The sequence below is a fragment of the Mycobacterium sp. URHB0021 genome (assembly GCF_054057895.1).
In genome coordinates this window covers 1,760,389-1,817,364 of the sequence record NZ_JBSRZT010000002.1, presented here as the reverse complement: position 1 = coordinate 1,817,364, position 56,976 = coordinate 1,760,389, and the positions used below count along the sequence as shown (strand labels likewise).

General features: G+C 67.2%; 55 protein-coding genes, 1 pseudogene and 1 riboswitch (2 of these 57 cut by a window edge). Of the genes and pseudogenes, 22 read left to right on the top strand and 34 right to left on the bottom strand.

All coding sequences use genetic code 11. The features are described from left to right. From ACVWWN_RS11255 to ACVWWN_RS11245, 3 genes are all read right to left on the bottom strand, one after another. Positions 1-473, bottom strand: the 5' portion of a protein-coding gene (locus ACVWWN_RS11255; RefSeq protein WP_457143964.1) for a hypothetical protein. The gene continues 379 nt to the left of window position 1, outside the view; 473 of the gene's 852 nt are visible here — the first part of the coding sequence; its start codon is at positions 471-473; the stop codon falls past the left edge of the window. A 96-nt stretch (positions 474-569) separates the two neighbouring features. After that, positions 570-2,219: an AMP-binding protein gene (locus ACVWWN_RS11250; protein WP_457143963.1), complete on the bottom strand. Its 1,650-nt coding sequence runs from the start codon at positions 2,217-2,219 to the stop codon at positions 570-572. Continuing rightward, the gene (locus ACVWWN_RS11245) at positions 2,219-3,913 is read right to left on the bottom strand and encodes an AMP-binding protein (RefSeq protein WP_457143962.1); all 1,695 of its coding nucleotides are present in this window, start codon (positions 3,911-3,913) and stop codon (positions 2,219-2,221) included. The genes ACVWWN_RS11250 and ACVWWN_RS11245 overlap by 1 nt, the downstream gene beginning before the upstream one ends. A 94-nt stretch (positions 3,914-4,007) precedes the next feature. Between ACVWWN_RS11245 and ACVWWN_RS11240 the strand changes: the two genes are divergently transcribed. After that, complete coding sequence (locus ACVWWN_RS11240; protein ID WP_457143961.1) at positions 4,008-5,114, top strand: epoxide hydrolase family protein; 1,107 nt, start codon at positions 4,008-4,010, stop codon at positions 5,112-5,114. Positions 5,115-5,150: 36 nt separating this feature from the next. Here ACVWWN_RS11240 and ACVWWN_RS11235 read toward each other — a convergent pair whose 3' ends face one another. Genes ACVWWN_RS11235 through ACVWWN_RS11210 form a run of 6 tightly spaced genes read right to left on the bottom strand, consistent with a single transcriptional unit; the run spans position 5,151 to position 13,101 of the window. Further along, complete coding sequence (locus ACVWWN_RS11235) at positions 5,151-7,019, bottom strand: ABC transporter ATP-binding protein (RefSeq protein ID WP_457143960.1); 1,869 nt, start codon at positions 7,017-7,019, stop codon at positions 5,151-5,153. Next, the gene (locus ACVWWN_RS11230) at positions 7,016-8,989 is read right to left on the bottom strand and encodes an ABC transporter ATP-binding protein (protein WP_457143959.1); all 1,974 of its coding nucleotides are present in this window, start codon (positions 8,987-8,989) and stop codon (positions 7,016-7,018) included. Before ACVWWN_RS11230 ends, ACVWWN_RS11235 begins: the two co-directional genes overlap by 4 nt. 51 nt (positions 8,990-9,040) lie before the next feature. Then, the gene (locus tag ACVWWN_RS11225; protein WP_457143958.1) at positions 9,041-10,933 is read right to left on the bottom strand and encodes an ABC transporter ATP-binding protein; all 1,893 of its coding nucleotides are present in this window, start codon (positions 10,931-10,933) and stop codon (positions 9,041-9,043) included. A gap of 53 nt (positions 10,934-10,986) precedes the next feature. After that, positions 10,987-11,532, bottom strand: a complete 546-nt coding sequence (locus tag ACVWWN_RS11220) for a chromate transporter (protein WP_457149088.1) — start codon at positions 11,530-11,532, stop codon at positions 10,987-10,989. Next, positions 11,532-12,119, bottom strand: coding sequence for a chromate transporter (locus ACVWWN_RS11215; protein ID WP_457143957.1), 588 nt, complete (start codon positions 12,117-12,119; stop codon positions 11,532-11,534). The genes ACVWWN_RS11220 and ACVWWN_RS11215 overlap by 1 nt, the downstream gene beginning before the upstream one ends. Beyond that, on the bottom strand, positions 12,112-13,101 hold the full coding sequence (locus ACVWWN_RS11210) for a phospholipase D-like domain-containing protein (RefSeq protein ID WP_457143956.1): 990 nt from the start codon (positions 13,099-13,101) through the stop codon (positions 12,112-12,114). Before ACVWWN_RS11210 ends, ACVWWN_RS11215 begins: the two co-directional genes overlap by 8 nt. A 152-nt stretch (positions 13,102-13,253) precedes the next feature. On the opposite strand from ACVWWN_RS11210, the gene prrA reads away from it, so the two are divergent. Together prrA and ACVWWN_RS11200 are read left to right on the top strand one after the other, a co-directional pair. After that, positions 13,254-13,964 carry a two-component system response regulator PrrA gene (gene prrA, locus ACVWWN_RS11205; RefSeq protein ID WP_457149087.1) on the top strand — a complete coding sequence of 237 codons (711 nt, stop codon included), beginning with the start codon at positions 13,254-13,256 and terminating at the stop codon, positions 13,962-13,964. Positions 13,965-13,998: 34 nt separating this feature from the next. Continuing rightward, the gene (locus ACVWWN_RS11200) at positions 13,999-15,339 is read left to right on the top strand and encodes a sensor histidine kinase (protein WP_457143955.1); all 1,341 of its coding nucleotides are present in this window, start codon (positions 13,999-14,001) and stop codon (positions 15,337-15,339) included. A gap of 2 nt (positions 15,340-15,341) precedes the next feature. On the opposite strand, the gene ACVWWN_RS11195 is transcribed toward ACVWWN_RS11200, so the two are convergent. Further along, positions 15,342-15,716 carry an FKBP-type peptidyl-prolyl cis-trans isomerase gene (locus ACVWWN_RS11195; RefSeq protein WP_457143954.1) on the bottom strand — a complete coding sequence of 125 codons (375 nt, stop codon included), beginning with the start codon at positions 15,714-15,716 and terminating at the stop codon, positions 15,342-15,344. A gap of 30 nt (positions 15,717-15,746) precedes the next feature. Between ACVWWN_RS11195 and ACVWWN_RS11190 the strand changes: the two genes are divergently transcribed. Both ACVWWN_RS11190 and ACVWWN_RS11185 read left to right on the top strand, forming a co-directional pair. Beyond that, complete coding sequence (locus ACVWWN_RS11190; RefSeq protein WP_457143953.1) at positions 15,747-15,995, top strand: DUF2630 family protein; 249 nt, start codon at positions 15,747-15,749, stop codon at positions 15,993-15,995. Between the two features lie 17 nt (positions 15,996-16,012). Further along, positions 16,013-17,566, top strand: coding sequence for a phytoene desaturase family protein (locus ACVWWN_RS11185; protein ID WP_457143952.1), 1,554 nt, complete (start codon positions 16,013-16,015; stop codon positions 17,564-17,566). Here the strand turns inward: ACVWWN_RS11185 and ACVWWN_RS11180 are convergent. The 9 genes from ACVWWN_RS11180 to ACVWWN_RS11140 all read right to left on the bottom strand — a co-directional run bounded on the left by ACVWWN_RS11180 (position 17,563) and on the right by ACVWWN_RS11140 (position 27,731). Then, entirely contained in the window at positions 17,563-20,691 is a 3,129-nt protein-coding gene (locus tag ACVWWN_RS11180) for an ATP-binding protein (RefSeq protein ID WP_457143951.1), read from the bottom strand. The two genes, ACVWWN_RS11185 and ACVWWN_RS11180, sit on opposite strands and share 4 nt — an antisense overlap. A gap of 88 nt (positions 20,692-20,779) precedes the next feature. Next, entirely contained in the window at positions 20,780-21,199 is a 420-nt protein-coding gene (locus ACVWWN_RS11175; protein ID WP_457143950.1) for a MarR family winged helix-turn-helix transcriptional regulator, read from the bottom strand. Next, positions 21,189-22,649 (bottom strand): MFS transporter, encoded by a 1,461-nt coding sequence (locus ACVWWN_RS11170; protein ID WP_457143949.1) that lies wholly within the window; start codon positions 22,647-22,649, stop codon positions 21,189-21,191. The genes ACVWWN_RS11175 and ACVWWN_RS11170 overlap by 11 nt, the downstream gene beginning before the upstream one ends. Positions 22,650-22,788: 139 nt before the next feature. Continuing rightward, a complete protein-coding gene (locus tag ACVWWN_RS11165; protein WP_457143948.1) occupies positions 22,789-24,096 on the bottom strand; it encodes a citrate synthase in 1,308 nt (435 codons plus the stop codon). A gap of 93 nt (positions 24,097-24,189) precedes the next feature. After that, entirely contained in the window at positions 24,190-24,840 is a 651-nt protein-coding gene (locus ACVWWN_RS11160) for a TetR family transcriptional regulator (protein WP_457143947.1), read from the bottom strand. A gap of 68 nt (positions 24,841-24,908) precedes the next feature. Next, the gene (locus ACVWWN_RS11155; protein ID WP_457143946.1) at positions 24,909-26,186 is read right to left on the bottom strand and encodes an MFS transporter; all 1,278 of its coding nucleotides are present in this window, start codon (positions 26,184-26,186) and stop codon (positions 24,909-24,911) included. A 4-nt stretch (positions 26,187-26,190) separates the two neighbouring features. Then, a complete protein-coding gene (pdxH, locus tag ACVWWN_RS11150) occupies positions 26,191-26,820 on the bottom strand; it encodes a pyridoxamine 5'-phosphate oxidase (RefSeq protein ID WP_457149086.1) in 630 nt (209 codons plus the stop codon). 62 nt (positions 26,821-26,882) lie between these two features. Continuing rightward, entirely contained in the window at positions 26,883-27,521 is a 639-nt protein-coding gene (locus ACVWWN_RS11145) for an HD domain-containing protein (RefSeq protein ID WP_457143945.1), read from the bottom strand. Between the two features lie 48 nt (positions 27,522-27,569). Continuing rightward, a complete protein-coding gene (locus tag ACVWWN_RS11140; RefSeq protein WP_457143944.1) occupies positions 27,570-27,731 on the bottom strand; it encodes a hypothetical protein in 162 nt (53 codons plus the stop codon). Between the two features lie 299 nt (positions 27,732-28,030). Between ACVWWN_RS11140 and ACVWWN_RS11135 the strand changes: the two genes are divergently transcribed. From ACVWWN_RS11135 to ACVWWN_RS11120, 4 genes are all read left to right on the top strand, one after another. Further along, a complete protein-coding gene (locus ACVWWN_RS11135; RefSeq protein WP_457149085.1) occupies positions 28,031-29,497 on the top strand; it encodes a catalase in 1,467 nt (488 codons plus the stop codon). Between the two features lie 77 nt (positions 29,498-29,574). Beyond that, positions 29,575-30,693: a citrate synthase 2 gene (locus tag ACVWWN_RS11130; RefSeq protein ID WP_457143943.1), complete on the top strand. Its 1,119-nt coding sequence runs from the start codon at positions 29,575-29,577 to the stop codon at positions 30,691-30,693. A 7-nt stretch (positions 30,694-30,700) separates the two neighbouring features. Then, positions 30,701-31,318, top strand: a complete 618-nt coding sequence (locus ACVWWN_RS11125; RefSeq protein WP_457143942.1) for a maleylpyruvate isomerase family mycothiol-dependent enzyme — start codon at positions 30,701-30,703, stop codon at positions 31,316-31,318. A 269-nt stretch (positions 31,319-31,587) separates the two neighbouring features. Further along, the gene (locus ACVWWN_RS11120) at positions 31,588-32,040 is read left to right on the top strand and encodes a VOC family protein (RefSeq protein WP_457143941.1); all 453 of its coding nucleotides are present in this window, start codon (positions 31,588-31,590) and stop codon (positions 32,038-32,040) included. Between the two features lie 10 nt (positions 32,041-32,050). Here ACVWWN_RS11120 and ACVWWN_RS11115 read toward each other — a convergent pair whose 3' ends face one another. From ACVWWN_RS11115 to ACVWWN_RS11100, 4 genes are all read right to left on the bottom strand, one after another. Next, positions 32,051-34,852 (bottom strand): family 1 glycosylhydrolase, encoded by a 2,802-nt coding sequence (locus ACVWWN_RS11115; protein ID WP_457143940.1) that lies wholly within the window; start codon positions 34,850-34,852, stop codon positions 32,051-32,053. A 59-nt stretch (positions 34,853-34,911) separates the two neighbouring features. After that, complete coding sequence (locus ACVWWN_RS11110) at positions 34,912-36,594, bottom strand: FAD-dependent oxidoreductase (RefSeq protein WP_457143939.1); 1,683 nt, start codon at positions 36,592-36,594, stop codon at positions 34,912-34,914. Between the two features lie 7 nt (positions 36,595-36,601). Continuing rightward, positions 36,602-37,618: an AurF N-oxygenase family protein gene (locus ACVWWN_RS11105; protein WP_457143938.1), complete on the bottom strand. Its 1,017-nt coding sequence runs from the start codon at positions 37,616-37,618 to the stop codon at positions 36,602-36,604. Between the two features lie 199 nt (positions 37,619-37,817). Next, a complete protein-coding gene (locus ACVWWN_RS11100; protein WP_457149084.1) occupies positions 37,818-38,243 on the bottom strand; it encodes a CAP domain-containing protein in 426 nt (141 codons plus the stop codon). 213 nt (positions 38,244-38,456) lie between these two features. On the opposite strand from ACVWWN_RS11100, the gene serC reads away from it, so the two are divergent. Both serC and sepH read left to right on the top strand, forming a co-directional pair. Next, the gene (gene serC, locus ACVWWN_RS11095) at positions 38,457-39,569 is read left to right on the top strand and encodes a phosphoserine transaminase (protein ID WP_457143937.1); all 1,113 of its coding nucleotides are present in this window, start codon (positions 38,457-38,459) and stop codon (positions 39,567-39,569) included. Between the two features lie 89 nt (positions 39,570-39,658). After that, positions 39,659-40,468, top strand: a complete 810-nt coding sequence (gene sepH, locus ACVWWN_RS11090) for a septation protein SepH (protein WP_457143936.1) — start codon at positions 39,659-39,661, stop codon at positions 40,466-40,468. A 66-nt stretch (positions 40,469-40,534) separates the two neighbouring features. On the opposite strand, the gene ACVWWN_RS11085 is transcribed toward sepH, so the two are convergent. The 4 genes from ACVWWN_RS11085 to ACVWWN_RS11070 form a co-directional block, all read right to left on the bottom strand. Beyond that, positions 40,535-40,807, bottom strand: coding sequence for a DUF2537 domain-containing protein (locus tag ACVWWN_RS11085; RefSeq protein ID WP_457143935.1), 273 nt, complete (start codon positions 40,805-40,807; stop codon positions 40,535-40,537). After that, complete coding sequence (locus ACVWWN_RS11080) at positions 40,804-40,950, bottom strand: hypothetical protein (RefSeq protein WP_457143934.1); 147 nt, start codon at positions 40,948-40,950, stop codon at positions 40,804-40,806. Before ACVWWN_RS11080 ends, ACVWWN_RS11085 begins: the two co-directional genes overlap by 4 nt. Before the next feature lie 308 nt (positions 40,951-41,258). Beyond that, positions 41,259-42,083 carry a TrmH family RNA methyltransferase gene (locus ACVWWN_RS11075; protein WP_457143933.1) on the bottom strand — a complete coding sequence of 275 codons (825 nt, stop codon included), beginning with the start codon at positions 42,081-42,083 and terminating at the stop codon, positions 41,259-41,261. After that, entirely contained in the window at positions 42,080-42,511 is a 432-nt protein-coding gene (locus ACVWWN_RS11070; RefSeq protein ID WP_457143932.1) for an Rv0880 family HTH-type transcriptional regulator, read from the bottom strand. Before ACVWWN_RS11070 ends, ACVWWN_RS11075 begins: the two co-directional genes overlap by 4 nt. Before the next feature lie 59 nt (positions 42,512-42,570). Between ACVWWN_RS11070 and ACVWWN_RS11065 the strand changes: the two genes are divergently transcribed. Continuing rightward, the gene (locus tag ACVWWN_RS11065; protein WP_457143931.1) at positions 42,571-42,828 is read left to right on the top strand and encodes a DUF2530 domain-containing protein; all 258 of its coding nucleotides are present in this window, start codon (positions 42,571-42,573) and stop codon (positions 42,826-42,828) included. A gap of 25 nt (positions 42,829-42,853) precedes the next feature. Beyond that, on the top strand, positions 42,854-43,306 hold the full coding sequence (locus ACVWWN_RS11060) for an SRPBCC family protein (RefSeq protein ID WP_457149083.1): 453 nt from the start codon (positions 42,854-42,856) through the stop codon (positions 43,304-43,306). Here the strand turns inward: ACVWWN_RS11060 and ACVWWN_RS11055 are convergent. Next, positions 43,303-44,112, bottom strand: a complete 810-nt coding sequence (locus ACVWWN_RS11055) for a DUF3027 domain-containing protein (protein ID WP_457143930.1) — start codon at positions 44,110-44,112, stop codon at positions 43,303-43,305. The genes ACVWWN_RS11060 and ACVWWN_RS11055 overlap by 4 nt on opposite strands. A gap of 189 nt (positions 44,113-44,301) precedes the next feature. Between ACVWWN_RS11055 and ACVWWN_RS11050 the strand changes: the two genes are divergently transcribed. Together ACVWWN_RS11050 and ACVWWN_RS11045 are read left to right on the top strand one after the other, a co-directional pair. Continuing rightward, complete coding sequence (locus ACVWWN_RS11050; protein ID WP_457149082.1) at positions 44,302-45,876, top strand: MFS transporter; 1,575 nt, start codon at positions 44,302-44,304, stop codon at positions 45,874-45,876. Continuing rightward, positions 45,873-46,355, top strand: a complete 483-nt coding sequence (locus ACVWWN_RS11045) for a DUF2771 domain-containing protein (protein WP_457143929.1) — start codon at positions 45,873-45,875, stop codon at positions 46,353-46,355. Before ACVWWN_RS11050 ends, ACVWWN_RS11045 begins: the two co-directional genes overlap by 4 nt. Positions 46,356-46,595: 240 nt before the next feature. Here the strand turns inward: ACVWWN_RS11045 and ACVWWN_RS11040 are convergent, their stop codons facing one another. Then, on the bottom strand, positions 46,596-47,615 hold the full coding sequence (locus ACVWWN_RS11040) for a glutathione S-transferase family protein (RefSeq protein WP_457143928.1): 1,020 nt from the start codon (positions 47,613-47,615) through the stop codon (positions 46,596-46,598). 16 nt (positions 47,616-47,631) lie between these two features. On the opposite strand from ACVWWN_RS11040, the gene ACVWWN_RS11035 reads away from it, so the two are divergent. Further along, positions 47,632-48,033 (top strand): nuclear transport factor 2 family protein, encoded by a 402-nt coding sequence (locus tag ACVWWN_RS11035; protein WP_457143927.1) that lies wholly within the window; start codon positions 47,632-47,634, stop codon positions 48,031-48,033. On the opposite strand, the gene ACVWWN_RS11030 is transcribed toward ACVWWN_RS11035, so the two are convergent. Next, positions 48,030-48,440, bottom strand: a complete 411-nt coding sequence (locus tag ACVWWN_RS11030; RefSeq protein WP_457149081.1) for a cold-shock protein — start codon at positions 48,438-48,440, stop codon at positions 48,030-48,032. The genes ACVWWN_RS11035 and ACVWWN_RS11030 overlap by 4 nt on opposite strands. A 157-nt stretch (positions 48,441-48,597) precedes the next feature. On the opposite strand from ACVWWN_RS11030, the gene ACVWWN_RS11025 reads away from it, so the two are divergent. From ACVWWN_RS11025 to ACVWWN_RS11010, 4 genes are all read left to right on the top strand, one after another. Beyond that, positions 48,598-49,011 carry a YccF domain-containing protein gene (locus ACVWWN_RS11025; protein ID WP_457143926.1) on the top strand — a complete coding sequence of 138 codons (414 nt, stop codon included), beginning with the start codon at positions 48,598-48,600 and terminating at the stop codon, positions 49,009-49,011. Continuing rightward, positions 49,008-50,060: a GTP 3',8-cyclase MoaA gene (gene moaA / locus ACVWWN_RS11020; RefSeq protein ID WP_457143925.1), complete on the top strand. Its 1,053-nt coding sequence runs from the start codon at positions 49,008-49,010 to the stop codon at positions 50,058-50,060. Before ACVWWN_RS11025 ends, moaA begins: the two co-directional genes overlap by 4 nt. A gap of 13 nt (positions 50,061-50,073) precedes the next feature. Then, entirely contained in the window at positions 50,074-50,316 is a 243-nt protein-coding gene (locus ACVWWN_RS11015; protein WP_457143924.1) for a MoaD/ThiS family protein, read from the top strand. 250 nt (positions 50,317-50,566) lie between these two features. Then, a riboswitch (cyclic di-AMP (ydaO/yuaA leader) is annotated at positions 50,567-50,742 on the top strand. A 9-nt stretch (positions 50,743-50,751) separates the two neighbouring features. Then, entirely contained in the window at positions 50,752-52,173 is a 1,422-nt protein-coding gene (locus tag ACVWWN_RS11010) for a transglycosylase family protein (RefSeq protein WP_457143923.1), read from the top strand. Between the two features lie 4 nt (positions 52,174-52,177). On the opposite strand, the gene ACVWWN_RS11005 is transcribed toward ACVWWN_RS11010, so the two are convergent. The 4 genes and pseudogenes from ACVWWN_RS11005 to ACVWWN_RS10990 all read right to left on the bottom strand — a co-directional run bounded on the left by ACVWWN_RS11005 (position 52,178) and on the right by ACVWWN_RS10990 (position 53,771). Then, positions 52,178-52,606 carry a molybdenum cofactor biosynthesis protein MoaE gene (locus ACVWWN_RS11005; RefSeq protein ID WP_457143922.1) on the bottom strand — a complete coding sequence of 143 codons (429 nt, stop codon included), beginning with the start codon at positions 52,604-52,606 and terminating at the stop codon, positions 52,178-52,180. Further along, positions 52,603-53,082 carry a MogA/MoaB family molybdenum cofactor biosynthesis protein gene (locus ACVWWN_RS11000; protein WP_457149080.1) on the bottom strand — a complete coding sequence of 160 codons (480 nt, stop codon included), beginning with the start codon at positions 53,080-53,082 and terminating at the stop codon, positions 52,603-52,605. Before ACVWWN_RS11000 ends, ACVWWN_RS11005 begins: the two co-directional genes overlap by 4 nt. Further along, positions 53,076-53,517, bottom strand: a pseudogene (moaC, locus tag ACVWWN_RS10995) (cyclic pyranopterin monophosphate synthase MoaC). The gene ACVWWN_RS11000 and the pseudogene moaC overlap by 7 nt, the downstream one beginning before the upstream one ends. 56 nt (positions 53,518-53,573) lie before the next feature. Next, complete coding sequence (locus ACVWWN_RS10990; RefSeq protein WP_457149079.1) at positions 53,574-53,771, bottom strand: hypothetical protein; 198 nt, start codon at positions 53,769-53,771, stop codon at positions 53,574-53,576. Between the two features lie 59 nt (positions 53,772-53,830). Here ACVWWN_RS10990 and ACVWWN_RS10985 point away from each other — a divergent pair, with 59 nt between their 5' ends. Further along, a complete protein-coding gene (locus tag ACVWWN_RS10985) occupies positions 53,831-56,089 on the top strand; it encodes a helicase-associated domain-containing protein (protein WP_457143921.1) in 2,259 nt (752 codons plus the stop codon). A 60-nt stretch (positions 56,090-56,149) separates the two neighbouring features. Continuing rightward, a protein-coding gene (locus ACVWWN_RS10980) for an alpha/beta hydrolase (protein WP_457143920.1) crosses the window boundary here: on the top strand, positions 56,150-56,976 show its 5' portion. It continues 622 nt past the right edge of the window; 827 of the gene's 1,449 nt are visible here — the first part of the coding sequence; it begins with the start codon at positions 56,150-56,152; its stop codon lies off the right edge, out of view.

Below are 56,976 nucleotides of genomic sequence, written 5' to 3'. Positions count from 1 at the left end.
CCCTTGTAGCGCTTGGCAAGCACCATGACGTCCTCGGCAGAGAACGACGCCACACGCATCAGAGCGTCAAGGCGTGCTACCGCCTGGGTCCGCCTTTGATATCTTCCGAGGTCGAACGCCGTACGTGCGGGCGTCGTCACGGGCAGGCCCCCAACGGATGTCAACTCGTCGTCGCCGACGCGTTCATTGCGGGTGACGATGCCGCGAGGCGGTCGGGTGCAATTCCACAAGAGTTCGATCGCGATGTCGTCGTCCACCCATTCCGCACCATGCAGGCCCGACGCGGCGACGCCAGTGACGACCCCATTGCGTTTGGACCACAGCCAAGCACCGACGGTCCTGTCCCGAAGCGATGAATCACCACCCCGCGGCACATGCACGTTGGGGTAGATGGGCCGATACCACCGGGCAAGTTCGTGTCGCGTCACGACACCGTTGGCGATCGCCTCGCTACCGATAAAGATCTCCCCCATGGCCGCATACTGGCCGCGACTACCGACAAGCCGCCGAAACGGTATTCCAGCAGCCCGCCACTCGATCTTTCTCCGCTGGAATACCGTTTCGGCGAATTAGAGACCGAGGATTTCGACACTGAGTTCGCGCATCTGGACCTTGCGGACCTTCCCTGTCACCGTCATCGGGAATTCGTCGACGATGTGGACGTAGCGCGGAATCTTGTAGTGCGCCAGGCGTCCCTCGGCAAAGCAGCGCACCGCCGCGGCATCCAGCGCGGGGCGGCCCGGCTTCATCCGGATCCAGGCGCAGATCTCCTCGCCGTAGCGGGTGTCGGGAACGCCGATCACCTGGGCGTCCTCGATGTCGGGATGGGTGTAGAGGAACTCCTCGATCTCCCGCGGGTAGACGTTCTCGCCGGCGCGGATCACCATGTCCTTGATCCGGCCGACGACGCTGCAATACCCGTCGTCGCGCATCACGGCCAGATCACCGGTGCGCATCCACCCGTCGGAATCGATTGCCTGGGCGGTCTTCTCGTCGTCGTCCCAGTAGCCGAGCATCACGGAGTAGCCACGTGTGCAGAACTCCCCCGGCTGGCCGCGTTCCACCACATCGCCCGTGTCCGGGTCGACGATCTTGATCTCGACATGCGGGTGGGCCCGGCCGATCGAGGAGGTCCGCCGTTCGAGGTCATCGTCGATCAGCGTCTGGCAGGACACGGGCGAGGTTTCGGTCATGCCGTAGGCGATGGCGATCTCGGACATGTTCATGTCCGTGACGCAATGCTTCATCACCTCGACCGGGCACACCGCCCCCGCCATGATCCCGGTTCGCAGCGCCGAGACGTCGCGCTCGGCGAACTCGGCGTGGTTCTGCATCGCGATGAACATCGTCGGCACGCCGTAGACCCCGGTGCAGCGTTCCTGTTCGATCGCTTCGAGCGTGGCCGCTGGATCGAAACCCGGCGCGGGGATCACCATCGTCGCGCCGTGCGTGGTGGCGCCCAGGTTGCCCATCACCATGCCGAAGCAGTGGTAGAACGGCACGGGAATGCACAGGCGGTCCTCGGGCCCGAGGTTGATCAGCTCGGTGGTGAAGAACCCGTTGTTCAGGATGTTGCGATGCGACAGCGTCGCGCCCTTGGGGAAACCCGTTGTGCCCGAGGTGTACTGGAGGTTGATCGGGTCGGTGTTGGTCAGGCCGGTCGACCTGTGCGCCAACTGCGCGGCCGACACGTCGTCGGCGCGGGCACGCAGCGCATCCCAGTCCGCGGTGCCGAGGAACACCACATCGGTCAGCGCGGGCGTCTCGGCGCGTACTTCGTCAACCATCGCGGCGTAATCGGAGGTTTTGAACGACGTCGCGCAGATCAGCACGCGCGCTCCGGACTGGTTGAGCACGTAGGCCAGCTCGTGGCTGCGGTAGGCCGGATTGATGTTGACCAGAATGGCGCCGATCTTCGCCATCGCATACTGGGTGACCGTCCACTGCGCGCAGTTCGGCGCCCAGATGCCGACCCGGTCGCCCTTCTCGATGCCCGTCGCCATCAAACCCCTTGCCACGACGTCGATCTCGGCATTGAGTTCGGCGTAGCTGTAACGCAAACCCTGCGCGATGTCGACCAGTGCGTCGACATCGGGATAGGCGGCCGCGATGCGCTCGAAGTTGGCCCCGATGGTCTCCTCGAGAATCGGCATGTCCGTCGGCCCTGCGTCGTAGGACTTCAACTTCACCTCGTCCCGTCGCTTCGCTCGCCCCGGCATCAGATCAGATCCTCGTAGCGGTGCTCGGTCTCGATCCGGGTGCCGGAGCGGTGCGCCTCTTCCTCGCGCCTGCGCAGCTCGACCCGCCGGATCTTGCCCGAAATCGTCTTGGGCAGTTCATAGAACTCGACCCGTCGCACCTTGAGGTAGGGCGCGAGATGGTCGCGGGTGTACTCCATGATCGCCCTTGCCGTCGCCGCGCTGGCCTCCCAGCCGTCGGCGAGTGCCACATAGGCCTTCGGCACCGCCAGACGGGTGGGGTCGGCCTGCGGCACGACGGCCGCCTCCACCACGGCCGGATGCTCGATCAATACACTCTCCAGTTCGAAGGGCGACACCTTGTAGTCCGACGATTTGAAGACGTCGTCGGTTCGACCGATGTAGGTGATGTAGCCGTCCTCGTCGCGGCTGGCGACATCGCCGGTGTGGTAGTAGCCGCCGGCCATCACGGTGTCGTTACGCCGCGGGTCACCGAGATATCCGGTCATCAGGTTGAGCGGATTGGCCGCCAGGTCCAGGCAGATCTCGCCCTCCTCGGCGCGCTCACCCGACACCGGGTCGACGAGGATCACGGGCACCCCGGGCATGGGTCGTCCCATCGAGCCCGGCTTCACCGGCTGGCCGGGCGTGTTGCCGACCTGCAGCGTGGTCTCTGTCTGCCCGAAGCCGTCCCGGATCGTCAGACCCCACGCGCGCTCCACCTGCGCGATGACATCGGGGTTCAGCGGCTCGCCCGCGCCCAGGATCTCGCGCAGCGCTTCAGGTTTCGGGCCCAGGTCGGACTGGATGATCATGCGCCATACCGTCGGCGGCGCGCAGAACGTGTTGACGCCCGCGCGGCGGATCTGGTGCAGAAGGGCCGCGGCATCGAACCGGCTGTAGTTGTAGACGAAGATCGTGGCCTCGGCGATCCACGGCGCGAAGAAACAACTCCAGGCGTGCTTGGCCCAACCGGGGGAACTGATCGCCAGGTGCACGTCGCCGGGCTTCACGCCGATCCAGGCCATCGTGGACATGTGCCCCACCGCATAGCTGACCTGCGAGTGCTCGACGAGTTTCGGCTTGCTGGTGGTGCCGGAGGTGAAGTAGATGAGCATCGGGTCCTCGACGGTGGTGCACGCGGTGAACGACGTGGGTTCGGCCGCATCGGCGTCCGCGTAGCGATGCCACCCGTCGACGGGGTCGCCGACGGCGATTCCGGTGTAGTCACCGGCCACCCCGTCGAATTTCACGGCGTCCGCCGCATTGGCGATCACGAACCTCGCGCCACCGCGATCGATCCGGTCGCCGATGTCCGCCGGGCCCAGCGCGTTGGTCGTCGGCATGGTGATCGCGCCCAGCTTGGCCACGGCGAGCATCGACTCCCACAGCTCGACCTGATTTCCGAGCATCAGGATGACCCGGTCACCCTTGACGACGCCAAGTCCGGCCAGCCACGTCGCGACGCGGTTGGAGCGGTCGGCCATCTCGGCGAAACTGACCTTCTGCTCGCGGCCCTCCTGCTCGACGATCCACAACGCCGTGCGGTCCGAGACGCCCGAGGCGCGCGCGATCGTGTCGAACCAGTCGGTCGCCCAGTTGAATACGCCCGTGAGCTGCGGGAAGGCGAACGACTCGACGGCCTTGGCGTAGTCGTCGAGCACGCTGACCAGCTGGTCGCGGGCGCTGCGATACAAATCGGTGTTCGTCACCATCCCGATAGGATCCACGTCACAGCCGCTGCGCCGCTACCCCCGGCCGGAGAAGGAGGCCACACAGCAGAAATGGCGGCCGTGACACGATGGCTCCGTGGCCCCGATAAGTCCGTTTCGCATTTCGATTCCCGACGCTGATCTCGCCGACCTGAAGGAGCGGCTGACCCGCACCCGATGGCCGGAGGCCGAGTGCGTCGACGACTGGACTCAGGGCATCCCACGTAGCTACACCCGTGAGCTCGCCGATTACTGGGCGGGCGAATACGACTGGCGCACAAGCGAAGCCGCCCTGAACCGGTTCGACCAGTTCACCACCGAGATCGACGGCCTCGACATCCATTTCATCCACCAGCGATCAGCCGACGCCTCGGCGTTCCCATTGCTGATCACGCACGGCTGGCCGGGATCGATCGTCGAGTTCCACAAGGTGATCGAGCCGCTGACGGCCGCGGGGTTCGACGTGGTGTGCCCGTCGCTTCCGGGATACGGCTTCTCCGGTAAACCCGGGGGCACCGGCTGGAGCATCGACAAGATTGCGCTGGCGTGGGAGACGTTGATGGGCCGCCTCGGCTACGACCGCTACGGCGCGCAGGGCGGTGACTGGGGCGCGGCGGTCACCACGCAGATCGGCCGCAATGGCGGCCGCTGCGCGGGCATCCACGTGAACATGCCACTCGTCCAGCCGCCCCGCGGTCTGAAGAACCCAACGGAGGAGGAGAAGAAGGCGCTGGAAGGGATCGACTACTACCGCCAGTGGGACAACGGCTACGCCAAACAGCAGTCGACGCGGCCGCAGACCCTCGGATACGGGCTGACCGATTCGCCGGTCGGGCAGCTGGCGTGGATCGTCGAGAAATTCTGGTCGTGGACCGACTGCGACGGCCATCCGGAGAACGTGCTCACCCGCGACGAGCTGCTGGACAACGTGATGCTGTACTGGATCACCGCGTCTGCGGCGTCGTCGGCGCGGCTGTACTGGGAGAGCTTCCGCATCTTCGACGGCGGCGACCGTCGGGTCGAGCTGCCCACCGGCATCGCCGCGTTCCCGAAGGAGATCCTGCGCGCACCGCGTAGTTGGTGTGAGGACTCCTACAACGTGACCCACTACACCCAGATGCCGCGCGGCGGACACTTCGCGGCGTTCGAGCAGCCGGAGCTGTTCGTCGAGGATGTGCGGACGTTCTTCGCGACCGTCCGCTAGCGGGGCGCAGGCCTTTCACAGCTGCCGAGACTGCGGCTAGGCCAACGACTCCACCCAGGCCCGGTGCAACGCCGCGTACCTGCCGTCGGCGCGGCCGATCAGGTCGTCGGGTGGGCCGTCCTCCACGATGCGGCCGTGCTCGAGCACCAATACGCGGTCGGCTACCTGAACGGTCGACAGCCGGTGCGCGATGACCAGAGCGGTCCGATCCGCCAGCACGGTTTCCAGCGCCCGCTGCACCATCCGCTCGCTGGGAATGTCCAGCGACGACGTCGCCTCGTCGAGGATCAGCACTGCGGGATCGGCGAGAAACGCACGGGCGAATGCGACGAGTTGGCGCTGTCCCGCCGACAAGCGGCCGCCGCGCTTGGCGACGTCGGTGTCATAGCCGTCGGGCAGCGCGTCGATGAACCGGTCTGCGCCGACGGCCGCGGCGGCCGAACGCACTTCGCCGTCGGTGGCATCCGGCTTGCCGAACCGGATGTTGTCGGCGACGGTCCCGTCGAACATGAAGTTCTCCTGGGTCACCATCACGACGTGACGGCGTAACTCGCTCTGCGAAAGGTCGCGCAGGTCGATCCCGTCCAGCGTCACTGAACCCGACGTCGGGTCGTAGAACCGGGCGATCAGCTTGGCGAGCGTGGTCTTGCCCGCCCCCGTGGTACCCACGAGCGCCACGGTCTGCCCGGCCGGCACCATCAGCGAAAGATCCGGCAGCACCGGGCGATCCGGCACGTATGAGAAGCGCACGTCGTGAAATTCAACGTCGCCGCGGACCGAGGACAGTTCGACCGGCTTCTCCGGATCGCCGATTCCCGGGCGCTCGGCCAGCACCCCGGCCAACTTCTCCAGCGCCGAGGACGCGGACTGAAAGGTGTTGAAGAACTGCGAGATCTCCTGCATCGGCTCGAAGAACATCCGCAGATACAGCAGGAACGCGGCCAGCGTGCCGATGGTCATCTCACCGTGCAGCACCCGGTAGCCGCCGTAGAGCAGCACCACGCCGGTGGTGAGATTGCCGACGAGCTTCACGCCGGGCATGAAGACCGCGAGCAGCTCGAACGTCCGCTCGTTGTCGTACCGGTACCGATCGGCGATGTCCTCGAATATCTCCTGGTTGCGCGGCTCCCGCCGGTACGCCTGCACGGCCTTGATACCGGTCATCGTCTCGACGAACTGAACGATCACCAACGCGGCGCTCTCACGCACCTTGCGGTAGGTACGCGACGACTCGCGGCTGAACCACCAGACGAGCAGAACCAGGATCGGAAATGCGCCCAGACACATCAACCCGAGCCGGACGTCGAGAACCACGAGCAGGACCGCGGTGCCGCCGAGGGTGAGCACCGCCGTGATCAGGCTGTCGAAGCCGGTCTCCAGCATGTCCTGGATCGCCTCGACGTCGTTGGTGGACCGGCTGACCACCCGGCCCGACGTGTATCGGTCGTGGAACGCGATGTCGAGGCGCTGGAAATGTCGGAACACCATGCGCCGCAACTCGAGCAGGATGCGCTGGCCGATGCGGCCCGACCGGCGCAGGAAGAGCATCCGGCTGACGGCCTGAGTCACCACGACCGCGCACAGCGCACCGACGATGATCATCAGCTCACGCGAGGACCCACCGTCGAGAATCGGCGGGATGCCGTGGTCGATACCGCGCTGCACGAGTATCGGCACCGAAAGCCTCGCAGCGTTTTCCACCACGACCACGAGTGCGAGCATCGCGACCGCAAAGCGGTAGGGACGCAACAGCAAGCCCAGGAGACGGCGGGCCTCGCGGCGGCGGGGGATGGATTCGTCGATCGGCAGGTCGTCACGGCCTTCGTCGAACCGGCCGCGCCAGCTGTCCGTGCTGTCGTCGGGATCTTCGGGACTGTCGACGGATCTGGTCTCGGTCGCGGTCACCGGCGCTCACCTTCCGATGTCGCATAACGCCGTTCGCGGCGACCCGGCTGACAGTCTTCAACGGCCTCCTGCTCCTCGTGGGCGAGGCCGAGGCGCGCGCGTTCCTGGTCATCCTCCCAGGCGCAGGTCCGCTCGCAGCCATCGTCGAGCTCGTCGTCGGCGGCCAACAGGTAGCGGTACTCGGGAACTCGGGCGAGCAGCTCGGCATGGGTGCCGACATGGGTGATGGTTCCGCGCTCGATCAGCGCGACCTTGTCCGCCAGAAGCACGGTGGACGCGCGGTGCGCGACGATGACGCCGGTCACCGCATGAAGCACGCGCCCGAGCGCTTCGGTGACGACGGCCTCGGTGTGCACATCGAGTGCGGACAGCGTGTCGTCGAGCACCAGGATCTTCGGCGCCGCCAGGATCGCGCGGGCCAACGACAACCGCTGCCGCTGCCCGCCGGACAGGCTCATACCCTGCTCGCCGATGCGGGTGTCGAGGCCGAACGGCAGGTCGTAGACGAACTGCGCGGCGGCCACGCTGATCGCCTCGGCCAGCTGCTGGTCGGTGGCCTGAGGGCGTCCGAGCCTCAGGTTCTCCGCGACCGACATCGAGAACAGCGTCGGATCCTCGAACGCGGTCGCCACCGTCTCTCGCAGCGTCTCCAACGGCATGTCGCGGATGTCGCGTCCGTCGATGCGGATCGCACCCTCGGTCACGTCGTACAGCCGCGACAACAGGGCCGCCAGCACCGATTTACCCGACCCCGTGGCGCCGACGAGCGCCAATGTCTCGCCGGGCTCGACGGTGACACTGACATGTCGCAGTGCCCATCTGTCCGGCTCGCCGGACGGCGCCATTCTGTCCGGCTCGCCTCCGTCGGTGTCGGGGAACCTGAAGCTGACGTCGTCGAGTTCCAGCCGGCCGCCGAGCGGCGCGTCGAATTGGGCGCCGTCCGTGATTTCCAGTGGCGCGTCGAAAATCTCTGCGATCCGGTTGGCCGCGGTGAACGACTCCTGCGTCATCGACAACAGGAAGCCCAGCGACGCGATCGGCCACACCAGCGACAGCATCATCGTGATGAACGCGACCAGCGTGCCCATGGTCACCAGGCCGTGTCCCGCGGCGTAGGCACCGAAACCCAGCACGACGATCAGGGTGAGGTTCGGGATGACCTCGAGCAGGGTCCAGAATTTCGCCGACACCAGCACCCGACCGACCTGGGTGTCGTGCAGGTCGGTGGCCTGCTCGTCGAACCGGTCGAAGACGTAGTCCTCCCGCCCGAACGATTTGACCACCCGCAGGCCCAGTGCCGACTCCTCGACGTGGGTGGCCACGGACCCGGCCTGATCCTGCGCGAGCCGGGAGAGCCGCGTGTACTCCTTCTGAAAGTGCAACACGATCAGCGTGATGGGCACGATCGACACCAGCACCACCACGCCGAGCGGCCAGTACATGGCCAGCAGGATGGCCGTCACCACGGCGATCTGAATGACGTTCAGGAGCAGAAAAACCATGCCGAAAGACATGAACCGGCGAATGGTGCTGAGGTCGTTCATGATCCGTGACAACAGCTGGCCGGACTGCCAGCGGCCGTGGAATGACATCGGCAGTATCTGCAGCCGCGCGTAGAGATCCTTGCGGATGTCGGCCTCGACACCCATGGTCGCGCGGGCGACGAGCCAACGCCGGATGAACCACAACACGGCCTCGGCGATGCCCAGGCCCACCGCCCCTGCGCCCAGGACCCACAGCCCCTGCTGATCCTGATGGCGCACCGGACCGTCGATCACCGCCTTGGTCATCAGCGGGATCCCCACCGTGGCGATGAGGCTCACCATCGCGACGACGACCATGGCGATCCAGCGCACCCGGTAGGGCAACAGGTAGGGGAGCAGTCGCCGCAAATCGGAGCCGGTTCGCTGGCTTTCGGGCGGCGGCGCGATGGCCGGCGACGAGCGCAGGGCCTTGACGGGGTTATCCACTATTCAGATCTTCCCATGGCCCGCAAACTGTTAACGCCGAACCGGAATCGGTCACGCCGCCACCGGCTCCTCCCCGAACTGGGTCTCGTAGAGCTCGGCGTAGCGCCCGCCGCGGGCCAGCAGCGACTCATGCGTGCCGCGTTCCACGATGCGGCCGTCCTCGACGACGAGGATCATGTCGGCGGCCCGCACCGTCGAGAGGCGGTGGGCGATGACCAGCGACGTCCGCCCCTCCAGTGCCTCCGCGAGCGCCTGCTGCACCGCGGCTTCGGATGCGGAGTCCAGCGATGCAGTGGCCTCGTCCAGCACGACCACCCGCGAGGTGCCCAGCAGCAGGCGCGCAATGGTGAGCCGCTGCCGCTGACCGCCGGACAGCCGGTAACCGCGCTCCCCCACCACGGTGTCGAGCCCGTCGGGCATGTCGGCGATGACGTCGGCCAGCCGTGCCCGTTCCAGCGCCCGCCACAGGTCGTCGTCGGTGGCGCCCGGTGCGGCGAGCTGCAGGTTGGACCGGATCGACTCGTGGAACAGGTGGCCGTCCTGTGTGACCATGCCGACGGCGTCCTTCAGCGACGCGAAGGTCAGGTCGCGAACGTCGACCCCGTTGAGCCGCACCGCTCCCGCGTCGACGTCGTACAGCCGACCGAGCAGCGACGCGATCGTGGACTTGCCCGCGCCGGACGAGCCGACCAGTGCCACCATCTGGCCGGGCTGCGCAGTGAACGAAATGCCGTGCAGCACTTCGTCGCCATCGCGTTGGTCGAGCACCGCGACCTCCTCGAGCGAGGCGAGCGACACTTTGTCGGCCGACGGGTAGGAGAATCTGACGTCGTCGAACTCGACCGACACCGACACCCGGTCTTCTTGGCCGGGCACGGGAACGGCGTCCGGCTTCTCCCGGATCAGCGGCACCAGGTCGAGCACCTCGAAGACCCGCTCGAAGCTCACCAGCGCGCTCGCGATCTCGACGTGCGCGTTGGCCAGCGCCGTCAGCGGCGAATACAGCCGGGTCAGCAGCAGCGCAAGCGACACGATGGCGCCGGTCTGCAGGTGACCGCCGATGGCCAGCACGCCGCCAAGGCCGTAAACCAGCGCCAGCGCCAGCGCCGACATCAGCGTCAGCGAGTTCATGAAGACCGACTGCAGCATCGAGGTGCGCACCCCGATGCCGCGCACCCGCCCGGCGCGGTCCTCGAATTCGCGTGACTCGCGCTCGGGGCTGCCGAACAGTTTGATCAGGGTGGCGCCGGGTGCCGAGAACCGTTCGGTCATCTGGGTGTTCATCGTTGCGTTGTGGGTCGCGGCCTCGCGGGACAGCCTCGCCATCGCCCGGCCGATGCGCCGGGCGGGGTACACGAACAACGGCATCAAAACCAGCGACAACAACGTGACCTGCCAGGAGATTCTGAGCATGACCACCAGCGTCAAGGTGAGCGTGACGACGTTGGCAACGACTCCGGAGAGCGTGTCGGAGAAGGCCCGTTGTGCGCCCATCACGTCGTTCCCGAGCCGGCTGACCAGCGCCCCGGTGCGGGTGCGCGTGAAGAACGCGACGGGCATGCGCTGCACGTGATCGAACACGGCGGTGCGCAGGTCGAGGATCAACCCCTCGCCGATCGTCGACGACAACCACCGCGTCACCAGCGAGATACCGGCCTCCGCGACGGCGACCGCCGCGATCACCGCCGCCAGCGCCACCACGACCCCCGGCGCACCGCGGCCCGTGATCTCGTCGACCACCCGGCCCGCCAGCAGCGGAGTGGCCACGCCGAGGAGTGCGCTGACGACGCTGACCCCCACGAATGCGCCCAGTCGGCGGTGGTGACGACCCGCGAAGCGCCAAATCCGGCCGAGCAGCCGACGGTCGGCAAGAGACCGCAGGTCACCGCCGCGTGCGTGCGCCTGCCGGTACAAGGTTTGCCGGGCTACCGTTTCAATGCTCATCAAATCACCGTAAAACCTCAACAATGGATGAGGTCAACGGCTTCCCCGGCGTGTCAGATAATGCCGAAATAGCCGATCACCCCGGCCGCGGCGACCACGAGCAAGGGATTCAGTTTGGTGACGATGAAGATCGCGGTGCAGATCGCGGTGAGCAGATAGGCCCGCCAGTCGTGGTCGGCGGCGCGGCTCATCACCAGCGAGGTCGCCATGATCAGGCCGACGGTCAGGGGTGCGAACCCCTTCTCGACGGCGATTCGCCACTTCGATTTCTGGGCCTTCTTCCAGAACAGGGTGACGGCATACATCAGCGACGCCGCCGGGAAGATCATCGCGACAGTGGCGATCACGCCGCCGATGATCGCGCCAGGCACTCCCCCGACGGTGAGCCCCGCCCCGTACCCGACCAGGGTCACGATCAGGATGCTGGGCCCCGGGGCAGTCTGGGAGATCGAGAAGATGTCGGCGAACTGGCTGTCTGTCATCCAGTGATGGCCCCGCACCGCCTGCATGTGCATCTCGGGCAGCACCGCGTTCCCGCCGCCGATCGACAACAGTGACAGCGACGCGAACAGGCCGGCCAGCTGCAGATAGGTGTGGATCACGCGGTGCGTTCCCTCGGCCACGCCCAGATCAGGCCGACCGGCGCGAGAATGGCCAGCACCACCGGAAGTGGCCACCGCACAAGGCCGTTCAGAACGAACGCGGCCGCGAAGAGCGCGACCGGTATCGGGCCGGTCAGGCATTTCCGGCCCGTCTGGATGACCATCGCCAACGTCAACGCGACGGCCGCGGCGGATGCCCCGTGCAGGACACCCTTCACCGCGGGGATCTCCTTGAACCGGAAGTAGAAGTAGGCGGCCACCATGATGAAGACCACCGGCATGAGGCACAGCCCGAACAGTGCGGCGCCCGCCCCGGCAAGGCCGCGCATCTTGGACCCGGCGAACACGGCCATGTTCACCTGGTTGGCGCCGGGCAGAATCCGGCACATCGTCATGGCGGACAGGAACTCCTCTTCGCGCATCCACTGCTTTTCGACCACCAGCACTTCGCGCGACCAGGCGGACAGCCCGCCGCCGAACGAGGCGAGCGCTATATGGTTGAAGGTCCAGGCGAGCTCGCCAAGGGAGACTTTCTCGAGTTGCGGGCCGATCTCGTGCTCGAGCGGAGGATCGGCCTCACTCATGCATCAGGTCGGCGTCGTGCGGGAAGTCAGCCTCGTGGTGCTGGGCCGGCTCGAGCGGGTCCGGGGCGTCGTAGTGGTGTGAGCTGTCCCAGTCGGCGTCGAACACCTCTTTGAGCCGGGCGACGACGGCGGGAGCGTCGGTCATGATGCCCAGTTCCCGGCGCAGATCGAATGCGCTGCGGTCGATATTCATCGAGCCCACCAGCGCATCTCTGTTGTCGACGACAATCAACTTCGCGTGCACCCTCAGGTTCTTCTGCTTGTGCACCTTGACGCCGAACCGGCGCAACGTCCGCAGCGACGCGAAGGTGTCGAGAATGTCCCATTCGCTGATCCCGTGCTTACCGCCGCACAGCACGTGCACTTTCACGCCGCGGTCGGCGGCCGCGGCCAGGCGTTCCAGAATCACCGCGTCGACATATTTGGGATGCTGCACGTCGAGTCGTTCATTGGCCGTGTCGATGAATTGCGCCATGTGGTAGCGCGAATTCGAATTGCTCCACAGCAGACCCTCATAGGCCGAGCAGTCCCAGTCCCGATGTTCCCAGTCGGCGTTGAAAACCTCGACGATCTGGGCAACGTGATAGGGATTGTCGGTCACGATGCCGTAGTCGCGGGTCAGCGTGAAGTACTTCGCGCAGAGGTTGAAGGTCGCGACGAGCGCCGCCTTCTCGTCGACGACAATGGACTTTTCGTGCGTCACGTAGAACCTCGGATTGGACCACTGGACGGCTATTCCGGCGCTCCGGAATTGCTCGTAGGTCTCGTCATTGGCGCGGTCGCCGCCGGACCGCTGCGCATTGAGTTGGACCCGCACCTCGACACCGGCCCGCCGGCGATCTATCACGGCCTGGATCAAAGTCGGCTCGGTGAACGTGAATTGCTTGATCAACAGCGAATTCTCGGCCGAATTGATGAATTCACGAACCGGTTCCAGGCCGTCGTCGGGCTCGACAATGACGCGCGGAGATAGCGGGAGCATAATTTGACCGATGCTAGCACCGGCCTAATATCGTCGCTTTGCTGACACGCGAACGTTCAGGTACCCGTGACGTCGCGGTGATGGGACCGCTGCGAAGGTGATAGCAGGGCCGCTTCCGCGCCTTTCACATGCGGGGCACAGCATCAGGCAAGATTGCGGGCATGGACAGTGGTGCGGCTTCGCCCCGGGTGCTCGTGGTGGACGACGACCCCGATGTGCTCGCCTCGCTCGAGCGCGGATTGCGGCTGTCCGGTTTCGACGTATCCACCGCCGTCGACGGCGCCGAGGCGTTGCGCAGCGCCACCGAGACCCGCCCCGATGCGATCGTGCTCGACATCAACATGCCGGTGCTCGACGGCGTCAGCGTGGTGACCGCGTTGCGCGCGATGGACAACGACGTCCCGGTCTGCGTGCTCTCCGCCCGCAGCTCGGTCGACGACAGGGTTGCTGGGTTGGAAGCCGGCGCCGACGACTACCTGGTCAAGCCGTTCGTGCTCGCCGAACTGGTGGCACGGGTCAAGGCGCTGCTTCGCCGACGCGGGTCGACCGCGACGTTCTCGTCGGAGACCATCGCGGTCGGTCCGCTGGAAGTGGACATCCCCGGCCGGCGCGCCCGGGTGAACGGCGTGGACGTCGACCTCACGAAGCGCGAGTTCGACCTGCTCGCCGTGCTCGCCGAGCACAAGACCGCGGTGCTCTCCCGCGCGCAGCTTCTCGAGCTGGTGTGGGGGTACGACTTCGCCGCGGACACCAATGTGGTCGACGTGTTCATCGGCTATCTGCGGCGCAAACTCGAGGCCGGTGGCGCGCCCAGGTTGCTGCACACGGTGCGAGGAGTGGGTTTCGTCTTGAGGACGCAGTGATGAGTGCTTGCGGGAATCACAATCGGATGCACTGATGCAGCAGCTGTCGCGGATTTTCCGTCGCACCCCGTCGTTACGCACCCGCGTGGCGCTGGCGACGGCGATCGGCGCGGCGATCGTCGTCGTCATCGTGTGCACGGTGGTGTGGATCGGCATCACGAATGACCGCAAGGAGCGGCTGGACCGCCGGCTCGACGAGGCGGCCGGTTTCGCGATCCCGTTTCTGCCGCGCGGCCTCGACGAGATCCCCAAATCTCCCAACGACCAGGACGCGGTCATCACCGTCCGCAAGGACAACCAGGTCACGTCGAACTCCGACGTCGTGCTGCCCGAGCTCGACCCGGGATACGCCGACACCTATGTGAACGGCATCCGTTACCGCGTGCGAACCGTGGATATCCGGGTGCCCGAGCCGATGTCGGTCGCGGTCGGCGCCACCTACGACGCGACCATCGCCGACACCAACAATCTGCACCGGCGCGTGTTGATCATCGGGGTGTTCTCGGTCGGGGCGGCGACGCTACTCGGCTGGCTGCTGGCCGCCTTCGCGGTGCGCCCGCTCAAACGGCTGGCCCAGCAGACCAGGCAGATCGACGCCGGTGACGAGGCGCCCGACGTCGAGGTGCGCGGCGCGACCGAGGCGGTGGAGATCGCCGACGCCGTCAACGGCATGTTGCAGCGCATCTGGAAGGAGCAGGACCGCACCAAGTCGGCGCTCGCATCGGCCCGCGATTTTTCCGCGGTGTCCGCGCACGAACTGCGCACGCCGCTGACCGCGATGCGCACCAACCTCGAGGTGCTCTCGACCCTGGATCTGCAGGAGGAGCAGCGCAAGGAGGTGGTCAACGACGTCATCCGCACGCAGTCACGGATCGAGGCCACCCTGGGCGCGCTGGAGCGGCTGGCGCAGGGCGAGCTGTCCACGTCCGATGACCACGTGCCGGTCGATATCACCGAACTGCTGGACCGTGCGGCGCATGACGCGATGCGGGTCTACCCCGATCTCGAAGTTTCCCTGGCACCGGCGCCGACGGTGATCATCGTGGGCCTGCCCGCGGGCCTGCGCCTGGCCGTCGACAACGCGATAGCCAACGCCGTCAAACACGGCGGGGCCGGGCGGGTGCAGCTGTCGGCCGTCAGTTCGCGCGCCGGTGTCGAGATCGCCATCGACGACGATGGCGTCGGCGTACCGGAGGAGGAGCGCAGGGTGGTCTTCGACCGGTTCTCCCGCGGGTCTACGGCGTCGCACTCCGGCTCGGGCCTCGGCCTGGCGCTGGTGGCGCAGCAGGCCGAACTACACGGCGGCACAGCATCTTTGGAGGCCAGCCCGTTGGGCGGCGCGCGCCTGCTGCTGAGGCTGCCCGGCCCGCGCTAGCGCTACTTGGTGCCCAGCAGGTCGATGACGAATACGAGCGTCTTCCCGGACAATCGGTGTCCACCGCCGGCGGGGCCGTAGGCCTGCTCGGGCGGGATGGTGAGCTGACGCCTGCCGCCGACTTTCATGCCCGGTATGCCGTCCTGCCAGCCCTGGATCAGGCCGCGCAGCGGGAACTCGATGGACTCGCCGCGGTTCCACGAGCTGTCGAACTCCTCACCGGTGTCGTATTCGACACCGACGTAATGCACCTCGACGTTGCCGCCGGGCACCGCCTCCGCACCGTCCCCGACAACCACGTCCTCGATCACCAACTCGGTCGGCGCGGGTCCATCCTGAAAGTCGATCTCCGGTTTCTGTCCTGCATTAGAAGTCACGTGCCCACGGTAGTCGGGCAGACTGGACCCGTGGCTAAGGACGAAGACATTCTCACCCAGGTCAATCAACTGGTGGCCGAGGAAAAGAAACTGCGCGACAAACTGCAGCACCACGAGATAGACGAATCGGAGGAACACCAGCGGTTGCGTGCCGTGGAGGTCGCGCTCGACCAGTGCTGGGACCTGCTCCGGCAGCGCAGGGCGCTGCGTGAAACCGGACGCGATCCGCGTGAGGCCCAGGTCCGCCCGGCCGACGAGGTCGAGGGTTACCTTGGCTGATTCGGATGGCTGACGTGATGACGAGGCCCGAAGTCGTCATCGTCGGCGGAGGGCACAACGCCCTGGTCGCCGCGGCCTATCTCGCCAGGGCAGGGCGCCGGGTGCAGGTGCTGGAGCGGCTCGATCACGTGGGCGGTGCGGCGGTGTCCGCGCATGCATTCGACGGTGTCGACGCCCGGTTGTCGCGCTACTCGTATCTGGTCAGCCTGCTGCCCAGGCGGATCGTCGACGATCTCGGTGTGCGGGTACGCCTGGTGCGTCGCCGCTATTCCTCCTACACCCCCGACCCGACGACCGACGGCCGGACCGGTCTGCTGATCGGCCCAGGGGCGACGTTCGAGTCCATCGGCGCGGCCGGCGACGAGGCCGGCTTCGGCGAGTTCTACCGCCGCTGCCGGATGGTCACCTCGCGACTGTGGCCCACGCTGATCGAGCCGCTGCGCACCCGCGCCGACGCGCGCTGCCTGGTGACCACCGGCGGCGATCCCGACGCCGAGGCGGCCTGGCACGCGATCACCGGGCGCCCGATCGGACACACGATCACCGAAGCTGTGGCCAACGACCTGGTGCGCGGCGTGATGGCGACCGACGCCGTGATCGGGACGTTCGCCCGCATCGACGATGCGGACCTGGCACAGAATGTGTGCTTCCTCTACCACCTGCTCGGCGGCGGAACCGGCGACTGGGACGTCCCGATCGGGGGAATGGGCGCGGTCAGCGGTGCACTCGCCGCCGCCGCAGCCGGTCACGGTGCCGAAATCATCACGGGTGCAGACGTTTATCAAATAAGCCCCGATGGGGAGGTCCGGTATCGCCACGACGGTTCGGAGCGCCGCGTGCATGCCGAGTTCGTGCTGGCAGGTGTCACACCCGCCGTGCTGGCCGAACTGCTGGGCGAGCCCGGACCCGATATGGCGCCGGGGGCGCAGGTGAAGGTCAACCTGATGCTGCGACGGCTGCCGCGACTGCGCGACGAGACGGTCACTCCCGAGCAGGCGTTCGGCGGGACGTTCCACATCAACGAGACCTACAGCCAACTGGACACCGCCTACATCCGCGCGGCGCACGGGGTGATCCCCGACCCGCTGCCGTGTGAGATCTACTGTCACTCCCTGACCGACCCGACCATCCTGTCGGACGGTCTGCGCGAGTCCGGCGCGCAGACGTTGACGGTGTTCGGCGTCCATACCCCGCACGATCTGGTGGTGGGCGGCGACCCGGACAGGATGCGCGACGCCCTGACATCGGCGGTCCTCAACTCGCTCAATTCTGTTCTCGCCGAACCAATCCAGGACGTGCTGATGGAGGACGCCGCGGGCCGGTTGTGCATCGAGGCCAAAACCACGATGGACCTGGAGCACACCCTGGGCATGACGGGCGGCAACATCTTCCACGGTGGACTGTCGTGGCCGTTCGTCGACGACGACGAACCGCTCGACACCCCCGCGCGACGCTGGGGTGTCGAGACCGCTCACGACCGGGTTCTGTTGTGCGGATCGGGATCCCGACGCGGCGGCGCGGTGTCCGGCATCGGCGGCCACAACGCGGCGATGGCGGTGCTGGAAAGCTAGACCATCTGCTGGGCCCATGCCATGTGGGCCTCGAATCCTAATCGGTCGGCCATGGCGCGGTAGCGCTCCCGCAGCTCGCGGTATTCGGTCTCGTCGCCGCGCGCCCGGGTCAGCAGGACTCGCAGTCGAAGCGCGCCGATTGCGCGCGAATCCCATTCGCGGTCGTCGGCCAACGACTCCAGCCGCTTCAATTCGTGCTCGGCTCTGTCGCATTCGCCGAGCTCGAGCAGCTGTTCCACCATGAACATGAGTGGAATATCGATGTTGCTCAAGCGACCATCGCTCTCCATTTCGTCGACAATCGCCCCCCACCGCCGGACCGCATCATCGACTTCACCGAACTCCGCACGCTCCAGGGCGAGATAGGAGTCGATCACGGGGAGCATGTTCAGCGCGTACGTCTCCTTGATGCATGTCTCACGCAGGCTGCGCATGCCCTTGTAGCCGCGGGTACGCTCCGCGCCGTTGTGTATCAGCGCCACCGCCAGCGTCAGGCGCAGGAAAACCAAGCCGAGGTCGTCGCTCGACCGCTGGACGGGCGTCATCACCGCTTCGATCTCGCGCAATACGGAATCGGTTGCCAGGAACACTCCGCGGGGGAGACCTGCGTACTTGTAGGTCAGGATCGCGACCAGCGACAGCGTGTCGGAACGGGATTGAGCGATGGCGATCGCCTCTTCGTAATCCTCGCGCCAGCCGGGCACACCTGTCCGGAAACGCGCGGTACCCCGCCATGCCAGGGCCGTGGCGCGCGGGGACTCGAAGATGATGTTGCCCCTGTCGTGATCCTCGACCGCGAGATCGATGACGGCTTGGGTCCATCGCAGCGCTTCCGCTGTCTCGCCCGTCTCGTGTTTGGCAACGATTCCCGCGAACGACAGCGCGATCGTCAGCGCTGGGTCGTCGATCGACTCCACGATCGTCATGTACTCCGATGCCAGCCGCGAGGCTTCCCGGACGCGACCCTGCAGCACATGGTCGATCGTCATACCGGCCATTCCCACCGCCAACGAGGCTTTGTCGCCGGCCTGGGTGCACAGATCCTGCAACTCCAGGAAGCGCGAGGAGATGTCGTGGTGGAACCGCTTCCACATGTTCCCGCAGATCAGTGTGCGCGGCGCGATGCACATCGCCATTCGGTTCGGCGCATCGGGTGGCAGGGCATCGGCGACCTGGAGGGCACGCTCCCAGCTGAGTTGCGCCGCGGCGACGTCGCGGTTGGTCGACCAGCTTCCCGCTCGCATATGCCACTCGTATGCGGTGGGCAGGTCGCCCGCCGCCTCCAGATGCTCGGCGATCAACGCAGCGTTCTCGTCATCCTGCTCGATCGCGGCAGCCACGCGCCTGTGCAGCTGTGCACGCTCGGATTTGAGCTGCGACTCGTAGGCGACCGCTCGAATCAGCGGATGCCGGAACACATACTGGGGCCGCGGATTGAATGCCGTCTGGTCGACGAGCTCGGCAGACAACAGATCGCCCAACACCGACTCGACCCCGAGAGCCTGCAACATATCTGGCGAGAAGCGCGAGCCGATGACCGCCGCGGCGTTCAGCGTGCGCTTGGCTGCGGGGTCGAGACGGTCGATACGCGCGGCGATCACCGCCTGCAGGGTGCGGGGCACCCGGACGTCGGCGATGCGATCGACGCACAGATAACATCCGCGACCGCCGACCAACACGTCGCGCTCGCTCAGATCGCGCACGATTTCTTCGGCGAAGAACGGGTTTCCGGCCGCCCGCTCGGCGATGAGTTCGACGAGGTCGTTGACCGACCGGTGTTCACCGAGAAGCTCGGTCCCCAGGGCCAGCATCTGCGAGTTGTCGAGGGGTTCGAGGGCGATCGTCTGCGCCCGCGGTGCGTGGGCCAGCACTCCGTCGTATTCCGGCCGGTACGTGATCAGGACCAACGACGGCGTTTGAGGAATCACGCTGAGGAACTCCGCCAGCATCGACTCGCTGATGCCGTCGATCCAATGTGCGTCCTCGATGATGTACACGACGGGAGTGGTGCGCTCGAGTGCGGCGGCTTGGACCATCGCCGTGAGCCGGCGACGACGCGCGGCGGGATCGATCTGCGGCAGGACAGCCGCGGGGTCGCCGATGCCGAGCAGGTCGTGGAGGAGTTGTAGATCCTCCTCGTCGGCATCCGGGAAGCGGGCCCTCACCAGCGACCGCGCCGCCGCGTCGTCCAAACCGTCCAGGCCGGTCGTCGATCGAAGCAGGCCGGCAGCGGTGTGGAATGGCACCTCGGTGGTGTGCGACTCGCAATAGGTGGCGGCCACCTGGGCGCCGGCGTCCAGCGCTTTGGCGGTCAGCTCGCGCACCATCCGACTCTTACCGATTCCCGGCGAGCCGACGACACCGACGATGGCACCGTTGCCAACCAGGACGCGGCCGAGAACACCGTCGAGAGCGGCCATCTCCCATTGCCGTCCGACAAATGTCGGCTCTGCTCGGTTCGCCCGCCGACCCCGCACCATGCCCAGCAGCGTGCGGGCCGGCACCGGGTCCCGGACCCCCTTGATGTGCACCTGCTCGGGTTCGCCCAGCATCGCGACCGCGTCGACGAGATGCGCAGTCGAAGCGCTCACCATCACCCCGCCCGGCGGTGCCACCGACTCCATTCGCTGCGCCATCCCGACCTGTTCACCGATGGCGGTGTAACTCATTGGCCCAGAGCCGATCTCGCCGGTGATCACCACGCCCGAGTTGAGCCCGATCCGCAGCTGCAAGGTGACGTTGTCGCGACCGTCGACGTCGTCTGCGAGGCTCCGGGCGTCCTTCTGGATGTCCAACGCCGCGCGGCAGGCCCGCGCCGCGTGATCCTCGAGTGCGATCGGCGCCCCGAATACCGCCATGATGCCGTCGCCGGTGAACTTGTCGACGGTGCCGCCGTAGCGCCGGACGACTGCCGACGAGCGCCGAAACACCTCGGCCATGATCTCGCGCAGGCGCTCCGGGCCGACAGCAGCGGCAATGTCCATCGAGTGCACCACGTCGGCGAAGAGCACCGTCACCTGTTTGTATTCGGCATGGCTGTCCGCGGCCACCTTCGAACCACACGCGTCGCAGAACCGGGCACCGTCCCGCAGTTCGGCGCCGCATGAACCGCACGATATCGCCACCGGCTACCAGGATATGGATTTGGCCGCCGAAACAGAAGCGAGGGTGGTTGAGCCGGCTGGTCAGCGGCCCTGGCTGATGTTTCGCCGATCAGGCGGTGGCGACTTTGTCGAGGATCGCCCGCAGTGCCTCCAGGTCCCCGGCGTCCAGCGCGGACAGCGTGGACGGTGGTGGATCGTCGATCGCATTGATCCTCCGGACGGCCTCGCGACCCGCTTCGGTGAGGGAGACCAGCTTGCAGCGCCGATTGGCGGGATCGGTCGCGCGGACGACGAGCCCGCGGTCTTCCAGGTCGTTGATCGCGACCGTGGTCGCCGGTGCGTCCATGGCCGTGGCGTGCCCGACCTCCTTCACGGTCATCGGTCGCCGGCTCAGCCGCTTCAGGATTCGAATCCTGCTGAAGGGCAACCCTGTCTGCTCGATGACCGCACGCCGCCAGCCGTCACGGTTGTCGAGCACCAACGACGCCATCACGCGCCAGACCTCTTCCACCACAGGGCTACTCGACATGGACACCTTCCCGCGGTGCGACGGGCTCGGCGATCAGCGGCGCCAGACGGTCCGCGGAGCGGTGCGCCCGTGACGATGTCGAGAACAGCCCCAGCGCGAAGGTGATGACACCGAGGCCCGCGCAGACGAACCACAGCGGGCCGGCCGACGCCGCGAAATCTGCGCCGGGCGTGGCAAGTGCGGCGCCCGCGATCGAACCGCACAGGGCCACGCCGAGACTGACGCCCACCTGTCTGCTGGTCGAGGCCACCGCGGAAGCCGCACCGGCGCGGTCGGTCGGCATGCCGCTGACCGCAGCGGTGGTGATGGGGGCGTTCACCATCGAGAACCCGATGCCGAAGACGGCGAAGACCGTCAACAGATGCCACACGGGTGTGGTCGCCGACAGTTGGGTGAGCATCAGCGTCGCGGCAGTGATCAGGACACCGGCCACCAGCAGTGACGGACGGCTGCCGAACCGGCCGACCATCCGACCGGAAAGTGGCGAGAAAACCAGTGCGCCAACGGCAACCGGCAAATAGATCAACCCGGTGTGCAGCGCCGAGAAACCGCGTTCGCCCTGCAGATACAGCGACATCATGAAGAGGAAGGCGCCCCACGCGGCGAACGCACAGACGGCAATCAGGGTCGCCGATGCGAACGGGATACTTCGGAAGAACCGCAGGTCGATGAACGGGTCATGACGCCGTGACTCATACCGCAGGAAGGCGAAGAACGCGAGAATCGCGACGGCCGCGACCGCGATGACGCGGACACTGGCCCAGCCGATGCCCGGCGCTTCGATGAGCACGTACACGACGCCGAACAGGAACGCCATGCCCAGGGTCTGACCGACGGGATCGACGTCGCGCATGGTGGCCGACTTCGACTCCGGGACATAGATCGCGGTCAGCAGGATGGCCGCCGCGCAGATCGGCAGATTGATCCAGAACACCGCACGCCAGCCGACGTACTCGATGAGCGCGCCACCGACGATCGGGCCAAGCGCCATCGCGATGCCGACCACAGCACCCCAGACGCCGATCGCACGCGCCCGTTCCACTCGCTCGCGGAATACCTGCGTGATGATCGACATCGCGACCGGGTTCATCATCGAGCCACCGATGGCCTGCAGCAGGCGCGCGGCGATCAGCGTCTCGATATTGGGCGCGAGGCTGCACATCAGCGAGGCGAGCGCGAAGAGGCTCAGCCCGATCTGGAAGGTGCGCCTGCGGCCGAACCGGTCCCCCGCGGCGCCGGCCAGCATCAGCAGCGACGCCAGCACCAGGGTGTAGATGTCGATGACCCACTGCAGTTGGGAAGCCGATGCGTGCAGGTCGGTACGAATGCTCGGGATGGCGACGTTGACGATCGTCGCGTCCATCGACACGATCAGCAGGCTCAGGCAGCAGGAGACCAGGATGATGGCCTTGCGCCTGGGGCTCAGTGACCGAACGACGGTTTCATTCACACAACCATTGTGAAACTACAACTGTGATGATCACAAGCCGCTGGCCAGTGACGTTCGTTACCGCCGAGACAGAACCGAGGGTCGCTGACCGACCGATTCCATGTCCTGGCATTCGATTCTGGCGAAGATCGCCCAAGGGCTAGCGGCCGCCGATCGTGGTGTAGTCGCGTTCGGTGTAGCCGGTGTAGATCTGGCGCGGACGGCCGATCTTGCCGCCGCCGTGGTCGTGCATCTCGCGCCAATGGGCGATCCAGCCCGGCAGCCGTCCCAGCGCGAACAGCACGGTGAACATCCGGGTCGGGAAGCCCATGGCCCGGTAGATCACGCCGGTGTAGAAGTCGACGTTCGGATAGAGCTTGCGCTCGATGAAGAAATCGTCGGTGAGCGCGACCTCCTCGAGCGCCTTGGCGATGTCGAGCAGTTCGTCGTCGCCGCCGAGCTTGCCGAGGATCTTGTCGGCCTGCTCCTTGACGATGCGGGCCCGCGGATCGTAATTCTTGTAGACCCGGTGGCCGAAGCCCATCAGCTTGACGTTGTCTTCGCGGTCCTTCACCTTCTTGACGAAGGTGTGCACGTCGCTTTCCTCGGTGCGGATCTTCTCGAGCATCTCCAGCACCGCCTGATTGGCGCCGCCGTGCAGCGGACCCCACAGCGCGTTGATGCCGCCGGAGATCGAGGTGAACAGGTTGGCCTGCGACGAGCCGACCAGCCGCACCGTCGACGTCGAGCAGTTCTGCTCATGGTCGGCGTGCAGGATCAGGAGCAGGTCGAGCGCGCGGACGATCTCCGGGTCGACCTCATAGGGCTCGGCGGGGAATCCGAACGTCATCCGCAGGAAGTTCTCGACAAGGGTCAGCGAGTTGTCCGGATACAGGAACGGCTGGCCGACCGACTTCTTGAACGCGTACGCCGCGATGGTCGGCAGCTTGGCCAGTAGCCGGATGGTGGACAGCTCGACCTGCTCGTCGTCGAAGGGGTCCAGCGAGTCCTGGTAGTACGCGGACAGCGCGTTCACCGCGCTGGACAGCACCGGCATCGGGTGGGCGTTGCGCGGGAAGCCGTCGAAGAACCGCTTGAGGTCCTCGTGCAGCAGGGTGTGGCGCTGGATCAGTGTGGTGAACGTCTCGAGCTCGTCCTTGGTGGGCAGTTCGCCGTAGATCAGCAGGTAGCAGACCTCGATGAAGGTCGACTTCTCGGCCAGCTGCTCGATCGGATAGCCCCGGTACCGCAGGATGCCGGCGTCCCCGTCGATGTAGGTGATGGCGCTCTTCGTGGACGCGGTGTTGACGAAGCCGTCGTCGTAGGTGGTGTAGCCCGTCTTGGCCAGCAGCGAGCCGAGCGCGATGCCGTCGGCCCCCTCCGTGGCGGCGACGATGTCCAGATCGAGCTTGCCGCCTGGGTAATCGAGGGTGGCGTGTTCTTGCCCAGAAGACGGGTTATCGGCCACGGGGATCCCTTCTTCGCTGCCGGGAAAGTGGAGTCTGCCCCACAAAAGGTAGTCCCATTCCAGCGGTCACGCCCGCGGGGGTCGGGCAGATGCTCACGCAGGCTGGCGAGCGCCGGCGATCTCGCGGGTGAACTCGGCGTAGGTGAGCTCCACGCGGCCGACGACGTCGTCGATGCTCAGCTGTGACCAATCCAACCCGGCCTGCCCCAGATCGCTCAGGGCGGTCATGATGATCGACCCCCAGACCGCGGAAATCAGCTGCAGCCTGCGCTCGTCCAGGCCCGCTCCCATCCGTTTGGCCAACTCGACGGCGATCGCGTTGGCTCGGAACTCAATGACGGCCTGGCGCAGCGCGGGCGACGACATGATGATCCGCACGATGCACATCAGCCGGTCGGCGGAGAGCGCTCCTGCCGGCGCGAGCTTGGTGGCGTTGGCCATCAACACATGGGACCGCAGCAACGCATCGAAATGACTGATGTCGGATGGCTGCCGTGCCAGTTCGAGCGCCGTCCGTTCGAGCACCTCGTCGATGAGGGCCAGTGCGATGGCGTCCTTGGTGGCGAAGTAGCGGCTGAAGGTGCGGGGCGAGACATCGGCGATGGCCGCGATCTGGTCAACGGTGGTGCGATCGAAGCCCTGCCGCTCACACAGTTCGACGGCGGCGTCGATCAGCATGGCGCGAGTGCGTTGCTTCTTACGTTCGCGCAGACCGGGGGCTGGCTCCCCCCTGACTTCAGCCACGTCCGGATGCTAACGCGCGGAGATATGAAATCTCTTAGGAAATGGCAAGCACAGGCACTTGGCGGTGTTCATACTTTGTCGTTCTCGGCCACCCGGTAACGCAGGAACGCCGGCGCGCAGAGTGCGGCGATCGCCACGCCCACGACGACCAGCGCACCACCACCGGCGGCCGCGACCGTGGTGCCGACCGCCGCCGCGGCAGCGCCGTGCACGGTGTCGGCCAGCCGTGGCCCCCCGCCCACGACGACCGTGAACACGCCCTGGAGGCGACCGCGCAAGTCGTCGGACGCCACTTGCTGCAGGATCGTCGACCGGAACGCCGACGACACCATGTCCGCCGCGCCGCCGATCGCCAGAAGTGCCAGGGCGACCCACAGCAGTGCGCCGGCTCTGCCGTCGGCCAGACCGGCGGCCAGGCCGAAACCGACCATGGCAACGCCCCACACCCCAATGGCGATGACCACCGCCAGACCCTGCCGCCGGACTCGTGGCAGCCAGCCGGAGAACAGCCCGCCCGCGACCGCGCCCGCCGAGATGGCCGCGGCGAGCAGCGCGATCGTGGTGCCGCCTTCCACCGGTCCGCCGAAGCTCTCATGTGCCATCTGCGGGAAGAGCGCGCGTGGCATGCCGAAGATCATCGCGATCAGGTCGACGACGAACGACATCAGCACCACCCGGCTCCCAGCCAGATGGCGGAAGCCGTCGAGTACCGCAGCGAATCCCCACCTGGAGGAGCCACCCTTACCGTTCAACGGCGGCATCGGCGCCAGCCGGATCGTCGCCCAGATCGGCACCAGGCAGGTGATCGCGTCGATCAGGTACAGCGTGGACAAGTCGACCCAGTGCAGCATCACCCCGGCCAAGAGCGGGCCGACGATTGCGCCGAACTGCATGACCGTCACGTTCAGGGAGTTGGCGGCCGGTAGCTGGTCCAGCGGCAGCATGCGCGGGATCGCCGCCGACCGGGTGGGCTGGTTGACCGCGAAGAACGCCTGTTGGACGGAGAGCAGGCACAGCACCACCCACACGTTGTTGAACGCCAGCGCGGCCTGAAGCCACAGCAGCACCGACGCGAAGGCAAGCCCGCACGACGCGATGATCAGCAGCTTTCGGCGGTCCATCGCGTCGGCCCAGGCGCCGCCCCAGAGGCCGAAGACGATCAGCGGCACGAGCGCGAACAGGCCGGCCAGGCCCACGTACGCGGAGTTCTGCGTCAGCGCATAGAGCTGGACCGGCACCGCGAAAATCGTGAGGTTGGCACCGACGACGGTGACGATGCCCGACAACCAGAGCCGCCGGAAGTCCAGTGTGCGAAGCGGCGTGGTGTCCGCGAAGAGTCTTCGCACCCTTCTAGGGCTGCAGCCGCTCGATGCGGCCCTCGGTGACGCGAATCCTGTTGTGCAATCTGTTCTCCCGACCCTGCCAGAATTCGACGACCTCTGGCGCGATCAGGTACCCACCCCAGTTCTGCGGCACCGGAACCTCGTCGCGGTCGGCGAATTGTTGTCTCACCTCAGCCAACTGTTCCAGCAGCGCCGCACGCGACGCAATCGGCTTCGACTGATGCGACGCCCACGCCCCGAGCTGTGAACCGCGTGGGCGCTTGGACCAGTAGTCCGCCGTCTGTTCGTGGGGCACCTTCGTCACCGGCCCGCGCACGTGGACCTGGCGCCCGAGCCGAAACCACGGAAACGTCGCCGAGGCATACGGAACAGCGGTCAGGTCCGCACCCTTGGCGGACTCGTAATTGGTGTAGAAGATGATGCCGGATTCGTCCACGTTCTTGCACAACACGGTCCGGGTTGCCGGCCTTCCCGCGGGGTCGACCGTGCCGACGACCATGGCGTTGGGTTCGGCGACACCGGCCCGTTCGGCGTCCGCCAGCCACGCCCGCAACAGTGCGACCCAACCGTCGGCGAGCCAGTTCGCGTCCAGGTCAGGGCTGCCGTCCTTTTCCGCCGATCCGTACTCGACCCTCATCGCGGCCAAACGCTCGTGGTCTGGATCGGTCACCCGGCACACGCTACGCCTCGCGACGGGGCTCAATCCGGCAGCGGATTCGCCCTGATGATCCGCACGAAATCCTGCCGCTGGAACATCGGATCGAAGCAGGCGAGAACGTCGTCGTTCATGGTGCCGAAGGTGGTGTCCGGCCGGTCCTTCATACCGTCGTTGAACGCCGCGAGGATATCGGCCTTGAAATTCTGCCGGGGATGTGCGGCGATGACCTCCGCAATCTCGTCGACCGTCAGCGCATCGAGCGCCAACCCGAGCACGTCGGTCTCCAAGCCGGCGGTGACGAGCGCGATCTCGGGCTCCATGCGATACGGCACGCCCGGCGTCGTGTGCAGTGCGATGGACAGCCAGACGTTGCGTGCTTCGGATTCGGAATAGCCGTGGCTCAACAGGAATCCCCGGGCCGCGTCGGCGCCGTTGAGTTCGAACCGTTGGTCGGTACTGCGGTACTTCTCGGTGAGGCCGAGATCGTGGCACATCGCGCCGACGTACAGCAGTTCGTGGTCGGCAACCATGCCGAGCCGCCGCCCCTGCAGCGAACCCCACAGGTAGACGCGCTGGGAGTGGTGGAACAGCAGATCCGTCGCGGCGTCGCGAACCAGGTCCTCGACTTCACGTGAGAGCTGGCTGCCCGGGATGGTCACGCCGGCAGCTAATCTGCTCATGGTCTTCACCTTCGCTCTGGATAGGGAACTCGTTGTCTCAGTGTCTTTTCACGGGAGCGATCCGCAGACCATCACCCGCCGCTGCAACTCGCTGATCGGCAGGTCGGTGACGGCGACCCCGAGGCGTTCCGAGTGCCAACCACTCGATGATCTCTTGACAGCCGATCGCCGTTCGGGAGCGGTCGGAAGGGGCGGTCGTTGCTCGCTCATGTCAGCTCCTCGACTGGGGCGGGCGCACCGGCTTGCGGTGACATTGCTCCGCCGGCCCCCTGGTCCACACCTGTGATTTCCACCGGTCATTGCCCGGGGCCGTGCGGGCTGCCCGTCGCTCGCGCTACGGCCGCCGGAGCCGGGCACCGAACTGATCGCCCGACAGTGACTTACTTCACGGGATCCGCGGCGTTAAAGACGCTGAGCAGCCGGGACAGACCAGAAAGGGATCGCCAGTGGAGGGAAACACGAACGGGCAGCCGAACGGGCACGGCCACGCCGACGCTCCGAACGGCAAACTGACGACGGTTGCGGGTGCGCCCGTGGTCGACAACAACAACGTGATCACCGCGGGCCCGCGTGGCCCGATGTTGCTGCAGGACGTCTGGTTCCTGGAGAAGCTGGCTCACTTCGATCGCGAAGTGATCCCCGAACGGCGGATGCACGCCAAGGGCTCCGGCGCCTACGGAACCTTCACGGTCACCAACGACATCACCCAGTACACCCGCGCGAAGATCTTTTCCGAGGTCGGCAAGAAGACCGATCTGTTCGTCCGGTTCTCCTCGGTGGCGGGTGAACGCGGCGCGGCCGAGGCGGTCCGCGACATCCGCGGCTTCGCGGTGAAGTTCTACACCGAGGAAGGTAACTGGGATCTGGTCGGCAACAACACCCCGACGTTCTTCATGCGTGACCCGCTGAAGTTCACCGACCTCAACCACGTCGTCAAGCGCGACCCCCGGACCAACCTGAACAATCCGCGCAACAACTGGGACTGGTGGAGCCTGCTGCCGGAGTCCTTGCATCAGGTCACCATCACGATGAGTGACCGGGGCATTCCGAAGTCGTTCCGCAACATGCACGGGTTCGGTTCGCACACCTACAGCTTCATCAACGCCGACGGCGTGCGGCACTGGGTGAAGTTCCACCACGTCTGCCAACAGAACATCGATTTCCTGACCGACGCCGAGGCCGAAGCCGTGATCGGAAAGGACCGCGAGAGCAACCAGCGGGACCTGTTCGAAGCGATCGAGCGCGGCGAGTTCCCCAAGTGGAAACTGTGCGTGCAGATCATGCCCGAGGCCGACGCGGCGACGGTGCCCTACCATCCGTTCGATCTGACCAAGGTCTGGCCACATGGCGACTATCCGTTGATCGAGGTCGGCGAATGGGAACTGAACCGTAATCCGGACAACTACTTCGCCGAAGTCGAGCAGTCCGCCTTCTCCCCCGCGAGAATCGTTCCAGGAATCGGCTTTTCGCCGGACAAGATGCTGCAGGGACGGCTGTTCTCCTACAACGACGCCCAGAACTACCGGCTGGGCATCAACCACCACCAGATCCCGGTCAACGCGCCACGCTGCCCCATCCACGCCTACCACCGCGACGGCGCGATGCGGGTCGACGGAAACTACGGCGCCACGCTGCCGTATGAACCGAACAGCTACGGCGAGTGGCAGGAACAGCCCGCCTACCAGACCCCCGGGGAACCGCTCGGCGCTGTCGGCGATGTCTATGCCTACAACTGGAACTTCCGCGAGGACGACGCCGACTACTACACCCAGCCCGGCAACCTGTTCCGGCTGATGACACCCGACGCGCAGCAGCGGCTCTTCGACAACACCGCCAGGGCGATGTTTGGCGTTCCCGCCGAGATCCAGCAGCGCTGGATCGGCCACTGCACCAAAGCGGATCCGGCGTACGGCGCCGGTGTGGCGGCTGCCGTCGACGCGCTGGAAGGTCGGCAGGTCGACACGGTTCCCGTCTGACGCGCCCGCCATGGGTGCCCGCCGACCTGTTACCGGCCGGTAGTAAGCGGCGAGATCTCGGGTGCGAGAATCGGCCCATGACTGCGGTACCGAAGGATTTCGCTCCCGGGTTGGCGGGCGTGGTGGCGTTCGAGACCGAGATCGCCGAGCCGGACAAGGACGGGGGCGCGCTGCGGTACCGGGGCGTCGACATCGAGGACCTGGTCAACCAGCGGGTGACCTTCGGCGACGTGTGGGGTCTCCTGGTCGACGGCAGGTTCGGCCACGGACTACCGCCCGCCGAGCCGTTTCCGCTGCCGATCCACAGCGGCGACGTCCGGGTGGACGTGCAAGCGGGCCTCGCGATGCTCGCCCCGATCTGGGGGTACCCGCCGCTCCTCGACATCGACGATGCGACGGCCCGGGATCAGCTGGCGCGCGCGTCGGTGATGGCGCTGTCGTACGTCGCACAGTCCGCGCGGGGCATCTATCGACCCGCCGTTCCGCAACGTCAGATCGACGGGTGTACCACCGTCACATCGCGATTCATGACGCGCTGGCAGGGCGATCCCGATCCCCGGCACGTCGAGGCGATCGACGCCTATTGGGTGACCGCCGCCGAGCACGGCATGAACGCATCGACGTTCACCGCGCGGGTGATCGCGTCGACCGGCGCCGACGTGGCGGCCGCGTTGTCGGGGGCGATCGGCGCGATGAGCGGCCCATTGCACGGCGGGGCCCCGGCGCGGGTGATCCCGATGATCGAGGAAGCCGAGAAGACCGGCGACGCGCGCGCGGTGGTGAGGGGCATCCTCGACCGCAACGAGAAGCTGATGGGCTTCGGTCACCGGGTGTACCGCGCCGAGGATCCCCGGGCGCGGGTGCTGCGGGCCACCGCCAAGCGACTGGAGGCCCCGCGTTACGAGGTGGCCGCGGCGCTGGAGCAGGCCGCCCTGGCCGAGTTGCGCGAGCGACGTCCGGACCGGGCGATCGAAACCAACGTCGAGTTCTGGGCCGCCGTCATCCTGGACTTCGCCCAGGTTCCGACCAAGATGATGCCGGCCATGTTCACCTGCGGCCGCACCGCGGGCTGGTGTGCGCACATTCTCGAGCAGAAGCGACTGGGCAAGCTCGTCCGTCCGTCCGCCATCTATGTCGGTCCCGACCCGCGCAGTCCCCAGTCGGTCGAGGGCTGGGACCAGATCGCCAAATTCTGACCGGCGCATGTCTTCCGATCCGGTTACCACGTTCGCCTCGGCGGGGCGCAGTTTCGCGGCGCTGGTGCGCGCCATCCCGGCGGACTCCTGGGACGGGCCAGGTCTGGGTGAGTGGGACCTGCGCTCGCTGGTCGGTCACGCGTCGCGCTCCCTTGTCACGGTGAGCACCTACCTCGAGTCCAGCGCCGAGAGCCAGGACATCGCCACCCCGCAGGAGTACTACGTCCGGGTGAACCCCTCGGCCCTCGGGCTCGATCCATCCGGGGTGGTCGAGCGCGGACGGCAGGCGGGCAGAGATCTCGGTGCCACCCCGGCCGCGGCGGTCGACGCGCTGCTGCAGCGAGTGCTCGGCCAGCTCGCCACCGCAGGCGACCCCCTGATCCGGGTGATCGGCGGACTGGGCATTCGGCTCCGTACCTACTTACCCACCCGCACGTTCGAGTTGGCGGTCCACGGCCTGGATATCGCCGGGGCCGTTGGTGTTCCGTTCACCCTTCCGAGCGATGTGCTCGCAGACGCGCTGCACTTGGCCACCCAACTGGCCGTCGAGACCGGCCGCGGCGAGGAAATGCTTCTCGCGTTGACCGGCCGCGGCCGACTTCCTTCGTCGTTCTCTGTCGTATGACCCGGCTCGTCGGTTGTTGTCGTTGCCGGGCGATCCCGGCGGCGTAGGAACTCACCACCGGCCCGTGCCCGGAGCACCAGCGGCCGCCGTTACCGCGCATCTCGCGGGTTTCACACTTTCTCCGTACGGCCAACATGTTTCCGTCGTCGTCGGGTTACCGGGCCGGTTCCACCCAAACAGTGAATAAACGAAACGTGTCGGCCCCGATGAGTAAGGTCGCGGCGCAGGGTCTGTATGAGCGCACCGATTTACCCAACCGAGGAGATCCCATGGCAATCGAAGTCCAGCCCGCCGTAGTCCCCCACCTCGTCGTCGATGATGCGGCCGCAGCCATCGACTTCTACGTCAAGGCTTTCGACGCCGTCGAGCACGGCCGGATTCCCGGACCCGACGGGAAACTGATTCACGCCGCACTGAACATCAACGGCTTCACGGTCATGCTCAACGACGACTTCCCCGAGATGTCGGGCGGCAAGTCGATGACACCGACGTCACTCGGCGGCACCCCGGTGACGATCCACCTCACGGTCACCGATGTGGACACCAAGTTCCAGAAGGCGCTCGACGCAGGCGCGACGGTCATCGCCCCACTGGAGGACCAGTTCTGGGGTGACCGCTACGGCGTCGTGCAGGACCCGTTCGGACATCAGTGGTCGCTGGGTCAGCCGGTGCGCGAGGTCAGCATGGACGAAATCCAGCAGGCCATGAAGCAGGGCGGGTAGCGCGATCGACCTAGACGACGCCCGGTAGGTAGAGCGCTAACAGACTCAGCGGCAACGAGTTCGAGGTCGTGATCTGGTTGATCGCCTCGATGCTGGCCGGCTTCGGTGTGCGCTCGAGTTCGGGCGTCGTCGGATCGGATCCGTACAGGCCGAACTGAAGGTCGTATCCGTTCGCCCACTCGAAGTTGTCGACGAACGACCAGTACGTGTACCCGCGGATGTCCACGTTATGGGCGACCAGGTCCTGCACGACGGCGATGTGGTTCACGATGTAGGACGGTCGCTTGGCGTCACCGGCGTCGGCGATACCGTTCTCGGTGACCCACAACGGCTTTCCGTAGGATGCCGCGGTCTCCAGGACCTCCCGGAAGCCACCGGGGTCGATGGGCTGATTGAAGTCGCTGCACGTCGGCGACGTGGCGGCGCACCGTACCGGCAGGCCGCGCAGGAACGGGAAGCCGGGGATCGGCGCGAAACCGATGCCCTGCATCGGTTGCGAGCCGCAATACTGCACGCCGAGGAAGTCTGCCTTGTCCATGAACTCGGGATGGATTTGGTCGGCGGTCTTGACGCCGTCGAAGTTGGCGTCCACCCAGCCGTCGATCACCGCGTTGGGGAACCAGTGGTTGTAGTAGCTGTTCCACGCGTCGGCCGCTTGCGTGTCGAGTGGGCTGACCGGATTGGCCGGTCGGGCCGGAATCATGTTGTTGGCGAACCCCACGAAGGCGGCGGGCTGCCCGGGGGTGGCGACCTTGTCATCCCACGTGTGGATCTCATCGAAGGCAGCTACGTAGCCTTTGGCCTCGTTGACCAGGAATGTCGAGGCGAGGTCTGGCCGGATGACACCAGGCGGCCAGTTGGGCACGAGACCCGGTATGGCGAGGAACTCGGTGAGTACCGGCGGGAACGGTTCGTTGAGCACGGTCCAGTTGTCGACCTGGTTCCCGTACTTCCACGCGACGTAGGCGGCGTACTTCTCGAACTCCGCGGGCGTGCCCGGCGAGAGCCACCCGTCGGCCGTTGCGGGCAGGCCGAGCTGGATCAGCGGCCGTGTCGCGATCGGGTCGTGCAACCATGCCGGCAACGTGAAGTGGTTGACGGTGATCAGCGGCTCGAGGTGGTTGGCCCGCAATGCGTCGAACACCTCGCGGTAATGGTCCACCTCGGCCTTGTTGGCCAGCGCGTCGAGCGCCTGCAGATCGGCGAGGCTGACGCCGCCCCCCTCATCCGAAATATCAAGCCCGGCAGTGGAGTTGGGAAAGATACGGCTCCACTCGATGCTCATCCGGAACGTGTTCATGCCGAGCTTTTGGTTGGCGAGTTCGGCGTCGCCTTCGTACTGGGTATAGGTGCCGGGCCCGTTCTCCGGGACACCGTGGGTGATTCCGAGGAACTGATTGAGCGGGTCGTGTACCCACTTGTACCAGTCGGAGTTGGGGTCGACGGGTGAGCCGGGGCCGCCCTCGGCCTGGAACCCCGCGTGCGCGACGCCCCAGCGGAAGTGATCGGGAAACGACAGGTCGATGCCCGCGACCGGCTTGGCCGTGACGGTAATGGTCGTGGCCACCGCATCACCGCCGCCAGGGTTGATGAAATCACCGAGGATCGGCACAAATTTCAGCAGTCCCAATGGGCCGTGGACGTGTAAACCCGCGGCCTCGTCGCTGACGACCACGGTGAACTGATCCGTTCCTCCCGCCGCCGCCATCGCGTTCATCGGCCGATAGGTGAAGTTGCCGTCTTGGTCGATTTCGACGGCCCCACCGTCGTGTGGTCGCCCGATGGCGGTGTAGGTCAACGGGTCCCCGTCGGGATCGGCGGCGCCGATGTTTCCTGTGATCACCGGGTCGCCGTCCAGGTTCAGGCCTTGGGTGTTCTGCACCGGGTTGTAGTGGATGACCGGCGAGGAGTTGAAGAATTCGCGACGGACCCAGGCCAGCAGCGCCCAGGGGGTCGGATCGACGGGCCATGCCGGCGCACTCGCGGCGAACGGGCTCAGCACCGCGTTGACGATGCTCGAAACAAGGCCGGTGACGTAGGTGACGGCGGTGATCGGATCGAACGCGGTCGGCCACAGCCTCAGAGACGGCACGGCCGGGGGCGGCGAACTTGTCGTCACCGCGGCTTGGCGCATGGTCATCGCCGACGAGAAGGTCTGTGTGATAACGGCATTTACCGAACCATCCGGCTCGGTAGCGTTCTCCCGCGCCGCTCGTGCGGCGGTGTCGTCGGGGGCGTTGACGGTGAGCTGGACGGCGTCGACCGTACCGGTCGGCTCCGGCGTGTCGGTGACGTTTGTCGCGAGGTGGGCCGGCTTGCCGGACTCGGGCTGCGCCGCGATCGCGGGCTGCGCCGCGGTCTCGGGTTGTGTGATGGTTTCGCGCTGGGCTTCGGGTTCATCCGGGCCGGGCGGGGTGACGCTGGGCGTTGGTGCCGTCTCCTCCTCGGCCTCCTCTGAAACCTGCTCGACGCCGGAAATCGTGGTGCCGGTGTGGGCGCCGCCCGTGCTCACCACCACGCCTGGGGAAGCTTTCGAGGTCGTCGACCCGGTCGACGTCGACGCGGGGTCGGCGTCCGGTTTCGACTCCTCGTCCGCCTGCTGCTCCGTCGCCGCAGGCGGCGTAGCCTTCCCCGCGGTTTCAGCGCCGGTGGACGACTGCGTGCTCGTCGACGACTCCGCGGACGCGGCATCGAGCGCGTCCGGCGTATCCCCCCAGGCCAGCGCGGATCCCGACCCGGTGACCACCGCGGCGCCGACCCCCAGCGCCACCGCCAAACCCCCGACCCGACCGACGCACGCGGCAGAATTCATGCACTGTGCATACGCCGCACGCCTCGGCGACCGGGCCGCTTTGCGGAAAAGCGGCCCGGCTAACGGTGCAGACCGGCCAGCAGACGTCCTCGCACCGTGCGGGCAGGCGCATTGGCTGCCGCGGCAACCATGTCTCCTATCGCGGTGAACTTGTCGCGGGGCCGTTGGCCGCCGGCGCGGGCGATCTCCGCCGCGTTGATGGCCTTCCAGCCCGCGGCGTCGACGACGCCGGGTTGCCTGCCGCGAACGAATTTGTCCAGCGCGGCCGGCCTGCGCCGCGGATCGGGCAGGCGCCCTTCGTTGTAGTCCGCGACGAGGTTGTGCACGGTCTCGGCGGCACACGACTTGTTGGTGCCGATGAATCCCGTCGGCCCGCGCTTGATCCAGCCGGCGACATAGCTACCGCGCACCGGCTGACCGGTCGAGGGGTCGACGACACGGCCGCCACCGTTGGGCACCACGGCTGCCTTATCGTCGAACGGCAGGTCCCGAATCGGCTTGCCGCGGTAACCAATTGACGTCAGCACCAATCCAGCGGGGAGTCGGCGCACCTGGCCGGTTCCGGTCACCGTGAACTCGACGGCGTCGGCTCGCGGGTCGCCGACGATCTGCTCGGGAGTGAGCCGGTACGCCAGCCGGATCCGTGGACGGGTGGCGGGCGCCGAGGCGTCGGGAAGCCTGCTCAAAACCTCCAGTTTGCTGCGGGTCAACGGATCCGACTCTTCATCGGCCAGGTCCCGCGACACCAACTCGTGGTCGGCGGTCTCCAGCACCACATCGCATGTCGACGTCAGGCCGATGAGCTCGGGCAGCGTGAACGCTGACTGCGCGGGGCCGCGGCGGGCGGCGATCACCACCTCGGCGACGCGTGATTCGCGCAGTGCCGTCAGCGCATGATCAGCTATGTCGGTACCTGCGAGCGCATCGAGGTCGGCGGTCAGAATCCGTGCCACGTCGAGGGCAACGTTGCCGTTGCCGACGATCACGACCCGCTCGTGACTCAAGTCGACAGGTAAGCCGGTGAATTCGGGATGCCCGTTGATCCAGGCAACCATCTCGGTTGCGGTGCCGGTTCCCGGCAGGCCCATGCCCTCGATGTCGAGCCGTCGGTCATTGGGCGCGCCCACCGCATAGAGCACCGCGTGGTGGTGCTCCAGCAGTTCGTCGTGAGTGATATCCGCTCCCACCTCGACATTGAGGTAGAACGTGAATCCCGGCTGCCGGCTCACCTTGTCGAACAGCGTCGTGACCCGCTTGGTGCTCTGATGGTCGGGCGCCACCCCGGCCCGCACCAGTCCGTACGGGGTCGGCAGTCGTTCGAAGACGTTGACCCGCACGCCGCGCTGGGTGAGCAATTCGTCGGCGGCATACATCGCCGCGGGCCCGGACCCCACAATCGCGACGCTGAGCGGACCGCTCGGGCGCTTCTGGACAACGGGTGCGTCGAGCACCGGCGCCAGCCTGGACGTCGGCGGCAGCTTGCTCTCGCGCTTCGGATAGAACGCCGCGTTCAACTCGATGAACGGAAGCTGCGTGGGCTTCAGCCGGGTGTCGGGCGCGATGGCCCCGACCGGGCAGGCGCTGACGCAGGCGCCGCAGTCGACGCAGGCGACCGGATCGATGTACAGCATCTCCGCGGTGGCGAACCCGGGCTCGTCCGGTGACGGGTGGATGCAGTTCACCGGGCAGGCGTAGACGCAGGACCCGTCGCTGCAACACGATTGAGTGATGACGTGGGGCATCGTTGCCTTACGCGGCGTGAACCACGTGCTGGCGAGCCGGTTCGCTGCGATAGCGGCTCGGCCGGCCGTCCATCTTGCAGATCCGCCAGACGAGCTTGGCGACCGGGTTGATCAGTCCCGTGTCCGCGCACAGCATCCGGACGTCACCGAACATGTCACGCAGGAACTGCCGTGACTCCGGCGACCCGAAGAACAGCTCCTTGCGCACCGACCGCGGGATGTCGAATTCCTTCCAGAACGCCCTCGGTGGCACGACGATCGCCGAGCACAGAACCCGCATGATGAGCGGCACGTATATCGACAGCCAGAACCGCTTGCGCCGCGGCAAATGGGGGACCCGCTTGCGCAGGTACTCGTGGGCGAAGGAGATGTGGCGGGCTTCCTCGGCCACGTGGATCGCCATCACCCGCTCCATGATCGGATGCAGCGACTTGCCCTCGCGCAAGACGTTCTTCTGCGTGTGGTCGATGGGCTCTTCGCCGGCGAGGATGCCGAACCAGAACGGGATCGGCAGCGGCCCGGCCACCAACGGGATCAATGGCTGGACCCACTTCAGCACCCGGGGCATACCGGGTACGTCGGCGCCGATGTGGTTCACCATCTCCTGGAACATCATGGTGTGGTTGCACTCTTCGACCGCCTCGTGCAGGCAGTACCGGTACTCCGGTGAGCCGTTCGGCGTCCAGAAGGAGTACTCCATCAGGCCACGGATCAGAATCGACTCGAAGTGCAGACCGACCTTCGCGACGTTGGCCTGGCGCCACATGCCGATCTCGATCTGCCGTTCGACCGGCTGCGCCCGGTACCAAGGGTGGCCGCCCAGCGGATCCGTGGCAGGCAGGACCCAGCGAGTGTCGTTCGGGATCACGGCGAACTCGGGCGAGTCCCAGTCGATGTCCTTGTACGGATTGAAGTTGCGACGCACCGACCCCTCGGACAGTGTGGTGAGCATGTCTACGTACTCGGCGTCGTCGCGGACCTCCATGTTGCGGCGCCAGCGCCTGACCATCTTGGTACGAGCCATTCGAAGCCTCCCCTGAGGTTTACATTCAGCCGCTCAATGTCCAGCAACGGTACCGCAGGTATCGCCTATTGAACAGACCCATTTCGGCCGATGCGGTGCGCCGCCCTGGCAACCGGCAGCGTGATCCAGGCCACACTCACCAGTCAACTTGCAGACAAATAGCCGGGTAGACCAGGCGGCTAACGCGCTGTCGGCTCGTCTACTTCTTTCCGAAATCCCCCGCCGCGGTCATCTTCATACCGTTGCTCACCACCGAGAACCCCGCATCCGTCAATTCGCAGTCAGTGATGACCGCGCGGTGGCCCGGGCTGTTCATCCACCAGGCGACCGCGGCAGCCGGGGTACCGCCGGGGCCATTGGCCCAGAAAATGATCTCGCCGAGGTCGGCGTACGGCGCGTAGCCGGCGTCCGTGACGCGCTGTGCGACGGAGGAGCCGTCCGAACCGGTGTGGCCCTGCACTCCGCGCTCGAGCATGTCGTTGGCCTGCCGCACTGCGGACACAGTCAACTGCGGATTGGGCGCAACGGGGCCACAGCCGTTCGCCGCGCGCGTGGCGTTGATCTGGTCCAGCAGCGCGCCACCCTCGTCCCCGGCGTCGGCCTGGGCTGGAACCGCGGTGAGCATCACAGCCAAAGCCGTTATCGCCGCTGCGCAGAACGGTAGAAGCGTCGAGATTTTCCCGCGACTGATCACACGCGCCCCCATGGGCTCAGTCCCCGACAGATCACAGTATGGACACGGCCGCGTGGCTGTATCGGGTATTTAGCCACTTCTCCGGTCTTTCCGCGCCACCATCCCCCCAGAAAGCGCCTGAGTCCGGTCACTACTCTTGACCGCATGGCCGACCTCACAATCCCGACCGATCTCAAGCCCCGCGACGGACGCTTCGGGTGCGGACCGTCCAAGGTACGGCCCGAACAACTGCAGGCGCTGGCGGCCGCGGGCGAGCTCTTCGGCACCTCACACCGGCAGGCGCCGGTCAAGAACCTGGTGGGCCGCGTCCGCGACGGCTTACGCGAGCTGTTCTCGCTACCGGACGGCTACGAGGTGATCCTCGGCAACGGCGGTTCGACGGCGTTCTGGGACGCCGCGGCCTTCGGCCTGATCGACAAGCGCTCGCTGCACCTCACCTACGGCGAGTTCAGCTCGAAGTTCGCATCCTCGGTCGCCAAGAACCCATTCGTCGGAGATCCCGTCATCGTCAAGGCCGAGGCCGGCAGTGCCCCGAAGCCGCAGTCCGACCCCTCGGTCGACCTGATCGCCTGGGCGCACAACGAGACCTCAACCGGCGTCGCGGTGCCCGTAGAGCGTCCCGAAGGGTCCGGCGACGCACTGATCGTGATCGACGCCACCTCGGCGGCCGGCGGTCTGCCCGTCGACATCACGGATGCGGACGCCTACTACTTCGCGCCGCAGAAAAACTTCTCCGGTGACGGCGGCCTGTGGATCGCGCTGCTGTCCCCGAGCGCATTGGCGCGTATCGAAGCGATCGCCGGCGCCGGACGCTGGGTGCCCGACTTCCTGTCGCTGCCGATCGCGGTCGAGAACAGCGTCAAGAACCAGACGTACAACACCCCGGCGATCGGCACGCTCATCCTGCTCGCCGAACAGATCGATTGGTTGCTCGGTAACGGCGGGCTGGACTGGGCAGTGAAGCGAACGGCCGATTCCTCGCAGCGGTTGTACTCGTGGGCGGAGGCGTCGAAGTTCGCCACCGCGTTCGTCGGCGATCCGGAGTTGCGCTCGCAGGTGGTCGGCACCGTGGACTTCGCCGACGAGATCGATGCCGCCGCCGTCGCCAAGACGCTGCGGGCCAACGGAATCGTCGACACCGAGCCGTACCGCAAACTCGGCCGCAACCAGCTTCGGGTCGGGATGTTCCCGGCCGTCGATCCCGACGACGTCAGCGCGCTGACCCAGTGCGTCGATTGGGTGGTCGAACGGCTCTGACCTGCCCGGGCGTGTCTGCCAGGTTACGAGGAGATAACGCAGTAGGGTCCAGCTCATCGGGCAAGTCGTCTCGCCCGGAGGAGGTCGGCATGCGGGAACTCAAAGTCGTTGGACTGGACGTCGACGGCAAACGAATCATCTGCGAAGCCGACGGCTCCGGCGAGAAGTTCATTCTGCGCCCTGATGACCGGCTGCGGGCCGCGCTGCGCGGCGACAGGGCCGGTTCGACTCCACCCCAACCCGATGTCGAGGTTCAAACCGTGCTGCGTCCCAAGGAGATTCAGGCCAAGATCCGGGCAGGCGCCTCAGTCGAGGAGGTCGCCACCGCCGCGGGTGAGAGCATCGCGCGGGTCGAAAGGTTTGCCCACCCGGTGCTGTTGGAGCGTGCGCGCGCGGCCGAGCTGGCAACGGCCGCACACCCGGTACTCAGCGACGGGCCCGCCGTGCTGACCTTGCTGGAGACGACGACGACGGCGTTCGTCGCCCGCGGCCTCGACCCCGAAGCCACCACATGGGACGCCTGGCGCAACGAGGACGGCCGCTGGACGGTGCAGTTGGCGTGGAAGGCCGGCAGGTCGGACCTGACGGCGCACTTCCGGTTCACACCCGGCGCGCACGGCGGCACCGTCAGCGCGGTGGACGACGGCGCCAGCGAGCTGATCGATCCCAACTTCGCCCGGCCGCTGCGTCCCGTGGCGCCGGTTCCCCAGCTCGAATTCGAGCGGCCGGAACGCGAGCAGGCGGCGGCCGCACCCGAGCCCGCACCCGAGCCCGAGCCCGTGCTCGAACTCGAACCGGAACCCACACCGGCACCGCGCCGCCCAGCCCGCAAGGGCAAGCCGGCCGTTCCGGCGTGGGAGGACGTGTTGCTGGGCGTGCGCTCAAGTGGGCAGCGATGAGCGCTTGCGCGAAGAGCAGACAACAGCGATGAGCGCTTGCGCGAAGAGCAGACAACAGCCGCTGAGTTATCCGCCGAGGGCCAGCGCCAACAGCGCGAGCCACGCGCCCGCCACCCCGACGCCGGCGCCGAGCACGAACCACCGCCACACCGGCAGCTTTCGCCACCCCCACACCGTCGGCGCCAGCCCACCGACGGCGACCAGGTTGAGCCCCACCGCAAGCAGGGGATGAACGCGGTTCAAACCCATGCTCAGCACGACGACGGCGGCTGCGGTCACCGCGGCGACGAACGCGGCCACCGTCAGACCCGTCGCCCAAGGACTGGAGTCGTCGGTCACGGCGCCAATCTAGCCGTTCGGTCGTGGTCCCGCCCGCGCCATGGCAGCAGCGCCGTCAACTCCTCGCCGGAGTTGGTGCCGGTCTTGGCCATCGCCCGGTAGATGTGGCCCTCGACGGTGCGCGCGGCGGACGATAGCAGCATGCGCGGTGGCGTCCACGGTGCCCAGCAACTCACCGATCTCCTCGAAATCCGCCGACGCTGTGGACAACCCGTCGCTATCGTCGTCCCGCAGCGCCTTGGCGAACGGGGCCGCAATCTCGACGCGGTCCTTCGACGATGCTGTGCAGTTCGTGTAGCCGGTCCGCGCAACTGCGTGCACCGAACTGCGTGGCAGCCTGCAGGCACGTCACCTCGGCGGCGAACTGCCCATTCTGTCGCGCCGTGTGGCCGGTACACAGCACGATCTCGGCCGCCTGCTCGGATCACCAACTCTAGGGCGCACTCCTCTGTCAGTGGCTCAATCTGGCCCGCTCGTAGAACGCAAGGGCGGCGGCGGTCGCAACGTTGAGTGAGTCGGTGCCGCGCGACATGGGAATCCGGACCCGCGTGTCACTGGCCCGCATGGTGTGCTCCTTGAGGCCGGGCCCCTCTGCGCCGACGAGGACGGCTACCCGCTCGTCTGCCAGGTCGGCCATCGCGCCGGCCAGGCTTTGCGCAGCCGGATCGGGCGTCATGGCCAGCAGCCGAAAGCCCTTGTCCCGCAGCATCTCAAGGTCGTGAGGCCAGGCTGTCGTCCACGCATAGGGCACCAGCAGCGCGTGTCCCATCGACACCCGGACCGCCCGCCGGTACAGCGGGTCGGCACAGCCATTGCCGAAGACCACCGCGTCGACGCCCAACCCTGCCGCGTTGCGGAAGATCGAGCCCAGATTCTCGTGGTCGTTGACTCCCTCGAGCACAGCGACGGTGCGGGCACCGTCGAGAACCTGGGCCACGGTGAGTTCTGCGGGACGCGACGCCGACGCCAGCACTCCGCGGTTGAGGTGGAATCCGACCACCTCGGCCATCACCTCGGCGCTCGCGCGGTAGTAGGGCGCGGCAAGGGCCGGATCATCGAGGTCGGCGGCGAGTTCGCCGAGTCGCCGGTCGGTGCCCAACAATGCCCGGGGACGAAACCGGGACATCAGCATCCGCTGCACCACCAGCACACCCTCGGCGATCACCAGACCCTTGCCGCTGGGCAGATCCGGCCTGCGGTCCACGCTGTTGAGGTCGCGGAAGTCGTCGAGGCGCGCGTCAGTGGGATCGACGACGTCGATGACGTTGAGGCTCACGTGCTTTCGTCAACTATGGCGGTCATCAGGTCGGCAGCCGCCAGCAAGATTCTGCGCTGCTCCGAGTCGAGGCGTTCCAGTCGCGCCTTGAGCCACTCCTGGCTGGCCCGGCGTTCGGCCTCGATCAGCTCGACCCCCGCCGGCGAAACGGATACCAGCACCTGACGGCCGTCGCCGGGGTGGGCGGTGCGGGCGACGAAGCCCAACTCTGCGAGCGAGGCGATGACACGCGTCATCGATGGCGGCCGGACCCGCTCGCGCATGGCTAACGCGCCCGGTGTCATCGCGCCCTCCTTGGCAAGCGTCGACAATGCCGACAACTGCGACAGCGAAACCGGCGATTCGGCCCGCCGAAACCGCAATTGGCGGGCCAGACGGACCACTGCCAGCGACAGGTCACTCGCCAGCCGGGCGTCGATGTCTTTCACAAAGCAAACAATACCTAGCAGGTCTCCGGGAAATCGCAGTTATCGGCTACGTTGGGCCGATGACCGCGGAACCGCCCGCCGGACCGCAGCCGCCCGCCCTGCCCGCCGGCCTGCTCGCACCGTGGCCGGTGATCGCGGTGATCACCGCCGGTTGGCTCGTCGCCGTGATCCTCGCGTTCACGGTTCCCGGCCTGCACGAGTGGCGGCCGTTCACCGTCGCGGGCCTCGGCGTCGGCGCCCTCGGAACGTCCATCTTTCTGTGGCAGCGTCAGGCCGTGCGCCGTGGATCCCGCGGAGCGCAAAGCGGACTCAGCTGATTCGACCCAGGCGAAGGAGGAGGCAATGGCCGCGCCGTTGCTGCAAGCACAGATCGACATCGATGCGCCGGTCTCGAAAGTGTGGTCCCTGATCTCCGACCTGAACCGCATGCCGCAATGGAGCCCGCAGTGCCGCTTGATGAAACCGCTCGGCCCCCTGCGCCAGGGCACCAGGACCATCAATGTGAACCGCCGCAAATACGCCTTATGGGCGACCACGTGCACGGTCACCGAGATCATCCCCGAGAAGAAGGTCGCATTCCAGGTGAACCTGAACGGCACGATCTGGAGCTATGAACTGGAGCCGACCGATGCCGGCACGCGGGTGGTGGAGAGCCGCCACGCCGAGAACGGCGTCAAACCGATTTCCAACGTCGCGGTCAACGCGATGTTCGGCGGGGTGCCGAGCTTCGAGCAGGAACTCGTCGAGGGCATGAACGAGTCGCTGTCCCGGCTCAAGGCGGCGGCCGAAAGCTAGCCGGTCTGATGCGGTGGTTCGGCGACGTCGAGCACGCCGTCGTCGTACGGATCGAACAGCGGCGAGCCGGTGCCCGGCGGCGCAGGGGTGTCCGAATGCGCGCCACAGCCGTACTCCGCATCAACGACGTGGCCGTCGGCGGCCAGACCGTTGCCGCACACGCCGAACATCGAGCCGAGCGCTCCGGACAGCCGGATGTAGAAGCCGCAGTCCCGGCACACCCGGCGGGTGGACCGGGCCATCGCCGAATCCGGCCCGTAGTCACCGTCGTGCCAGCGCTGCGCGGCCTCGATGCGGCCCCACTGGCTGAGCACCTGGCGGCGACCGAACCCGATCTCGGCGGCGACTTCGTCGACCTCGGGATCACCGCTGTCGAGATAGCCGGGCACCAGGCGGGGGTCGTCGTTGGGCGGGGAGAGCAGGTCGCCGGGACTCAGGTCGCCTGGGCGGATCCGCTCCTCCCAAGGCACCCACTTCGGCGCCAGCAACGCCGTCGGTCCCGGAACGAGCACCACCTCGCTGATGGTGACGCGCGTCGCCCCGGGGCACGCCGCCACCACCACCGCCCACTGCCAGCCGCGATAACCGGGCATATCGGCCAGGAATCGGTGTGTGGCCGCCGTCGGATCCTCGAAACCGGCACCCAGGTATTCGCCGACCGTGTTCTCGCCGCTGTACTCGATGATCGCGGCGCGCGCGTCATCAACGGCGCCGATCAGCACCGTCTCGAGGTCCACCGAGGCTACGTCGGTGTTCTCGAAGGCGCCCGTGGCGCCTTGCTCAGCAGATTCGGTCACGCTGTCCATCAGCATCAATACTGCCTCAAAGCACGAACGTGTAGCCACACCGGTCGCCTGCACGCCGCAACGACCGCGATGGGAGAGAATCTGTGTGTGACCGGATCGCGGCGTGACCCCCGGGACCCGGCGGGTCGGCGTGACCCTCGCTATTACCCGCCTCGCCCGCCGCCGGGTGCCGACGAAGAGCATCCGGGGATGGCCAACTACCCGAGCGACGGGGTGGGCTACCCGCGGCGCTCCTCGCCGACACCGAGCGCCAACCGGTGGCTGCCCCCGTTGGACGATCGGTCCTCCCGGGACTCCCGGTCGTCCCGCATCGGTTCGGGTGCCGGCGAGAAAGTCACCGTCACCCGGGCGGCCGCCCAACGCAGCCGCGAGATGGGATCGAAGATGTACGGCCTGGTGCATCGGGCTGCGACTGCGGACGGCGCCGACAAATCCGGGCTGACCGCGCTGACGTGGCCGGTGGTGGCGAACTTCGCCGTCGACGCCGCGATGGCGGTGGCGCTGGCCAACACGCTGTTCTTCGCGGCGGCCTCGGGCGAAAGCAAGAGCAAGGTCGCGCTCTACCTGCTGATCACCATCGCGCCGTTCGCCGTCATCGCCCCGCTGATCGGCCCGGCGCTGGACCGGTTGCAGCATGGTCGCCGGATCGCACTGGCGACGTCGTTCATGTTGCGCACCGCGCTCGCGGTGGTGCTCATCTTCAACTACGACGGCGCCAGCGGCAGCTACCCGTCGTGGGTGCTGTACCCGTGCGCGCTCGGAATGATGGTGCTGTCGAAGTCTTTCAGCGTGTTGCGCAGTGCCGTCACCCCGCGCGTACTGCCCCCGACCATCGACCTGGTGCGGGTGAACTCACGGCTGACGACGTTCGGCCTGCTCGGCGGAACGATGGTCGGCGGCGCGATCGCCGCGGGCGCGGAGTGGGCGCTCAACCTGTTCCGCATGCCCGGCGCGTTATACGTGGTCGTCGCGGTCACGGTGGCCGGCGCGGCCCTGGCGATGCGGATCCCGAAGTGGGTCGAGGTGACCGCGGGCGAGGTGCCCACCAAGCTGACCTATCACGGACGAAGCGGGGAGTTGAGGCGGCACCCCGAACATCGCGGGGTGCGGGCGGCTGCGCGGCAACCGTTGGGCCGCAACATCATCACCGCATTGTGGGGCAACTGCACCATCAAGGTGATGGTCGGATTCCTGTTCCTCTACCCGGCGTTCGTCGCCAAGTCGCACGACGCCAGCGGCTGGGAGCAGCTGCGGATTCTCGGCGTGATCGGCGCGGCCGCCGCGATCGGAAATTTCGGCGGCAACTTCACCGCGGCACGGCTCAAACTCGGCTACCCGGCACTGCTGGTGGTGCGCTGCACGATCGCAGTGACGGCGCTGGCGCTGACCGCCGCGCTGACCGGCACCCTGATGGTGGCCGCGCTCGCGACGCTGGTCACCTCCGCGGCGGCGGCGATCGCGAAAGCGTCCCTGGACGCGTCGCTGCAGGATGATCTGCCCGAGGAGTCGCGCGCGTCGGCGTTCGGTCGCTCGGAGTCGCTGCTGCAGTTGGCCTGGGTCACCGGCGGTGCCACCGGCGTGCTGATCTACACCGAACTGTGGGTGGGTTTCACCACGATCACCGCGGTGCTCATCCTCGGTCTCGCCCAGACGATCGTCAGTTACTACGGCGAGTCGTTGATTCCAGGGTTCGGCGGCAACCGTCCGGTGCTCGCCGAACAGGAAGGCGGCCTGACGGATCCCGCGGCGGTGGCGCCGGAGTGAAACGCGTTCTCGCCGTACTGGCGGTCGTGGTGATCGTCGCGTCGGCGGCCACGGGGGTGCTGGTCTGGCGGCTCAGCCGCGGCCACGGTCCTGACTTTCCGGAGATCAGCGCATACTCGCACGGCGAATTGGCCACGGTCGGGCCGTATCGCTACTGCAATGTGTTGCGTCTCGATGAGTGCGAAAACCCCGAAACGATCGGCCAACTCGCGGTCGACGCCCGGTTTCCCGTTCAGTTGTCCGTGCCGCCGGCGATCGCACGCGCGCCGTGGATCCTCGGTCGGGCATACGAGGGTTCCGACGTGGCCGAGGAGTTCAAGCCAGACACCAGGCTCGCAGTCACCATTCCCACCGTCGACCCGCATCGCGGCAAGCTGATCGGCATCGTCGTGCAACTGCCCACTCTGGTCCGCGACGAGGCCGGTAACGAATTCCGGCTCTCGCATGCCGAGTGGTCGATCAAGACGGTGTGGCCCTAGTCGGTCGACGATCAAGCGGGGAGGCACGAGCCGCGTTGAGGAGACCGACCATCAGCCCTAGTCGGTCGACGATCAAGCGGGGAGGCACGAGCCGCGTTGAGGAGACCGACCATCAGCCCTAGTCGGTCGACGATCAAGCGGGGAGGCACGAGCCGCGTTGAGGAGACCGACCATCAGCCCTAGTCGGTCGACGATCAAGCGGGGAGGCACGAGCCGCGTTGAGGAGACCGACCATCAGCCCTAGTCGGCCCCGTCGCCGGCGGGCACGCGTTCGGTCTCCACCGGCGGGCCGGGCGGGGTCCCGTCACCGAACGGCTTGCCGCCCAATGCCTCTCGGCCGTGCGAAGTAAGCCAATTCGAGAGGTCCGGCCCCTTGGGGACGATCTGGGTCGGATTGATGTCCTTGTGCACGATGTAGTAGTGCTGCTTGATCTGCACGAAATCGATGGTGTCACCGAACCCCGGGGTCTGGAAAAGGTCTCGCGCGTAGGCCCACAGCACCGGCATCTCCGAGAGCTTCTGCCGGTTGGTCTTGAAATGGCCGTGGTAGACGGCGTCGAAGCGCGCCAGCGTGGTGAACAGCCGGACGTCGGCTTCGGTGATGGTGTCACCGACGAGGTAACGCCGATCCGTCAGCCGTTCCGTGAGCCAGTCCAGCGCGGTGAACAATCGGTCGAAGCCCTTCTCGTAGGCGCTCTGCGAACCCGCGAAGCCGCACCGGTAGACGCCGTTGTTCACCTCGGTGTAGATGCGCTTGGCGACTTCGTCGATCTCGTCGCGCAGGGGCTCCGGGTACAGCTGCGGGGCGCCGTCGCGGTGGTATTCCGTCCACTCGGTGGAGAAGTCCAACGTCATCTGGGCGAAGTCGTTGGTCACCACCTCACCTGTCGGCACGTCGACGACGGCGGGCACGGTGATGCCCTTGGGGTAGTCCGGAACCCGCTTCAGGTAGGCGTCGCGCAGGCGCGGGATCTTCAGCACCGGGTCGAGACCGCCCGGGTCCAGATCGAACGTCCAGCTGCGCTCGTCGTGGGTCGGTCCGCAAAAACCGATCGACAGAACGTCTTCCAGGCCCAGCAAGCGGCGCACGATGATCGCGCGGTTCGCCCACGGGCAGGCCCTGGCGACGATCAGCCGGTACCGGTCCGGCTCGACCGGGTAGCCGTCGCGCCCATCGGCTGTGATCCGGGTGGTGATGTAGTCGGTGTCACGATCGTATTCGCCATTAGAGGTGGATTTGTCGGCGACGTAGGAGGCCATGCCTACAGTGTGGTCCATGACCGTCGCCGCGCTGAAGACGATGTTCGACGAAATGGTCGCGCACAAGAACGCCGACTTCATCGACAGGTTCCACGATCCCGGATTCGGGATGTTCAGCAACGGCATCAGGCAGGACTACGCGTCGTTCGCCGCCGAGCATCGCAAGATCTACGCCACCGACATCGCCTACGCATTCGATAAAGACGAGCAGGCTTGGGTCAGCGATGTCGATTCCGAAGGCACCGGCAAGGTGGCCGAACGGCTGTGGATCACCACTTCCCGGCCCGGGGAGGAACCCACCCGGATCGAGGTCGTGCTCATCGCCGCACACCGCCGTGGACGGATAGAGACGGTCTGGGAGCTGACCTATCCGAACTGGGCCGATCTTGCGGCGTTCGACGACTACGAAACGGACTAGGCGTCGAGTTCGCTCGCGACGGCGCGCACCACTTCCGAGACCCGGCGTGCGACCTTGCGGTCCGGGTAGCGGCCCTTGCGCAACTCCGGCTGCACGGCACCCTCCAGCAGGGTGATCATGTCCTCGACCATGCCGTGAAGCTCGTCGGGCGTGTGCTTGTGCTCGGCCGCGGCCGCCTCGCGACGGGTCCGGGTCAGACTCGGGGGCGGATCGATGATCTTGAGGCTCAACGCCTGCGGGCCACGACGGCCTGCGGCCACGCCGAATTCGACGCGTTGGCCCGCTTTGAGGCCCTCGACACCGGCGGGCAACGCCGAGGAGCGGACGTAGACGTCCTCGCCCTCCTCCTGCGACAGAAAGCCGAAGCCCTTTTCGGCGTCGTACCACTTAACCCGGCCGGTCGGCACTGCTCTCACCTGCTTGTCTTCTAGGAAGCGTCTCAACATGTCCAACACGAGAAAGCGTCCCGCCTGCAATCGGGACGCGTGGACGTGATCTTACTCGGAGGCCGCCACGGCTATCACCCCCTTTGTCGGTAGTCTGGAGCCACCGCTGGAGGAAGAGATGCGCCTGATCCTGAATATCGTCTGGTTGATCTTTGGCGGCTTGTGGCTGGCGCTTGGCTATCTACTGGCCGCCCTCATCTGCTTCGTCCTCATCGTGACGATCCCGTTCGGAATCGCCGCGCTCCGAATCGCGTCATATGCCCTGTGGCCATTCGGCCGCACCATCGTCGACAAGCCCGGCACCCGCCCGGGAGCACTGGTCGGCAATGTCATCTGGGTCGTCCTGTTCGGCATCTGGTTGGCGATCGGCCATGTCGTCAGCGCGATCGCAATGGCGATCACGATCATCGGCATCCCACTGGCGCTGGCCAATCTCAAGCTCGTCCCGGTGTCGCTGTTTCCGCTCGGCAAGGAAATCGTGCCCGTCGACCAGGCGCGTGCCGTCTCCGATCCTTTCCGGGCGGCGGCGTGACCGTCACCGCGCTCGGCGTTCCGTCGGTGCAGCGCCCCGCAGTGGGGATGCCCACCGATGGTCCGCTGATCGACACCTTCGGCCGCGTCGCCACCGACCTGCGGGTATCGCTGACCGACCGCTGCAATCTGCGCTGCACGTACTGCATGCCGGCCGAGGGGCTGAACTGGATGCCCGGCGAGCAACTGCTGCGCACCGATGAGCTGACCCGCCTGCTGCGCATCGCCGTCACCCGCCTCGGCATCACCAGCGTCCGCTTCACCGGCGGTGAACCGTTGGTGGCCAGGCATCTCGAGGAGGTCGTGGCCGCCGCCGCCGCGCTGCGGCCCCGCCCCGAAATCACGTTGACCACCAACGGCATCGGGCTGGACAAGCGGGCGGACAAGCTGAAACGGGCCGGCCTGGACCGGATCAACGTGTCGCTCGACACGGTCGACGCCGCGCGGTTTGCCCGCATCACCCGCCGCGACCGGCTGCACGACGTGCTGGCCGGCCTCGAGGCGGCCAAGGCGGCCGGGCTTGACCCGGTGAAGGTGAATGCGGTGCTGGATCCGGTCACCGGGCTGGATGATGCGGTGGCGCTGCTGCGGTTCACCCTCGACCACGGATATCAGCTGCGGATCATCGAGCAGATGCCGCTCGACGCCGGCCACGAGTGGCAGCGCGGCAAGGCCATCGCCGCCGACGACGTGCTCGCGGCCCTACGCCGTCATTTCGACCTCCAGCCGGACCCGGTGCCGCGCGGTTCGGCGCCCGCGGAGCTGTGGGACGTCGACGGTGGCCGGGGCAAGGTCGGCGTCATCGCCTCGGTCTCGCACGCGTTCTGCTCAGCGTGTGACCGCACCCGGCTCACCGCAGACGGACAGGTCCGCAACTGCCTGTTCGCCCGGCACGAGACCGACTTGCGGCGTCTGATGCGGGCGGGAGCCGACGACGAGGCGCTGATCGCCGCGTGGCGCGCCACGATGTGGGTCAAGGCCGCCGGGCACGGCATCAACGACCCCGGGTTCGTGCAACCCGACCGACCGATGAGCGCGATCGGCGGCTGAGTTGGCTACCAAAGTGACGGTCCGATACTTCGCCGCGGCGCGTGCGGCCGCGGGCATGGATGACGAGATCATCGGCATTGCGCCCGGTACTACGGTGGCGTCGCTCCTACTCGATCTTGGCAAACGCGATCCAGAGCTCGCCAAGGTGCTGAGCCGATGCTCATACCTCTGCGACGGAATTGCGGTGCGGGACTTGGGAATCAAGTTGCGCGACGCGCAAACCGTCGATGTTCTTCCGCCGTTTGCCGGCGGCTAGACGTGATTTACGTCACATAACAAAATGGTCACAAGCTGGCTACGGTCCGTTACATATCCACCGGCACCTGCGAGAACGCCGAAGTCTCCTGCGGTTTTAGAAGTTCATTAGATTTTGCCGCCCCGGGAATCGCCGACATCGGCAGAATTCGACGGGAATACGACTACCCGTTACGGTCATCTCCCAAGCCCCTCGACCTCAATCGGGTGGCCCGCCGCGCCCGATCTGCGCCGAGCTCCATCCGATCCGGGCGTGGCCAACGACAACAACTTGGATGGAGGCGGGGGACCCACCGGTCCACCGACAGGACCAGGAGCCGCTTGCGGTTCCTAGGGGTGAAGCCGGCATTGTCTTCGGACGAGCCGGCCGGGCGACCTCTCCAGCCCGAACCCGACAGCTGACCTCGCGGGCGCGAAGAGAGGACTTAGCGCACCTATGAGTGGACGGCACCGTAAGCCCACTGCTTCTTCAGTAAGCGTCGCGAAGATCGCCTTTACCGGCGCGGTCATCGGAGGCGGAAGCCTCGCCCTCGCCGGGCACGCCGGCGCCGCGACCGACGGCGAATGGGACAGAGTCGCCAGCTGCGAATCCAGCGGCAACTGGTCCATCAACACCGGCAACGGCTATCAGGGCGGTCTTCAATTCTCGCCGAGCACCTGGTCGTCGCACGGCGGTGGCGAGTACGCACCCTCCGCCCACATGGCCACCAAGGAAGAACAGATCGCCGTCGCCGAGCGCGTGCTCGCCACCCAGGGCAAGGGTGCGTGGCCCGTCTGCGGCACAGGGCTCTCCGGCGCGACTCCGCGCAACGTCATCGAGGAGCCCAAGGCTCTTGATGCCTCCGGGGTCAACGGTGAACTGCCGCCCCCGCCGCCGCTCGACCCCTCCGCACCGCCCCCGGCTCCCGACGCCGCGCCGTTCGATGCGCTGTCCGCCCCGCTGCCCGACGCGCCGCCACCGGATGCGCCGCTGCCTCCTCCTCCCGCCGACGCTCCGCCGCCCGACGCCCCTCCGGCCGACGTGGCCCCGCTGGACGCGCCCCTACCTCCGCCGCCGCCCGACGCCCCTCCGGCCGACGTGGCCCCGCTGGACGCGCCCCTACCTCCGCCGCCGCCCGCCGACCAGGCGCCCGTGATCGACACCGCACTCACTGTGCCGCTCGACGCGCCGCTGCCTCCTCCTCCTGCCGACGCTCCGCCGCCCGACGCCCCGCTGCCCGCTGATGCCGCGCCGGTCATCGACCCGGTTGCGGCCCCGGCCGACAACTGGGACGCCGGTGCACCCGCGCCGGACCAGCCCCAGGTGTGGGCCCTGCACGCGCCCGCGCCGCTCGACACCCCTGATCTGCCGCCGCTTCCGCCCGCCCAACCGGCTCCCCCGGCGCCGCCCGCGCCGGGGGATGCGGCGGCCCCGCCCGCTGCCGACCCGCTGGCCCCGCTCAACGCGGTCAACATCCCGGGTCCGGCCCTCGACGCGGCCAACCAGGCGATGACCGACCCGGCTGCTGCGCTGCCTGCGCTTCCGGACGGCATGCCGCACCTTCCGAGCCCGGACAGCCTGCCGCCGGGCTCCACGATGGATCCGAACGCAGTGCCCGACGACAACCCCAACGTCAGCTACCTCAAGGACCTGTGGCAAGCGGTCCAGGACCATGACATCAGCGGTAAGGAAGCGTTGATCATGGGGCTCTCCCAGCGGGGGTTGGACACGCCGTACCCGGATCAGCCTCCTGGCCCGAACGTGCCCGTCACCCCGGCGCCACCGGCCGATCCCGCCGCTGCGCCCGGCCCCGTCCCGGCGCTCGCCCCGATGGCCGCGCCCGCGCCCGACGCGGCGCCGGTCCTGCCGCCCGCCTGAGCGTTCAGGCGGAACCGACCCATTCGTCGGAGCCGTCGGCGAAGAACTGGTGCTTCCACACCGGTAGCCGCGCCTTCACCGCGTCCACAAGGCGCTCGCACGTCTCGAACGCCGCTCCGCGGTGATCCGCCGATACGGCTGCCACCAGGGCGGCGTCCCCGATCTGCAGGCTGCCGATCCGGTGGCTGACGGCGATCGCCCGGACACCGTGACAATCGCCGGCGATCTCGGCCGCCACGTCTGCCAACGTCTGTTGCGCCGTGGGGTGCGCGGAGTACTCGAGCCTGGTGACGTTCCGCCCGCCGTCGTGATCGCGCACGACACCGGCGAATGCCACCACGGCGCCGGAGGCCACATGTGCCACCAACGAGTCATGCTCGACCAACTCGATCGGCTGATCGGTCAGCGCTGCCCGGAGCACGACGGCCGTCATCGCGAGTGGTCCTTTCCGTGGAGCTGGTCCAGGGCGTGCTCGAGCACGTCGTCGAGCACCCTCAGGCCGTCTTTGACCCCGCCGGGCGAGCCGGGCAGGTTCACGATCAGCGTGCCATCCCTGACGCCGCACACGCCGCGGGACAGCACCGAGGTCGGCACGTGCGGCAGACCCGATCTCCTGATCGCGTCGGCCAGGCCAGGAATCTGGTAATCGACGATGTTGGCCGTCGCATCGGCGGTTCCGTCCGTCGGCGATATGCCGGTGCCGCCGGAAGTGATTATCACGTCGACCTTTTCACCGACCGCGGCGAACAGCGCGTGATTGACCCCGCTGCCGTCGGCGACGACGACGGGCGCTGGTGTCTCGATGCCGCGCTGGGTGAGCCAGTCGACGATGATCGGCCCCGTGCGGTCCTCGTAGACACCCGCGGCGGCCCGCGTGGAAGCGATGACGACCCGGCCGGTTCTCAGCATCTCGTCCATGTCCCGGTCTTGCCGCCCTCTTTTCGCAGCACCCGAATACCGTCGATGGCTGCCGCCGGGTCCACCGCCTTGATCATGTCGTAGACGGTCAGGGCCGCCACGCTGACGGCGGTCAACGCCTCCATCTCGACCCCGGTGCGGTCTGTGCTGCGCACCGTGGCGGTGATGCCGACCGTTCCCGGGCCGGCGGCGTCGCCGATGTCGAAGTCGATGTCGACTCCCGTGAGGGCCAGTTGGTGACACAGCGGAATGAGATCGCTGGTCCGTTTCGCGGCGAGGATCCCCGCCCACCCGCGCGGTGGCCAGTGCATCGCCCTTGGGCAGCCCGCCCGACGCGATCAGCGCGACGACGTCAGGCCGGGTGTGCAGCATGCCCGAGGCGACGGCTGTGCGCTTGGTGACGTCCTTGCCGGTCACGTCGACCATGTGCGCCGCACCCGTTTCGTCGAGGTGCGAGAGGCGGTGCGCCGGGTCGGTCACCGTTACTTGTTAACCACCGTGACGGGGTGGGTGTACGGCAGGTCATCGGCCGGCAGCGGAAACGCCAGGTCGCCGAACGGCGACAGCGCGCCGGTTCGGTCGGTAGCCAGCTCGCTGACCGCGTGATCATCCTCGCCGTCGGTCTCGGGCCAGCCCGGGTCGACGTAGCGGTTCTTCCCTTTGTTGTCAGCCACGTGCACATTGTGGCAGGCGCAGCGGCCAGTGGCGACACCGGCGGGCTGCTTTACGCTGGTCAGCAATGACCGAAACTACTCCGGGCGTCCCGCTGGGCGCCTGGCTGGCCGCGCTTGACGATGAGCGGCTCATCCGGCTGCTGGAGTTGCGGCCCGACCTCACCCAGCCGCCGCCCGGCACCATCGCTGCACTGGCCGCGCGCGCGCAGGCGCGCCAGTCGGTCAAGGCCGCCACCGACGAGTTGGACTTCCTGCGCCTGGCGGTTCTCGATGCCCTGCTCGTGCTGCACGCCGACACCAACGCCGTGCCCGTGACCAAGTTGCTGGAACTGATCGGCGAGCGGGCCTCCGAGAGTGCCGTCAGCGCGGCGATCGACGATCTGCGCGCGCGCGCACTGGTCTGGGGCGATCCCGCCGTGCGGGTGGCGGCGGAGGTGGTCGCCGGCCTGCCGTGGTATCCGGGCCAGGCGGCGGTCGAGGTCACCCTCGACACCGCGGAGGAGATCGGCGCCCGGCTCGCCGCGCTCGACGAGGCACAGCTGGACCTGTTGCGGAAGCTGCTCGAAGGGTCACCGATGGGGCGCACCCGCGACGCCGCACCGGGCACGCCGCCGGACCGCCCGGTGCAGCGACTGCTGGCCGCCGGCCTGCTCCGTCAGGTCGACGCCGACACCGTGATCCTGCCCCGGCTGGTGGGTCAGGTGATGCGCGGCGAGCTGCCCGGACCCGTGTCGCTGGTCGAACCGGACGCGGTCGTGTCCACCACCACCGTCGCCGACGTCAACGCGGTGGCCGCCGGCGCCGCGATCGACCTGCTGCGCGAGGTCGAGCTGGTACTCGAAACCCTCGGCGCCACACCGGTTCCCGAGCTGCGCAGCGGAGGGCTGGGCGTTCGCGACGTCAAGCGGCTGACCAAGCTGACCGGCATCGACGAGGCACGACTCGGCCTGATCCTCGAGGTGTCGTCGGCGGCCGGGCTGATCGCGGCCGGCCTGCCCGAACCGGATCCCCGCGACGACGGCGCCGGCCCGTACTGGGCACCGACGGTGGCCGCAGACCGCTTCGTCGAGTCCCCCACCGCGGTGAAGTGGCACACCCTCGTGTCGACGTGGCTTGACCTCCCGGCCCGGCCGGGGTTGGTCGGCAGCCGCGGACCCGACGGCAAACCTTATGCCGCACTGTCGGATTCGCTGTTCTCCACGGCGGCGCCACTGGATCGCCGGCTTCTGCTGGCAGTGCTGCAGGGCCTGCCAGCGGGGTCCGGCGTGGACGCCGGGGAGGCGTCGCGCGCGATGATCTGGCGGCGGCCGCGCTGGGCGATACGCCTGCAGCCGGCGCCGGTGGGCGAGCTGCTGACCGAGGCGCATGCGCTGGGCGTGGTGGGCCGCGGCGCCCTGTCCACGCCGATCCGCCGGCTGCTCGCCGGCGACCCGTCCGAGGACGTCATCACCGCGATGGGAAAGGTGCTGCCCAAGCCGATCGACCACTTCCTGCTGCAGGCCGACCTGACGGTGATCGTGCCCGGCCCGCTGGAGCGTGACCTGGCCGAACAACTGGGATCCGTCGCCACGGTGGAGTCGGCGGGCGCGGCGATGGTGTACCGCATCAGCGAGGCTTCGATCCGGCGTGCCCTGGATACCGGGCGCACCGCGGGCGAGCTGCACGCACTTTTCGCGAGGCACTCCAAAACACCTGTACCGCAAGGACTGACCTATCTGATCGACGATGTCGCGCGGCGCCACGGACAGCTGCGGGTCGGCATGGCGGCGTCGTTCGTGCGTTGCGAGGATCCCGCGCTGCTGGCGCAGGCCGTGGCGGCGCCGGCGACCGAACCGCTCGAGATGCGTCTGCTCGCCCCCACGGTCGCGGTATCGCAGGCGCCCATCTACGAGGTACTCGGTGCATTGCGCGACGCGGGTTTCGCGCCCGCCGCCGAGGATTCGACGGGCACGATCGTCGACATCCGCGCCAGGGGCGCACGGGTTCCCGCGCCACCGCGCCGCCGAGCCCACCGGCCGACCGTCGCTCCCACCAGCCAGACGCTGGGAGCGATCGTCGCCGTGCTCCGCAAGGTCGCCGCCACGCCGTCCTCAAGCATGCGGCTGGACCCGACGGTGGCGATCTCGCAGCTGCAGGAGGCCGCGCATCTGCAGACCTCGGTCGTGATCGGCTACGTCGACCCTGCCGGGGTGGCCACCCAGCGGGTGGTCGCGCCGATCAATATCCGCGGCGGCCAGCTCACCGCCTACGATCCGGCGTCCGGCCGGGTACGGGAGTTCGCGATCCACCGCGTCACGTCGGTGGTGTCGGCGGACGAAAAATAATCGACCCGGCGGCCGGGTGCAAGACAGCCAATTCACAGGAGTCTCCGTGAACATGGCTGTGTGACAACGCTATTAAGCGAAGCCGCACAGGCGCCATACCGACACGGCCTGTCTTTGCTGCACGGCTGGCTTCCGCTGGTGATCCAGGCCGTCGCGGCCGTGGTGCTGGTGGTGGCCGTCGGGTGGCGTTCCCGGCGCTGGCGGCTGGTTTGGCTGCCGGTGGCGGTCGTCATCGGTCTGCTCCTTGCGGCCTGGGCGCACTGGTATGTCGATTCGCAGGGCCTCGCGGGTGATCCCGCCCCGTCGTCGCTCTGGGTCTGGGTCGGCCTGACCGGCGTTGCGCTGACGGTCGCGGCCCTCGGTTGGCGTGGCATCCGGTGGCGCCGCCGGGCGGTGTCGCTGCTGGCCGTGCCGCTGTGTCTGCTCAGCGCCGGGGTGGCGCTCAACCTGTGGGTCGGCTATTTCCCGACCGTCCAGATCGCCTGGAACGAGTTGACCGCCGGTCCGCTGCCCGACGAGACCGATATGGCCACCGTCACAGCCATGCGACGCGATGGCACGGTGCCCACCCACGGGGCGCTGGTCCCGGTGACCATCCCCTCCGACGCGTCACATTTCAAGCACCGGACCGAGTTGGTGTACCTGCCGCCCGCGTGGTTCGGCGGCAAGACGACACCCAAGCTGCCCGTCGTCATGATGATCGCCGGTGAGTTCAACACTCCCGCCGACTGGCCGCGCACCGGGAACGCGATCGCCACCATCGACGCGTTCGCCGCGACACACGGAGGTAACGCTCCGGTGTTCGTCTTCGTCGACGTCGGCGGCTCGTTCAACAACGACACCGAATGTGTGAACGGACCGCGCGGCAATGTCGCCGACCACCTCAC

Excerpts from the sequence above, each read along its gene's own strand:
- ACVWWN_RS11225 (WP_457143958.1), bottom strand. The coding sequence starts at position 10,933 with ATGAGCATTGAAACGGTAGCCCGGCAAACCTTGTACCGGCAGGCGCAC.
- serC (WP_457143937.1), top strand. The coding sequence starts at position 38,457 with ATGGCCGACCTCACAATCCCGACCGATCTCAAGCCCCGCGACGGACGC.
- ACVWWN_RS11050 (WP_457149082.1), top strand. The coding sequence starts at position 44,302 with ATGGCCAACTACCCGAGCGACGGGGTGGGCTACCCGCGGCGCTCCTCG.
- ACVWWN_RS11185 (WP_457143952.1), top strand. The coding sequence starts at position 16,013 with ATGACGAGGCCCGAAGTCGTCATCGTCGGCGGAGGGCACAACGCCCTG.
- ACVWWN_RS11000 (WP_457149080.1), bottom strand. The coding sequence starts at position 53,082 with ATGCTGAGAACCGGCCGGGTCGTCATCGCTTCCACGCGGGCCGCCGCG.
- ACVWWN_RS11055 (WP_457143930.1), bottom strand. The coding sequence starts at position 44,112 with ATGGACAGCGTGACCGAATCTGCTGAGCAAGGCGCCACGGGCGCCTTC.
- ACVWWN_RS11025 (WP_457143926.1), top strand. The coding sequence starts at position 48,598 with ATGCGCCTGATCCTGAATATCGTCTGGTTGATCTTTGGCGGCTTGTGG.
- ACVWWN_RS11200 (WP_457143955.1), top strand. The coding sequence starts at position 13,999 with ATGCAGCAGCTGTCGCGGATTTTCCGTCGCACCCCGTCGTTACGCACC.
- ACVWWN_RS11215 (WP_457143957.1), bottom strand. The coding sequence starts at position 12,119 with ATGAGTGAGGCCGATCCTCCGCTCGAGCACGAGATCGGCCCGCAACTC.
- ACVWWN_RS11100 (WP_457149084.1), bottom strand. The coding sequence starts at position 38,243 with ATGCTCACCGCGGTTCCAGCCCAGGCCGACGCCGGGGACGAGGGTGGC.
- ACVWWN_RS11005 (WP_457143922.1), bottom strand. The coding sequence starts at position 52,606 with ATGACGGCCGTCGTGCTCCGGGCAGCGCTGACCGATCAGCCGATCGAG.
- ACVWWN_RS11120 (WP_457143941.1), top strand. The coding sequence starts at position 31,588 with ATGGCAATCGAAGTCCAGCCCGCCGTAGTCCCCCACCTCGTCGTCGAT.
- ACVWWN_RS11105 (WP_457143938.1), bottom strand. The coding sequence starts at position 37,618 with ATGGCTCGTACCAAGATGGTCAGGCGCTGGCGCCGCAACATGGAGGTC.
- pdxH (WP_457149086.1), bottom strand. The coding sequence starts at position 26,820 with ATGAGGGTCGAGTACGGATCGGCGGAAAAGGACGGCAGCCCTGACCTG.
- ACVWWN_RS11040 (WP_457143928.1), bottom strand. The coding sequence starts at position 47,615 with ATGGCCTCCTACGTCGCCGACAAATCCACCTCTAATGGCGAATACGAT.
- ACVWWN_RS11065 (WP_457143931.1), top strand. The coding sequence starts at position 42,571 with ATGACCGCGGAACCGCCCGCCGGACCGCAGCCGCCCGCCCTGCCCGCC.
- ACVWWN_RS11140 (WP_457143944.1), bottom strand. The coding sequence starts at position 27,731 with ATGAGCGAGCAACGACCGCCCCTTCCGACCGCTCCCGAACGGCGATCG.
- ACVWWN_RS10985 (WP_457143921.1), top strand. The coding sequence starts at position 53,831 with ATGACCGAAACTACTCCGGGCGTCCCGCTGGGCGCCTGGCTGGCCGCG.
- ACVWWN_RS11115 (WP_457143940.1), bottom strand. The coding sequence starts at position 34,852 with ATGAATTCTGCCGCGTGCGTCGGTCGGGTCGGGGGTTTGGCGGTGGCG.
- ACVWWN_RS11110 (WP_457143939.1), bottom strand. The coding sequence starts at position 36,594 with ATGCCCCACGTCATCACTCAATCGTGTTGCAGCGACGGGTCCTGCGTC.
- ACVWWN_RS11010 (WP_457143923.1), top strand. The coding sequence starts at position 50,752 with ATGAGTGGACGGCACCGTAAGCCCACTGCTTCTTCAGTAAGCGTCGCG.
- ACVWWN_RS11125 (WP_457143942.1), top strand. The coding sequence starts at position 30,701 with ATGTCTTCCGATCCGGTTACCACGTTCGCCTCGGCGGGGCGCAGTTTC.
- ACVWWN_RS11080 (WP_457143934.1), bottom strand. The coding sequence starts at position 40,950 with ATGCTGCTATCGTCCGCCGCGCGCACCGTCGAGGGCCACATCTACCGG.
- ACVWWN_RS11245 (WP_457143962.1), bottom strand. The coding sequence starts at position 3,913 with ATGGTGACGAACACCGATTTGTATCGCAGCGCCCGCGACCAGCTGGTC.
- ACVWWN_RS11210 (WP_457143956.1), bottom strand. The coding sequence starts at position 13,101 with ATGCTCCCGCTATCTCCGCGCGTCATTGTCGAGCCCGACGACGGCCTG.
- ACVWWN_RS11145 (WP_457143945.1), bottom strand. The coding sequence starts at position 27,521 with ATGAGCAGATTAGCTGCCGGCGTGACCATCCCGGGCAGCCAGCTCTCA.
- sepH (WP_457143936.1), top strand. The coding sequence starts at position 39,659 with ATGCGGGAACTCAAAGTCGTTGGACTGGACGTCGACGGCAAACGAATC.
- ACVWWN_RS11060 (WP_457149083.1), top strand. The coding sequence starts at position 42,854 with ATGGCCGCGCCGTTGCTGCAAGCACAGATCGACATCGATGCGCCGGTC.
- ACVWWN_RS11130 (WP_457143943.1), top strand. The coding sequence starts at position 29,575 with ATGACTGCGGTACCGAAGGATTTCGCTCCCGGGTTGGCGGGCGTGGTG.
- ACVWWN_RS11035 (WP_457143927.1), top strand. The coding sequence starts at position 47,632 with ATGACCGTCGCCGCGCTGAAGACGATGTTCGACGAAATGGTCGCGCAC.
- ACVWWN_RS11250 (WP_457143963.1), bottom strand. The coding sequence starts at position 2,219 with ATGCCGGGGCGAGCGAAGCGACGGGACGAGGTGAAGTTGAAGTCCTAC.
- ACVWWN_RS11175 (WP_457143950.1), bottom strand. The coding sequence starts at position 21,199 with ATGTCGAGTAGCCCTGTGGTGGAAGAGGTCTGGCGCGTGATGGCGTCG.